The sequence below is a fragment of the Kitasatospora sp. NPDC058162 genome, from assembly GCF_042884005.1.
In the GTDB taxonomy this organism is placed as follows: domain Bacteria; phylum Actinomycetota; class Actinomycetes; order Streptomycetales; family Streptomycetaceae; genus Kitasatospora.
In genome coordinates, this window is the sequence record NZ_JBHVUS010000042.1 from 1 (window position 1) to 55506 (window position 55506).

Genomic DNA, 55506 nt, shown 5'->3' on the forward strand with positions numbered 1-55506 from the left:
TGACTTTTGGCACGCTGTTGAGTTCTCAAGGAACGGACGCTTCCTTCGGACCGCCTTCCAGCGGGCCCTCCGGGCGCTTCGTTCTTTCGTGTTTCAAGCTTACCAGATGTTTTCCGCTCCGTTTTCCGGAGTTTCATTCATCCGATTCCCGCTGGGGGGATTTCCTGCGAACTTCGTTCCGAAGCCTATCAAAGCCTTCGGAGTGTTCCGTCCGTGGGATTTGCTTCATCAGAGGACGCGCATTTCGTGAAACGCGCTCGCCTCGATTTCGGCGGTGTCGTAGACACTAACGCCCGGGCTGACCGTTGTCCAGTCAGTCCCAACCGTTCAAACCTACTAGCCCACCCTCACCACGTCAATGGTTTGGTCGGGATGCGAGAAGAGTAGCAGGTCAGAGGCCTGCTGATCACATCGGCTCAGGCCGCGACAGGCTGGAGGTCCGCCCGATCGGCCGCATCCACATCGCCGAACTCACCGCTCGCCGCGGCCTTCCGGCCCAACACCAGCGCATAGGTGAGGAACGCCGCCTCTGCTACCACTCCGATGGAAATGCGCGCCCAGGTCGGCAGGCCGGACGGGGTCACGAAGGCTTCCAGCGTTCCGGCCACCGCCAGCACCGTCGCCAGCCCGATTCCCATGCCGATGATCGAGCGGCCCTGTTCCGCCAGCGCCACCGTGCGGGTGCGCGGGCCGGGGTCGATGACGGTCCAGCCGAGTCGCAGGCCGAGGCCGCCGGCCACGAAGACCGCGGTCAGCTCCAGCAGACCGTGCGGGATGAGCAGGCCGAGGAAGATGTCGAGCCGCCCGGCGGAGGCCATCAGCCCGACACCGACGGCGAGGTTGACCACGTTGGTCCACATCACGATGAGCACCGGGATGCCCAGGGCGATCCCGAAGAGCAGGCACTGCACGGCGATCCAGGCGTTGTTCGTCCAGACCTGGGCGGCGAAGGAGCTGGCCGGCCGGTCCGAGTAGTACGCCTCGTACTGTCCGCCGGGGCGGGTCATCTCCCGCAGGTCGTCGGGCGCGATGAGGCTGTTCCGGACCTCGGGGTGGGTGGCGATCCACCAGGCGATCAGCACGGTGAAGGCCATCGAGACCACCGCGACCGGCACCCACCAACGGCGGGCGCGGTACAGCGCGGCCGGGAAGCTCACCGTGTAATAGCGGGCGACGTCCTGCCAGCCGTTGCTGCGGGCGCCGGTCACCGCACTGCGGGACCGCGAGACCAGGCCGGTCAGCCGGCTGACCAGTGCCGGGTCCGGCGCGGCGGCCTGCACCTTGGCGAGGTGGCCGGTGGCGCGCTGGTAGAGGGTGACCAGCTCGTCGGCCTCCTCGCCGCTGAGCCGGCGCCTACGGGCCAGGGCGTCCAGCCGGGCCCACTCCCCCTGGTGGGTGGCGACGAAGACGTCCAGGTCCATTCGGCGGCTCCATGGTCGGCGATGGCGCGAGGCGCGCGTGCGCGGTCGGGCGCGGTCGGGCAGGTACGTGCGGACACGTGCGGGCCCAGCATGCCAGGAGCCGCCGCCGCCCCGGCCGCCGGGATCTCACTTCCCGTGCGCCCGCCGGGCGCCGTATGTTTGCGGCTGCGGATCAGACTGCGGAGAGCGAGCGGTGGGGGCGGATCCGAGCACGGCTCCCACCTGCTCGCATGAGCGTGAACGGACAGGTGTCTTGAGCGACCTGGTGACGGGTGAGGCGGTCGTCCTCGACCTGCAGACGGCGAAGCTTCCGAGCAGGGCGTTGGCGATCGTGCTCGACCTCCTCATCGAGTTCGCCGCGCTGTTCGTGTCGACACTGGTGATGAGTGTCGCCCTGACCGACCTGGACACCGCGGCGCTGACGGCGACGATGCTCGGGATGACGGTCTTCTACCTGGTCGCCCTGCCGGTGATGATCGAGACCTTCAGCCACGGGCGCTCGGTCGGCAAGGCCGCGCTCGGCCTGCGGGTGGTGCGCACCGACGGCGGGCCGGTCCGGTTCCGGCACTCGCTGGTGCGCGGGCTGGTGGGCTTCTTCGAGCTGATCGCGATAACCGGCGCCCCGGCCGTGATCACCTCCGCGCTGAACTCGGACGGCAAGCGGCTCGGCGACATCTTCGCCGGGACGGTCGTGGTCCGCGAGCGAACCCCGGCCGGCGCCGGCGCGGTCAGCCCGCTGCCCCCGGTGCACCCGCAGCTGCTGCACGACATGGGCCGCGAGCTGGTCGCGATGGACCTCTCCGCGGTGCCCGAGCCGCTCTGGCTGGCGATCCGCCAACTGCTCGGCCGGATCGGGCAGTTGGACCCGGCTGTGACGTTCCGGATGTCGACCGGGCTGGCCGAGGACCTGGCCGCCCGGATCGGCAACCCGGTGCCGCCGGGGCTGCACCCGGCCGCGTACCTGGGCGCGGTGCTCACCGAGCGCCAGCGCCGGGAGTGGATGCGCGCCCAGCAGCGGTTCGCGGCCTCGGCACCCGTCCAGCCGCCCGTCCCGCACCCGGCCGCCGCCCCGGTCCCCACGGCCGACGGCCGCCCCCACCGCGTCCTCGGCGTGCCCGCGGCACCCGCGCCCGGCCCGTACGCACCAGCGCCCGCACCGTACGCACCGGCGCCTGCCGCGCCGTACGCCCCGGCCCCCGCCGCCCCGTCCTTCGTCAAGCCCGCGCAGCCCGCCGAGCCCCCGCGGCCCGCCACCCCCGACGCCGGCTTCGCCCCGCCCGCCTGAGCCGCCTACCTGACCCGCCCGCCCGAACCGCGCCCCGCCCCTACTCCCCCACCGGCCAGGCGTTCGGCGGCGACTGCAGCTCCTCCAGCTCGATCCCCTCCGCCGCCAGCACCACGTCCCCCGCCAGGTGCACGACCTGCTGCTCCCCCGTCTCCAGGTCCCCCACCTGGTACCGCTCGACCAACAGCGGCCCCGAGTCCGTCTCGTGGGTGTCCACGCCCTCCAGCAGCCACCCCTGGTCGAAGGTGCGCGGCGCCAGCACCGGCTCGGTGAACGCCACCAGCCGCACCCGCGCGCTCGCCCCCTCCCGCAGCCGCAGCATCCGGGCCGTGGCGACCAGGAAGCCCGGCGAGCGCCCGGCGAAGCCGTGCGCCCGGTCGTGCCCCTCCGCCGCGTGCTCGCCCCCCGGATCGGCCGCGTCGGTGCGGACCCAGGCCACCCCGTCCACCGCGCCGCCGCGCACCTGCCAGCCGCCGGCCCGCAGCTCCATCCGCAGCGGCCGGGCCCGCGAGTCCAGCGTCAGGTCGACGCTGCCGATCACCCGCCCGTCCGGCGCGTAGGTCTTGGAGACGTAGCGCCAGCCGGCCGCCCCGGGCGCGCAGCTGAAGCGCTCCTCGCCGAGCAGGAGGTGGTCGTGGCTGTCGTGCAGTGAGTACCGGCCGTTGGGCATGCCCGAAAGCCTACGTGCGCACCCCGTGCAACATTCCGCGGAGCCGCCCGCATTAGAGGGTCGGACGGCGCGGGAGACGCCGCCCCGACCACCAGAGCAGAACCACCAGAGCAGAACCACGAGCAGGACGACGAGAGGGGGTGCGGATGGCGAAGCAGACGCGCGACGAGGAGTTCACGGAGTACGTGGCCTCCCGGGGCGGCTGGCTGCGGAAGGTCGCCTATCTGCTGTGCGGGGACTGGCACCGGGCCGACGACCTGGTGCAGGAGACCATCACCAAGCTGTACGTGCACTGGTCCAAGGCGAGCCGGGCGGACAACCTGGACGGCTACGCCCGGCGCACGCTGGTCAACACCTTCCTCGCCGAGCAGCGCACCTCCTGGTGGCGCCGCACGGTACGGACGGCCGTCGACGCGGAATCCGCGGCCGCGGTCCTCGACCTGGACGCCTCGCTCGACCTGCGCCGGGCACTCGCGGCCCTGCCGCCCCGACAACGGGCCACCGTCGTCCTGCGCTACTACTGCGACCTGTCGATCGACCGGGCCGCCGAGGCCCTGGGCTGTTCGACGGGCAACGTCAAGAGCCAGAGCTCACGGGCCCTGGACACCCTGCGCAACACCCTGCTCCTCCGCCCCACCGCCGCAGAGAGGACGTCATGACGAACATCGACAACGTCGATCTGGCCGTCCAGCTGGCGGACCTGGCCGCCGAGCCGGCCCCTCCGCCGGGCTTCGACCCCGCCGCGTCCATCACCGCCGGGCGGACCAGGCTGCGCCGCCGCCGACGGGCCGTCGCCGCCGCGCTGGCCACCGCGACCGCGTGCGCGGTCACGGCCGTGCTGCTGCTCGCGCCCGGTGGCGGCGGGGGCTCCGACACCCGTCTGGTGCCGGCCGCCCCTCCCCGCGGGAAGCACCTGACCGCACCCGCCACGCCCCCGCCGACGATCGGCAGCCCCACCGACCCGCTGGTGGCCGGCGGGACGTTCGGCTGGCTCCCCGGCGGGCCGGACGCCGAACCCACCTTCGGCTACAGCGCCGCCGACGGATCGGTCGTCACGCGGGCCACGCTGCCCGGTACGGCGGGGACGCTCGAACTCATCGTCCATCCCGACACGTCCGAGCCCGCGTTGCGCGCCGATGCGCAGCAGAAGCAGGAGAGGGTGCCGGCCGCCACGGTCAACGGCCGGACCGCCTACTGGGTGACCGACCCGACCCACCCGACCTTCGACAGCGGACGGCGGATCCTCCGCTGGCAGACCGCCTCCGGCCACTGGGCCCAGCTGTTGTCGAACCGGCCGAGGGGAGCCGAGCCCACGGACGAGGTGCTGCTGCGCGTCGCGGCCGCGGTCGAGGTCGTCGACCAGCCGGTCCCGCTGCCGTTCTGGCTGTCCGGCCTGCCGACGGGCACCCGCCCGACCAGCGCCGAGCTGACCTGGCCCACGCCGGGGAAGCCCTGGGTCGCGACCCTCGGTCTCACCTCCGGCGAGATGGGCTTCGGGATCATCGTGACCCCGGTCGGCAGCCCGCCGTACGGGAAGACCGACCAGAAGTGCCGGACGGAGCAGGGGCTCAGGATCTGCGCGACGGTGGAGTCCGACAGCCTGCCGCTGACCGACCGCCTCGGCGGCCTGGAGTCCCTCGCCGCGGCGGTGCACGTCACCGGCGTCGAGCAGAAGACCTGGACCACCCAGGTCATCCGCTGAACCCGGAAACGCCGGTGGCCGGCACCCCCCGAGGGGTGCCGGCCACCGGCGTCAGCGCGAACTCATCCGGACCGGAGAGCCCACCGCATCAGTAGCGGTACTGCTCCGGCTTGTACGGGCCCTCGACCGGGACGCCGATGTAGTCGGCCTGCTCCTGGCTCAGCGTGGTCAGCTTCACGCCCAGCGCGTCGAGGTGCAGGCGGGCGACCTTCTCGTCCAGGTGCTTCGGCAGCACGTAGACGCCGATCGGGTACTCGTCGGTCTTCGTGAACAGCTCGATCTGGGCGATCGTCTGGTTCGCGAAGGAGTTGGACATCACGAACGACGGGTGGCCGGTCGCGTTGCCCAGGTTCAGCAGGCGGCCCTCGGAGAGGACGATGATGGTGCGGCCGTCGGCCTTGCGCCACTCGTGGACCTGCGGCTTGACCTCGGTCTTCACGACGCCGTCGAGCTTGGCCAGGCCGGCCATGTCGATCTCGTTGTCGAAGTGGCCGATGTTGCCCACGATGGCCTGGTGCTTCATCCGGGCCATGTGGGAGGCCATGATGATGTCCTTGTTGCCCGTGGTCGTGATGAAGATGTCGGCGATCTCCACCACGTCGTCCAGGGTGGCGACCTGGTAGCCGTCCATCGCCGCCTGGAGCGCGCAGATCGGGTCGATCTCGGTGACGATGACGCGGGCGCCCTGGCCGCGCAGCGACTCGGCGCAGCCCTTGCCGACGTCGCCGTAGCCGCAGACGACGGCGACCTTGCCGCCGATCAGGACGTCGGTGGCGCGGTTGATGCCGTCGATGAGCGAGTGGCGGCAGCCGTACTTGTTGTCGAACTTCGACTTGGTGACCGAGTCGTTGACGTTGATCGCCGGGAACAGCAGCTGGCCGTCACGGTGCATCTCGTACAGGCGGTGGACACCGGTGGTGGTCTCCTCGGTCACGCCCTTGATGGTGGCGGCGACCTCGGTCCACTTGTTCGGGGTGTCCTTGAGCGTGCGGTTGAGCAGCTCGAGGATGATCCGGAACTCGTCGTTGTCCGCGGTGGACGGGTCCGGAGCGGCACCGGCCTTCTCGAACTCGACGCCCTTGTGGATCAGCAGGGTGGCGTCGCCGCCGTCGTCCAGGATCATGTTCGGGGTCTGGCCGTCAGGCCAGGTCAGCGCCTGCTCGGTGCACCACCAGTACTCCTCCAGGGTCTCGCCCTTCCAGGCGAAGACCGGCACGCCCTTCGGGTTCTCCGGGGTGCCCTCCGGGCCGACGGCGATGGCCGCGGCCGCGTGGTCCTGGGTGGAGAAGATGTTGCAGGAGCACCAGCGGACCTCGGCACCGAGCGCCGTCAGGGTCTCGATCAGCACGGCGGTCTGGATGGTCATGTGCAGCGAGCCGGTGATCCGGGCGCCGGCCAGCGGCTGCGACGCGGCGTACTCGGCGCGGATGGACATGAGGCCGGGCATCTCGTGCTCGGCCAGCTGGATCTCCTTGCGGCCGAACGGCGCCAGGGAAAGGTCGGCGACCTTGAAGTCACCGGTGATGTCGGTCGACATGCGTCTGCTCCTCGCTGATGGGGGTGGGGCACGGCCAAGGTCCGGATGTGCGATGCGCATGGCGGGCCGTACGGACGCACGGCTACGCCGGGGCCGCCGGATCCCGTGGTGGCGGACCGGCTCCCTGCTGCGCAGCACAAACCGTCGGAGGACCTCTCTCCCTCGACCGGCGCACACCCTACGGGCGCGGACCGCCGATCGACCGCCATCAGCAGCGACGTTCTGGCACTGGTGACGAATCTACACCGATGGCCCCGTCGGGCGTCCGCTGATGAGTGATTTGGGCGGCCGGATCCGACCGCCCCTCGACCGGGGCCCGAGCCGCCGGGAGCCCGGGACCGGGGCCGGTCTCCGGCCCCGGTCGGACGGTCCGTCAGTGCGCCGCTTCCGGCCCCGGGCCGCCCGGGGTGGCCGCCGGGTCCTCGCCCGCGGCGGCCTTCTCGGCGCTGTAGACGTCCGGTTCCAGGTAGATCGCCCGGGCGATCGGGACGGCGGCGCGGACCCTCTCCTCGGCCGCGTCGATGGCCCGCGCCACCCGGTCGGCGCTGTCCTCCGCGTTGACGGCGATCTTGGCGGCGACCAGCAGCTCCTCCGGACCGAGGTGCAGGGTGCGCATGTGGATCACCCCGGTGACCGCCTCGCCGTCCACCAGCGCGGCACGGATCCGCCGCACCGACTCCTTGTCGGCGGACTCGCCGAGCAGCAGCGACTTGGTCTCCAGCGCGAGCACCACCGCGATCACCACCAGCAGGACGCCGATGCACAGGGTGCCGACGCCGTCCCAGACGCCGTCGCCGGTGATCACGGTCAGCGAGACGCCGAGCAGCGCGAGCACCAGGCCGATCAGCGCGCCGGTGTCCTCCAGCAGCACCACCGGCAGCTCCGGCGCCTTGGCGGTGCGGATGTACTGCACCCAGCCCTGGCCGCCCTTGGCCTTGGCGGATTCGCGCACCGCGGTCAGGAAGGACCAGCCCTCCATCGCGACGGCGAAGAGCAGCACGCCCACCGCCCAGCCCCAGGAGTCCAGCGTCTCGGGGTGGTTGACCTTGTGCCAGCCCTCGTAGACCGCGAACAGCCCGCCGACGCTGAACAGCACGATCGCCACCAGGAAGCCGTAGACGTAGCGCTCGCGCCCGTACCCGAAGGGGTGCTCCTCGTCCGCCGCCCGGCGCGCCCGCTTGCCGCCGATCAGCAGCAGCACCTGGTTGCCGGAGTCGGCCACCGAGTGCACGCCCTCGGCCAGCATCGAGGAGGAGCCGGTGAAGCCGAAGGCCGTGAACTTGGCCGCCGCGATCGCCAGGTTGGCGGACAGCGCCGCGACCAGTGCCTTCGTACCGCCCTCTGTGCTCATGCACACAAACCTAGCGGCATCAGGACTGCGCGGCGGCGAGCCCCAGGTAGACGGCGGCGAAGTCGGTCAGCGCGATCAGGTCGGCCAGCGCGTGCAGCGGGTCCGCGAGGGTGCTCGCGTACTCGGTGAGCCGTACGTCGTGGGCGGCGGCCAGCCGGTGGGCGCGGCGCACGCCGAAGCTGCGCGGCCGCTCGTCGTCCTCGGTGACCTCGACGGGGCCGTCCTGCTCCGCCGCGGCCTCCGGCCCGTCCGTCCCGGGGAGGTGCCGCAGCAGCAGCACCTGGAGGTGCAGCGGGTCGGGCTCCTCGACCCGGTCGCGGAAGAAGTCGTCCGGGTCGGCGCCCGCGCCCAACTGGCCGGTGAACATGCCGCGGTGGGCGGTGAGCACCTGGGGCAGCGCGCCGGCCAGGGCCGGGCGGCCGGCCCGGTCGGCCAGCTGGGCGGCGAAGCGGGCGGCGGCGGCACCGGCGACCGGGCCCTCGGCCCAGAGCAGCGGGACGGTCCCGGCGAGCCGCGCGGCCAGGCCCTTCGCCGGGTTGGTGTACGCGGCGGCGTCCGGGCGGCAGCGCACGGCGGCGGTGTCCAGCAGGTCGGCGACGGCCGGCAGCGCGTCGTAGGGCAGCTGGGTGAGGCCGAGCTTCTGGGCGAGCGCCAGCAGCGGGGTCAGGTGGGACCACAGCGCGGCCGGGTCCTCGGCCGGCAGGTCCGGCTCGGCGGCGGGCGCGGCGGCCGGGCCCTCGTCGGGCAGCACCGTGCCGACGTACGGCAGCGGCAGCGCGCGCACCTGCAGCGCGGCCTCGGCCAGCGGGCTGCCGGGCGGGGCGGTGACGACGACGGCGCAGCCGCGGGCGTAGGCCTGCTCGGCGAGGCCGATCAGGCCCTGCTCACCGCCGTCGGCGGAGCTGACCACCAGCAGGTCGAGCGGGCCGGCCCAGCCGGGCAGCTGCCAGCCGAGTCCGGCGGTGAAGGCGGGCGGGGCGCCGGCCCGGTCGGCGCGCGGGGCGGCGGCCTCGGTCGGCGGCAGCGGGGCGACCAGGGTGGCGGACCCGGCCAGCGCCGCGAGGATCTCGGCCGCGGTCAGGGCGCTGCCGTGCCCGGCGACCAGGACGGCGCGCGGGCGGCCGTCCGGGCGCAGCCGGTCGAGGCCGGCCGCGTCGGCCTGCCGCAGCGCGGTGCGGACCCGGGCACCGGCGCCGGCCAGGGCCAGCAGGGCTCGGTCGTGGTCGGCGCGCTGGAGGGCGGCCGGGTCGTCGAGCAGGGTGTCGTCGAGCATGCGGCGGGCCTCCGGCTGTCCTGTGTGGGCGGCGGGCGCGGGTGGGGCTGGTCGGCTGGTCGGCCCCAACAGGATCAGGCCGGGCGGCGGGCCTCGTCCACCAGGAGGACCGGAATGCCTTCGCGGATCGGGTACGCGAGGCCGCAGTCCGCGCCGGTGCAGAGCAGCTCGGGCTGCTCCTCGGTGCCGCCCTCGACGAGCGCGGCCCGGCACTGCGGGCAGACCAGGATCTCCAGCAGGAAGGATTCGAGCTTCATGGGGCTCTCCAAAGTTCGGTGGTGGCACGGAGGTGCCCCGGCCGATAGGCAACCCTACCGGCCGGGGCACCGCGTGCTTCGGTCAGGCGCGGTCCGTCAGGCGCGGACGATGGCGAGCACGCCGTCGCGCAGTTCGGCCATCCGCGCCGGGTCCTTGGCCTCGACGTTGAGGCGCAGCAGCGGCTCGGTGTTGGAGGCGCGCAGGTTGAACCACCAGTCCGGGCCGGCCACGGTCAGGCCGTCCAGCTCGTCCACCGAGGTGCCCTCCAGGCCGGCGTAGGCGGCGCGGACGGCGGCGGTGCTGGCGGCCTGGTCGGCGACGGTGCTGTTGATCTCGCCGGAGGCGGCGTAGCGGTCGTACTCGGCGGTCAGCTCGGAGAGGGTGCCCGGCTGTCCGCCGAGCGCGGCCAGCACGTGCAGCGCGGCCAGCATGCCGGTGTCGGCGCGCCAGAAGTCGCGGAAGTAGTAGTGGGCCGAGTGCTCGCCGCCGAAGACGGCGTCGGTGACGGCCATCTCCTGCTTGATGAAGGAGTGGCCGACCCGGGTGCGCACCGGGGTGGCGCCGAGCTCGCGGACCACCTCGGGGACGGTCCAGGAGGTGATCAGGTTGTGGATGATCGTCGGCTCGGCCTCGCCGGCGGCCTGGGCGCGGGCGATCTCGCGGGCGGCGACCAGGGCGGTGATCGCGGACGGGGAGACCGGCTCGCCGCGCTCGTCGACGACGAAGCAGCGGTCGGCGTCGCCGTCGAAGGCCAGGCCGAGGTCGGCGCCGACCTCGCGGACCTTGGCCTGGAGGTCGACCAGGTTCTTCGGGTCGAGCGGGTTGGCCTCGTGGTTGGGGAAGGTGCCGTCCAGCTCGAAGTACATCGGGACGAGCTCGAGCGGCAGGCCGTCGAAGACGGTCGGCACGGTGTGGCCGCCCATGCCGTTGCCGGCGTCCACGGCGACCTTCAGCGGGCGGATCGCGGTGAGGTCGACCAGGCCCAGCAGGTGGTCGGCGTAGCCGCGCAGGGTCTCCTGGGCGGAGAGCGCGCCGGGCTTCACGTCCCGGGCCGGGACGGTGACGGTGTCGTCCTCGGCGGTCCAGGACTCGACCAGCTCGCGGATCTCGGACAGGCCGGTGTCCTGGCCGACCGGGGCAGCGCCGGCCCGGCAGAGCTTGATGCCGTTGTACTGGGCCGGGTTGTGGCTGGCGGTGAACATCGCGCCGGGCAGGTCGAGCTTGCCGCTGGCGTAGTAGAGCTGGTCGGTCGAGCAGAGGCCGATCTCGACCACGTCGGCGCCGTAGGCGGCCGCGCCCTCGGCGAAGGCCCGGCTGAGCGACGGCGAGGAGGGGCGCATGTCGTGCCCGACCACGATCGCGGTCGCCCCGGTGACCTGCACGAACGCGGCGCCGAAGGCCCGGGACAGGCTCTCGTCCCACTGGTCCGGGACGACACCTCGGACGTCGTACGCCTTCACGAGCTGCTTGAGGTCGCGCACTGCGGCTCCACCCTGGTTCTGTGCTGATCGATACGTCGGGCCACCCGCGCGTCCGGTCGACGGATCGCGGGGGATGTCAGACGGGCAGCGTACCCGGGCCGGGCGAACACACCGTGCCGGGACGGGGCCCAGCGGTTCCCTAGTTGTCGGGCGAGCGCAGGACCCGGAGGTGGCCGCGGCGGCCGCCCTCGGTGGAATCGCCGTCGGGGCCGCGGCCCTGACGGGGGGTCTGCGGGCGGGCGGCCTCGCGGACGGCGTTGGCGAGGGCTTCCAGGTCGTCGCTGCTGCGGCGCAGCGGCCCGGTCTCGAGGGCGAGCCGGACGACCTCCCAGCCGCGCGGGGCGGTGAGCCGCTCGGCGTGCTCGGCGCACAGGTCGTAGCAGTGCGGCTCGGCGTAGGTGGCGAGCGGGCCCAGCACGGCGGTGGAGTCCGCGTAGACGTACGTCAGCGTCGCGACGGCCGGTCGGCCGCACGCGGTCCGCGAACAACGACGTACAGAGCTCACGAGGGTGGACGGTACCGCACTCCCCGCCGGGGAGCGAAGACCGCCTGCCCGGCGGGGTGCCGTGTCGCGGTCCGGCTGCCCGCGGGCAGCCCGTCGCCGGGCCGCCGCCGGGCCCCGGGGGCGCCCCGGGCGCGCCGTCCGGCTCCTGCCGTCCGGCTCACTCCGGCTCTTCCGGCACGCGCCGTCGCACCGGCGATTCCCCCGTCGGAGTGGTCCACTTCCGACCCTTCAAGGACTACTCTCGGCAGTGATATGGACAGCTCCGCACCGCAGTCATCGACAGGCCCCTCGCGCCGCCCCCGGCACCGCGACCGGCACGGCAGGGGGCTGCGCGGCCCGCTGGCCCCGCCCCAGGTGCCGATCTCGCTCACCCGCTCCGAACTGTTCGACGACTACGTGCGCGAGTCGGTGGAGCGGTTGGAGCGGCGGTGGCCGCAGCTGATCGAGGTGGAGTTCGCCGTGCAGGAGGTACCGCTGCACGAGCCGGACGGCGCCGACACCGAGGACGGCGTGCCGCTGGGCCGGGTGTCACCGGGTCAGAAGGGGCACAAGAGCCAGATCGTGGTCTACCGGCGGCCGGTGGAGATCCGGGCGAAGACCCGGGAGGACCGGGCGGCGCTGGTGCACGAGATCCTGATCGAGCAGGTGGCCGAGCTGCTGGGGCTGTCGCCGGACGCGATCGACCCGCGTTACGACGAGGAGTGACCTTCCGGGGCCCCGCGGGGCCCCGGAAGGTCAGGGTCAGCGCAGCACGACGCCGGGGTCCTGGCCGGCCTGCGGGACCTGGACGGTGCTGTGGTCGTCGCGCAGCGCCTGGACGGTGAACATCGGCACGTCCTTGGTGGGGACGGCCAGCATCCGGGCGGCGACCACCGGTCCGCCGGACTCGGTCTCCACGGTGACCGCGAAGACGCCGTTCAGCCCGCTGGGCTCGGGCGCCGGGATGGCGACCGTACCGCCGGCCGGGAGCTGGACCTCCTTGGTCACCGGGGTGCCGCCGCCGCTGCCGGCCGAGCCGGTGACCTTGACGGTGGCGGCGTCGCCGGTGGAGGTCAGGAACACCGTGGAGGCGCCGGCCCGGTTGTCGGCGACGGTGGCGCGGGCGCCGACCGGGCCGCTGCCGGTGAGCCAGGCCGCGTCGCTCTTGCCGTTGCCGCCCACCCGGTCGACCCGCAGGCCGGCCACGACCGGGGTGGGGTGCTTGTCGTCGCTGGGCGACAGCCGCAGCCCGGCGACCTCGTCCCGGGTGACCTTGCCGAGGTCGACGGCGGCCACCATGCCCGCCTTGACGTGGATCGACTCGTTGCCGGCCGGGGTGAACCAGCCGTTCTTGCCGGAGAGCTGGATCTTGAGGTCGGCGTCGTCCTCCGGCGGTGCCCAGACCACCAGCCGGGCCGAGGCCGTGTCGGCGGGCAGGCCGGGCAGCACCTGGGTGGGGGCCGGCTCGGTCGAGGCGGGGATCCAGTCGGCGCCCTTGGCCCCGTCGGCGGCGTGCAGCGCGGCGCCGAGCCGCCCGGAGCGCACCACCACGTGCACGGCGAGGTCGGTGACGGCGCCCTTGCTGATGGTCGACAGCAGGACGGACTGCGAGCTGCCGGGGGCGACGGTGATGCCGTTGGCGGCGTCGTTGTCGATCAGGCCCTTGTCGCCGTACAGCTTGATGTCGACCACGGCGGCGGAGGACTCGGGGTTGACCAGGCTGACGTAGTCGACCCGGTCGCCGGCCGTGCTGGCCCCGGCGAACCAGAAGCTGGTGCTCTCCGGGGTGCAGGTGAGGCCGGACAGGCCCGTGCCGCGCTGCTCGGTGACCACGGTGGTCTGGGTGACGGTGAAGCCGGGGGCGAGGGCGCCGTTGGCGACGGCCCCGGTGCCGGGCACGGCGTCGCCGTTGGAGGCCGGGCCGGTGGCCGGGATGCCGGGCTTGCTGAGGGTCAGCTTGGCGTCGGCGGGCGCGGCGTTCTTGTCCGGGGCCGGGGTGGCCGGGGCGCCGGAGCCGCTCGGGGCGGCGGACGGCGCGGCGGTCGGCGATCCGCTCGGTGCCGGGGCCGAGGGGGCCGTGGTCGGCGGGGTGGCCGGGGCGGCCTGCTCGGAGATCCAGCCGGCGCCGCCGGTGGCCGAGCCGGTGCCGGGCGGGGTGTAGGCGGTGAGGGTGGTCGAGCCGGTCAGGCTCTGGAAGGGCTGCGGGCAGACCGCCGCCGTCCGCTCGACCTGCGCGGTGCTCGGGGCGGCCCCGCCGTCCGCCTTGGCCGGGGTCGCCGGCGGGCGCGCCTCGGCGATCCCGAACACGGCCGCCAGCACCACGGCCGCGGCCAGCAGGGACTGGGTGGTCTTCCCCGCGGACCGGCCGGGGGCCTTCTCCGCGGCCCCCGCCGACTCGGCGGCAGCGGCGGGCACGAAGGACTGCTCGGCCCCGGCGTCGGACTTCTTCCTGAAAGCGGGCTTCTTCATCGCGGGTCAGCTCCCCGATCCGTGCTGGTGGGGACCGTGGTTCCCGGAGGGATGACCGGTGCCGCCGGGTTCATTGGGGTCGTAGTACGGCTCGCCCTGCTGCTGGCCCGGCAGCCAGGTCTGCTGGGGCTGACCGCCCTGCTGCTGGTAGGGGTCGTAGCCGTACTGCTCCTGCGGGTACTGCTCGTACCCCTGCTGCTCGTAGCCCTGCTGTTCGTACGCCTGCTGCTCGTAGCCCTGCTGGGGGTAGGCCTGCTGCTGGTGGCCGTCGTATCCCTGGCCCTCGTAGCCCTGGCCGGCGTACGGCGCGGCCACCGGCTGCTGGGCCGTGTACTGGTCGTAGCTGTACGGGTCGGCCTGCTGGTACGTCTGGTACGGGTCGGTGTACGGCTCGGCCTCCTGGACGGCGGCGGCCGCCTGGACCGCCCCGGCCACCGGCTCGCCGGCGGGCTGCGCCGGGATCGGGCCCGGCCGGCCGTCGTACACCCCGGGCTCCTCGGCACCGGGCTCGCCGCCCTCGCCGCGCTCGGCCATCCGGCGGGCCCGGCGGCTGCCGGGGGCGGGGGTCTGCGCCTGGGCGGCGGCGGCCAGCGCGGCGGCGGCGACCACCTCCTCGGGCAGGTCGTCGTCCTTGTGGCTGCGGCGGCCGGGCAGGGCCAGCACCAGGATGGTGAGGCCGATCAGCACCTGGGCCCAGATCCAGCCGGTGTGGGCGAGGCTGCCCTCCCGGGTGACGCTCAGCTTGCCGCCGGCGGCCGGGAGCTTGAAGCCCTGCGCCCAGCCGTCGACCGTGGTGGGCTCCAGGGCGGTGCCGTCCACGGTGGCCTTCCACTCGGGGGCGGCGGCCTCGGCGAGCCGCAGCACCCGGCCGTCCGGACCGGCCGGGACGGTGGCGGCGAGGTCGCGGACCCCGGCCGGGACGGCCACCGGGGTGGCGCCCGGGGCGGTGATCACCGCGCGCACCGCGGGGGCGCCGTTGACCTGCCAGAGCGCGGCGTCGCCGTCCTGGTTGGCCTTGACCAGGCCGGGGGTGGTGTCCAGGACGTCCTTGAAGGCGTCGACGGCCTGCCGCTCGACCAGCACGTAGGCGATGCCGTAGCCGGCCAGGGCGTTCGCCTGGTCGGCGCCGGAGCCGGCCAGCAGGCTGCCGACCATCTTGTTCAGGCCGTCCTGGGTGCCGGTGGCCGGGTCGACGGTGGACTCCGCCTGGCCGAGGGTCAGGCCGGCGCCGCGCACCACGGTGTAGCGGACGGCGCCCTTCTGGCCGGTGACGACGAGGGTGCGGGCCCGGTCGCTGGTGCCGGCCTCCTCGGCGATGAAGGCGGGCACCTGGCCGACCGCGGCGCGGTGCAGCGGACCGCCGGCGCCGGTCAGCGCCCACCACAGTCCGGTGCCCAGCGGGGCCAGCACGGCGGTGGCCACCACCAGCGCGGCCACCGGCTGGCGCCAGCCGAAGGCGATCCCGGCGACGCGGGCGTTGGCGCCGTCGGCGCCGATCGCGGCGGCGGCGAGCAGGGCGATCCCGGCGATCAGGGTGGCCGGACCGGCCCAGGCGGGCACCGGCTGGCCGCCGGAGGCCGGGGTGACGGAGGCACCCGCCACCACGACCGCGAAGACCAGCCCGGCCCCGGCCGCGCCCCAGGCGGCGAGCACCGCACGGCGCCGGTCGGCGCGCAGCAGCGCGGCCAGCGCGGCGAGGACGACACCGGTGGAGAGCCAGACCGGCGGCACCCCGGCGCCGCCGGGGTTGACCAGCAGCAGGCCGGCCGCGCTCGCCCCGGCGCCGTGCAGACCGGGCAGCCCGGCCTCCAGCAGCAGCCACTGCGGGTGCGACAGCACCTTCAGCGACCAGGGGGCGAGCACCGCGACGGGCACCGCGAGGATCACCAGGACGCGCAGGCCGAGCAGCCGCAGCGCCGTGCCGCCGGAGCCGAGGGCCCCGCCGCGCAGCACCGCGAAGACCAGCATGGCCAGGCACAGCGGTACGGCGAGCGCCCAGGTCAGCGGGACGAAGGCGGTGGCCAGGGTGAGCAGCAGGACGGTCATCCAGACCGGCCGCCAGCCGGGGCGGGCGCCCTTGGCGGCGCTCTCCTGGCGGATGCCGAGGCCGGCCGCGATCGCCGCGGCGCGGGCCAGCGGCGGCAGCAGCACGGCGAGGACGGCGGTGCCGATCCGGCCCTGGGCGAGCGCGCCGGTGGCCGCGGGCAGCAGCGCGTAGGTGGCGCTGGCCCAGGCGCGGACCAGCTTGGAGTCCAGCAGCGGCCGGGACACCAGGTAGGCGCTGACCGCGGCGAGCGGGACGGTGAGCACGACCAGCAGGGTGAGTGCGAGGTCGGCGTGGCCGAACAGCAGCCAGGAGAGCACCGCGAGCACGCCGAGGTACGGCGGTGCGGCGGCGGTGGAGCCGGTGCCGACCGGGTGCCAGGCGTCCGCGTACATCGCCCACAGTCCGCCCGCGCCGTCGGAGGCGGGCAGCAGGGCGCCGCCGAACAGCTCGCCGCTGCCGAGCAGGCTGCGGCAGGCGACCAGGGCGAACACCAGCAGGGCGGCGAACAGCACCGGCGCGGGGCGCCGGGCCAGCTTCTTGATCAGTGCGAACTGCTCGACGACGAGGTCCTCGCCGTCCTCGTCACCGCCCGCCTCGACCGAGCCGTGCCGGCTGCCGGTGTCGTCGGCGCCCCCTATCCCGAGCGAGCCGATGACGCCCTCGACGGCCAGCCGGGTGGTGGCGCCGGGCGCCGGGAAGAGCGTGCGGTCGTCCAGGGGGTCCGCGGCGCGGGTCCGGGCGCGGTGTTTGCGCGCGGCCAACAGCCGCGGGAAGCGGACGAGTTCGTGGCCGAGGCCGGCCAGCTCGTCGACCGCCTGGCGCGGGTCCTTGCCGAGCAGGTTGGTGACGGCCCGCACCAGGGTGCCGAGCACCAGGCGCAGCAGCACGTACGGGAAGAGCGCGCCCTTGCAGTTGGCGAGCAGGGTGTAGACGGCGCCGGCCTTGTCCACCCGGTGCGGGTGGGCGGGGCCGCAGTCGATCGCGCGGCGCTCGCGGCTGGCCGCCTCGGCGTGCCGCAGCACGGCGTCGGGGGCGACCACCACGCGGTGGCCGGCGGCGTTGACCCGCCAGCAGAAGTCGGTGTCGTCCCGCATCAGCGGGAGGGCCTTGTCGAAGCCGCCGAGCTCCTCGAAGACGTCCCGGCGCACCAGCATGCCCGCGCTGGAGACGGCGAGCACCGGGCGGACCTGGTCGTGCTGGCCCTGGTCCTGCTCGCGGCGGTCCAGGCCGGTCCAGCGGCGGCCGGAGCGGGCGATGGTGACGCCGATCTCCAGCAGCTGGCGGCGGTCGTACCAGCTGCGCAGCTTGGGGCCGACCACGCCGGCGCTGGGGGTGGAGTCGGCGACCTGGAGGAGGCGGCGCAGCGCGTCGGTCTGCGGCTCGCAGTCGTCGTGCAGCAGCCAGAGCCACTCGACCGGCTGGGTCTCACGCGGGCCGCCGCGGCCGAGGTCGTCCTCCTGGGCGAGCGGGTCGCCGTAGTCGTCCCAGCCGCCGGTGACCGGGTCGTACCCGGAGGGGTCGAGCCGGTAGGGCAGGTCCTCCGGGCGCAGCGGCGGGCTGTTGAAGACCGCCTCGGCGACGGCGGCGCCGAAGCCGGCCCGGCGGCCGAGCACCAGCGGGCCGCTCTCGGGCAGCCAGTCCTCGAGGGTGTCGGCGAGCAGCTGCGGGGAGTTGTCGGTGGATCCGGTGTCGACCGCGAGAATCCGCTGGACCTGGCGGTCCTGGCCGAGCAGACCGGCCAGGGCCTGCGGCAGCCAGCGGGCGCCGTCGTGCGAGACGATCACCGCGGTGACCAGGTGGCGCGGGTAGGCGGGCGGCCTGGAAGCGGTGAAGCCGCTCTGGTGGCTGTAGACGGTCATCGAGTGCGCGGGCCCCAGTTCTCGGTGGACACAGCCGGTGAACGGCAACCGGATGGCGCACCACACTAACGGCTCCGGATGGCCTCCTCGTGCCCGGTGCCGGTGCGGAGGCGGTGAAGAAGCGGGCCCGGGACCGGCGGAAAGCGGTCCGGGAACACGAAAGCGCCCCACCGTCGCGGTGAGGCGCTCGTACAGCTGTGTGGCCGTCCGCCGGTGGCGGAGGGTCAGCGGGGCCGGGGGTCGGCCCGGTCAGACCGCGCTCTTCTTGAGCCGACGGCGCTCGCGCTCGGAGAGGCCGCCCCAGATGCCGAAGCGCTCGTCATTGGCGAGCGCGTACTCCAGGCATTCCGAGCGGACCTCGCAGGCGAGGCAGACCTTCTTGGCCTCGCGGGTCGAGCCGCCCTTCTCGGGGAAGAAGGACTCCGGGTCGGTCTGAGCGCACAACGCGCGCTCCTGCCAACCGAATTCCTCCTCCTCCTCCGCGATGCCGTCCCCGATCAACAGCTCAAAGAGCTCGCTCATGTGGCGCGCCTCCTCTGCCCCTACTTGGCGTCCCCGTGGTTGCCGTTGCCTCGTGCGGCTGACGACACGAGTGAAATTACAGTTGCGTCACTCTGGCCCAGTCAAGCCGAGCTCTGGTATTGAGGCCGGGATTCACTCCCTGGCACCAAGCCGTTACGAATAGTGTACATATTCGGACACATCGGGCCTTCAGCCCGAAAGGCCTGGAGAGCATCGAAACGCCCGCTACCACTCGCGGAATGACGCTCGGTCACCATCACAGGCCGGTCATCGGCCTGCCTTCCCGGCGATCTTCTCATCGAAACATAGAGAGTGATGAATCACCCCATCCGGGCAAGATCCAGACCTAACCCACTCGAATGCCGCATCGTTCCGTTTGACACCGCCCCCAGGGATGCGGTCTCCTTTCCCCCATGTCAGAGTTCGCCAGCCCCCGGAGCGGTTCCACGCTCCGCCGTGCCGTGAACTCCTGTTGTCGCCTCTGTTCCTGCTGTATCTAGGCGCCCGCGTCCCACCGCGCGCCGCCCCAGGAAGCACAGAGGCCGCCCGCGACATCCCGCCCCAGGACATCCCGGATCCGGCTGCTCCCCAGACCAGCCGACCCATCCGAGGACGACTCCCGTGCGCATGATCCGCATCCGCAAGCGGAACCGCGACCGCAACAAGCCCGCCCGCCGTGGCCTCACCAGCGCTGTTCGCTGGAACGACGGCCTCAGCGACGTCTCCATCGCCGGCGACCCGCTCGCCTTCCCCCACCTCGCCCGCACCGACCTGCCCGGCCACCCCACCACCGTCGCCGGGTACGCCCGGCTGGTCCGCGAGATCGCCGCCGACCGCTCCCGCTGGGAACCGCTGGTCCGCTACGACGCGCTCACCCGCTGGTACGCCCGGCTGGAGACCGGCCCCGGCTACGAGGTCTGGCTGCTCAGCTGGCTGCCCGGCCAGAGCAGCGGCTTCCACGACCACGGCGAGTCCTCCGGCGTGATGACCGTCGTCCGGGGCGAGCTGATCGAACGCTCCCTCACCCACGCCGGAGAAGGCGCCCGCACCCTGCGCCCCGGCGGACAGCGCGTGTTCTCCTCCGGCTACCTGCACGAGGTGGTCAACGGCGCGCTCGAACCCGCCGTCTCCATCCACCTCTACACCCCCGGCCTGACCGAGATGAACCAGTACGGCGCCGCCACCGCCGTCCCGGAGCAGCACGCCCACGCGGCCGAGTCCGAGACCCACTGACCGCAGCCTGACGGGCAGTCCGACCGTGGCAGGATGACCCCATGCGCATCGTGGCACTGGCAGGCGGAATCGGCGGGGCGCGCTTCCTGCGCGGACTCCTCGCGGCGGTCGGACCGCAGGACGAGATCACCGTCATCGGCAACACCGGCGACGACATCCACCTCTACGGGCTCAAGGTCTGCCCCGACCTCGACACCGTGATGTACACCCTCGGCGGCGGCATCCACGAGGAACAGGGATGGGGCCGGACCGACGAGACCTGGTCGATCAAGGCCGAGATGAAGGAGTACGGCGTCGGCCCCGAGTGGTTCGGGCTCGGCGACCGGGACTTCGCCACCCACCTCGTCCGCAGCCAGATGCTCACCGCCGGGTACAGCCTCAGCCAGGTCACCGAGGCGCTGTGCGTGCGCTGGAAGCCCGGCGTCCGGCTGCTGCCGATGAGCGACGACCGGGTCGAGACCCACGTGCGGATCACCGACGAGCAGGGCACCCGGGCCGTCCACTTCCAGGAGTACTGGGTCCGGCTGCACGCCGCCGTCGACGCCGAGGCGATCATCCCGGTCGGCGCGGACACCGCCAAGCCCGCGCCCGGCGTGCTGGAGGCCCTCGCCGAGGCCGACGTCATCCTCTTCCCGCCGTCCAACCCGGTCGTCTCGATCGGCACCATCCTGGCCGTCCCCGGCATCCGGGAGGCCGTCGCCGCCGCCCCGGCGCCGGTGGTCGGACTCTCCCCGATCATCGGCGGGGCGCCGGTGCGGGGCATGGCCGACAAGGTGCTCGCCGCCGTCGGCGTCGAGGCCACGGCGGAGGCGGTCGCGCTGAACTACGGCTCCTCCCTGATCGACGGCTGGCTGGTGGACAGCGCGGACGAGGAGGCTGTCCCCGCCGTCGAGGCCGCCGGGATCGCCTGCCGGGCCGTCCCGCTGCTGATGACCGACGTCGAGGCCACCGCCGAGATGGCCCGGGCGGCACTGGCGCTGGCCGAGCAGGTCCGCAAGTGACGATCGAGATCCTGCCGGTCGAGGGCATCCCCGAGGTCGAGGCCGGGGCCGACCTCGCCGGGCTGATCGCCAAGGCCGGGACGTACCAGGACGGCGACATCCTGCTGGTCACCTCGAAGATCGTCAGCAAGGCCGAGGGCCGGCTGCTGCACGCCGCCGACCGCGAGGCCGCGATCGACGCCGAGACCGTCCGGGTCGTCGCCCGGCGCGGACCGGCCCGGATCGTCGAGAACCGCAACGGCTTCGTCATGGCCGCCGCCGGGGTCGACGCCTCCAACACCGCCCCCGGCACCGTGCTGCTGCTGCCCGAGGACCCGGACGCCTCGGCCCGCGCCCTGCGCGCCCGGCTCCAGCAGCTCACCGGCCGCCGGCTCGCCGTCGTCATCACCGACACCTTCGGCCGGCCCTGGCGCAACGGGCTCACCGACGTCGCGATCGGCGCCGCCGGGCTGTCCGTCCTGGAGGACCACCGGGGGCGCACCGACAGCCACGGCAACGAGCTGGTGCTCACCGTCACCGCGACCGCCGACGAACTCGCCGCCGCCGCCGACCTGGTCAAGGGCAAGGCCAGCGGCGTCCCGGTCGCCGTCGTGCGGGGGCTCGGCCCGCTCGTCACCACCGAGGACGGCGCCGGCACCCGGCCGCTGGTGCGGGCCGCCGCGGACGACATGTTCCGGCTCGGCACCTCCGAGGCGCTGCGCCAGGCCGTCACCCTGCGGCGGACCGTCCGGTCCTTCACCGCCGAACCGGTCGACCCGGCCGCGGTGCGGCGCGCGGTGGCCGCCGCCGTCACCGCGCCGGCCCCGCACCACACCACGCCGTGGCGGTTCGTGCTGCTGGAGTCCGCGGAGACGCGGGTGCGGCTGCTGGACGCGATGCTCGGCGCCTGGCAGCGGGACCTGCGGGAGCTGGACGGCTGGGACGAGGCCCGGATCGCCCGGCGCACGGCCCGTGGGGACGTGCTGCGGGACGCGCCGTACCTGGTGGTGCCGTGCCTGGTGATGGACGGCTCGCACGACTACCCGGACGTGCGGCGGGCTGCGGCCGAGCGGGAGATGTTCACGGTGGCTTTGGGGGCCGCGGTGCAGAACCTGCTGGTCGCGCTCACGGGTGAGGGGTACGGCTCCGCCTGGGTTTCCTCGACGATGTTCTGTCGGGAGACGGTGCGGGGGGTGTTGGAGCTGCCGGAGGGGTGGGATCCGATGGGGGCGGTCGCGGTGGGGCGGCCCGCGGAGGCCCCACGGGGGCGGCCGGACCGGAGCGCCGACGCGTTCGTCACCGTGCGGTAGGGAGTCAGAGGCCGCGGTAGACGTCGCGGCGGTTGCCGACGTGGACGACGAGGATCAGCAGAACATCACCGCGGACCTGGTAGACCACCCGGAAGTCGCCGACCCGGAGCCGGTAGAGGCCGTCGTTACCAGTCAGCTTCTTGACGTCCGGTCCGTCCGCGAACGGGTCGTCCCCCAGCGCGGTGAGTGCCGTGAGGATCCGCATCGCCTCGAGCTGGCCGATCGCGCGCAGCTGACGTCGGGCGTGCGAGGTGAATCCGAAGGCGTACTTCACGCAGCACTCCCCGCGGAGTCCGCGGGCGGTCCGAACAGGTCCGCCATCAGCTCGGCCATGGTGACGGTCGGTTCGTCCAGGTGCTTCCGGGCCTCCCGCGCGAGGAGCTCGTCCTCTGCCTCCTCTATGGCGTCGAGGATCTCGATCGGCACGAACGCCCCGACGCGCTCACCCTTGCGCGTGATCACGGTGATCTCGCCGGCCTCCGCCCGGCTGACCACCTCAGCGAGGTGGGCACGGGCTTCACGGATGTTCATTGCGTCAGCCATGACTCCAGCGTACACATCACTGCGTACACCGGGGTGGGCTTCGGGTCAGCGGGTTCGGTGGTCGTTGGGGGTGAGTCGGGGGCCGTAGCGGGGGGCGTGGGGGGTGGTGGCCGTCAGGAGGCGGCAGAGGCGGTGGCGGTGGGGGCGGTAGGGCTCCAGGAGGGCGAGCATCTGGGCGTCGTCGCTGCGGGGGCGGCCGGCCAGGGCCCAGCCGACCAGGTTGGGGAGGTGGAAGTCGCCGACCGAGACGGCGTCCGGGTCGCCGTTGCTGCGTTGGAGGGTTTCGGCGGCGGTCCAGGGGCCGATGCCCGGGACGGCGGTCAGGCGGGCGAAGGACTCCTCGTGGGCCATGGCGGAGGCCTCTTCCAGGCGGGGGGCCAGCCGGACCGCGCGCTGGATGGTGGCGGAGCGTTTGGGGTCGACGCCCGCCCGGTGCCACTCCCAGCTCGGGATCATCGCCCACTCGCGGGCCGACGGGGCCACCCGCATGCCCTCGGCGGGGCCGGGGGCCGGGGTGCCGAAGTCGCGTAGCAGGGTGCGCCAGGCGCGGTAGGCCTCGTCGGTGGTGACCTTCTGTTCCAGGATCGCGGGGACGAGGGACTCCAGGACCAGGCCGGTCCGGGTGAGCCGCACCCCGATGGTGCGGCGCTGGGCGTCCCGGAGCGGGCCGGGGGGAAGGACGAGCGCCTCCGGGTGGTCCTCCGCGCCGAGCAGGGTGGGCAGCCGGTCGAGCAGCCACTGGGCGCCCGGGCCCCAGGCGGTGGCCTCGACCTCGGCGGCGGCGGGGTGCGGCAGCACCCGCAGGGTGCCGAGGCCGGCCGGGGTGCGGGAGGCGCGCCAGACGGCGCCGTCGCCGGTGGTGCGGTAGGAGGGGTCGGCGGGGCCCCGGCGGAGTGGGAGCAGGGTGCGGACCGGGTCGAGCGGGAAGCCCGGCCGCCAGCGCCGTACCGCTTCGCCGCCGGTCACTGCTGTCGCCTCCTGGGGTGCCTGGGGGCATGAAGGATACGCGGCCCTAGGAGATCTGGAGTCTGGCGGCGGCCGCGCGCAGGTCGGGGAGGCGGGCGTGGAGGGCGCTGCCGGGGCATTCGGTGCGGAAGGCGTCGCGGTGGCCGGAGACGGCGTCGAAGTCGACGACCGTGCCCTTGGGGTAGCGGCTGGCGTCGGAGGCGGAGGTGAGCTTGGTGCGGCCGTCGGCGGGCCGGTCGGTGAGGCCGAGTTTCCAGGCGGCGATCGCGGCGAGGCCGTCGAGGAGGGGTTGGGGCGGGGCGGCGTCGACGTAGGTGCCGATCGCGGCGACGCCGGTGGAGTCGGTGTTGAAGCCGAGGGTGTGGGCGCCGTGGACGGGCTGGTCGACGCCGCCGGCCCGGCCCTCGTAGATCGTGCCGCAGCGGTCGACCAGGAAGTTGTAGCCGATGTCCCGCCAGCCGCTGGTCTTGACGTGGTACTGGTAGATCGACCTGATCACCCGGGGGGCGTCCGCGCAGGCGTACTCGGTGGCGGTCGCGGTGTGGTGGACGAAGACCTCGCGGACCGGGCCGGTGTACTCGGAGCCCTGGTCGCGCAGGGACTCGTCGGCGCCCCAGCCGGCCCGGGTGACGATCGCCGGGCGCGGCGCCCCGTGGTCGCCCTCGGCGGGTGCGGCGGGCATCGTGCGGGTGGCGGCGGTGGCGGGTGCGGCGGAGCCGGGGTCGACGAGTTCGAGCCGCAGTCCGGGCGGGGGTCCGGCCGGTCCGGACCGCACCTCGACGGCGACGCCGTCGCTGCGGCCGGTCCAGAGCGGGGCGGTGGCGCCGTGCGGGGTGTGGTCGGGGCCGTCGTCGGTGTCGGCCTCCAGGGTGTGCCAGTCGCTCCAGCGGCCGGTGGCCGCGTCCCGGGTGCGGACCCGGGCGGTCCCGCCGGCGAGGGCGGTCGGGGAGCCGTCCCAGCTGAGGCCGAGGAGTTCGAAGGGTGGGGTGGTGCGCGGCGCGAGGCCGTGCCCGTCGGGGAGTCGGAGCGAGACGGTACGGCCGCCGCCGGTGGCAAGGGGCACGGCGGTGGCGGCGGGTGCGGGCTGGAGCAGCAGGGCGGCGGTGCAGCCGGCGAGCAGCGGGAGGCGCGCGGCCTTGGTGGAGAGGCGCGCAGCCTGGTTGGAAAGGCGCGCAGCCTTGGCGGAGAGGTGCATAAGGGGGATCGTCGCCGCAAAGCGGGCGGGTCGCCACGCAGCCCCGCGCCCGCTCGGCCGCCCCTCCCGGCCTGCCACTCGAAGGCCGTAGGCTGGGGCGCACCATGACTGCGCCATTCGCTGCCGATGCCCGCACCCCCGTCGAGCTGCTGCACGCCTACTTGCGCGGCGGCACCCCTTCGGTCGATCCCGCGGCCCCGCTGGTCACTTTCTACGACGACGCCACCGGCGAACGGGTCGAACTGTCCGCCCGGACCTTCGACAACTGGGTCGCCAAGACCGCCAACCTCCTCCAGGACGAGCTGAACGCCGGCCCGGACGACCGCGCCGTGCTGCTGCTGCCCGCCCACTGGCAGAGCGCCGTCTGGCTGCTGGCCTGCTGGTCGGTCGGCGTGACGGCGGTGCCGGCGGGCGACCCGGCCGCCGCCGAGCTGGTGGTGAGCGGCCCGGACGGCTTGGAGGCCGCCCACGCCTGCGAGGGCGAGCGGGTGGCGCTCGCCCTGCGGCCGCTCGGCGGCCGCTTCCCGCACCGTCCGGACGGGTTCCTCGACTACGCCGCCGAGGTGCCCGGTCAGGGCGACCGCTTCGCGCCGTACTCCCCCGTCGCCCCGGACGGGCAGGCGCTGGAGACCTCGGTGGACGGGCTGCCGCTGAAGCTGACCGGTGAGCAGACCGTCGCGCTGGCCCGGGAGGGTGCCGCGCGGCTCGGCCTCAAGCCCGGGGACCGGGTGCTGTCCACCCTCTCCTTCGACGACTGGACCGGCCTGGAGGCCGGCCTGCTGGCCCCGCTGGCGGCCGGTGCCTCGGTGGTGCTGTGCCGCAACTCCGACGGCCTGGACGCCGGGCAGTGGGAGAAGCGGACCGAATCCGAACGGGTGACTGTGCGCCTCGGCTGACCCCGGGACGGTCCCGGCGGGTAGGGATCCCCGCCATGGCCGAGGACGACACCGAGCACCCCCCGACCGACCAGACTCCCCCGGACGACGCTCCCCCGAGCGGACCGGGACGCCCGCGCAGGCGCCGGCGGTGGCTGATGATCACCGCCGGCGTCGTCGCGTTCCTGCTGGTCGCCACCGGCGCGCTGCTCTGGATCGCGTACCGCAAACTGGACGGCAACATCAGGACGGACTCGGCCACCGACCGGCTGCTGGCCAAACTGGAGGGCGAGCGCCCGAGCCGTTCGGCGGGGGCCGACGGCTCCGAGAACATCCTGCTGATCGGCAGTGACGACCGCTCCGGCGCGAACTCCTCGTACGGCGGCGAGGCCGGCACCCAGCGCTCGGACACCACGATCCTGCTGCACCTGGCCGCCGACCGGAAGCGCGCGACGGCGGTCTCCATCCCGCGCGACGTCATGGTCACCGTGCCCTCCTGCGAGAAGCCGGACGGCAGCCGCAGCAAGCCGGGGACGATGCAGTTCAACTGGGCGTTCGAGCTGGGCGGTCCGGCCTGCTCGATCCGCACCGTCGAGCAGCTGAGCGGCATCCGGATCGACCACTACGTGATCCTCGACTTCAGCGGCTTCAAGACGATGGTGGACGCGATCGGCGGGGTCGAGGTGTGCGTGCCGCAGGCGATCCACGACAAGGACGCCAAGCTGGACCTGCCGGCCGGGCGCCAGGTGCTGCACGGCGAGCAAGCGCTCGGCTACGTCCGGGCCCGGGAGAGCCTGGGCGACGGCAGCGACACCCAACGGATGGGCCGTCAGCAGCAGTTCCTGGCCTCGCTGATCCGCAAGGTGCAGTCGCAGGGAGTGCTGCTGAACCCGGCCAAGCTGTGGCCGGTGCTGGACGCGGCCACCTCCTCGGTGAAGGCGGACGGCGGCCTGTCCTCGCTCGGCGCGCTGTACGACCTCACCCAGGACCTGCGCGGCATCCCCTCCCCGGACGTGGTGTTCCTGACCGCGCCGCGCCGCCCGTACCGCTACGACTCGGACCGGGACGAGTTCGTCCAGCCGCAGACCACCCAGCTGTTCGACGCGCTGCGGGCCGACCGGCCGCTGGCCGTCCGGCCGCCGGGTGCGGGGCCGGGCTCCGACGGGGTGACGGCGTCACCCTCGGCGAGCGCCTCGCCCACCTTCGAGGGACGCACGGCCGATGTGGACGCCTGCGCGCAGCATTGACGGCTTTGCCTTGGCATTGCCGAAACATGACCGGGATCACACTCGGAACAATTCCCCCGTTCGGCTCGTCTAGTGTGTCCGGATCGACCTGTCGCCCGACGGGTCGGCCTCCGTGACCGGCCGGACGTAGGGGAACCCCGTGCAGCAGGACGAAACGAACACCGGTCGGTTCAGCGGGGGGAGCCGGCGGGAGGCCAAGCGTCGGGCCGCGGCCGCCAAGCGGCAGCGCCGCCGCCGGGCGCTCAAGTGGACGGCGGGGACGGGCGCCCTGGTGATGGTCGCGGGCTGCGGCGGGGCGTACTACCTGTACCAGCACTTCAACAGCAACCTGACTTCCGTCAAGGTCCAGCTGGGCAACGAGGAGGAGCGGCCCAAGGCCGCCGGGGACGCCCTGAACATCCTGGTGATCGGCACGGACAGCCGGCAGGGCCTCGGGCGCGAGTACGGCGACGCGGGCAGCACCGGGCACGCCGACACCACCCTGCTGTTCCACGTCGCCAAGGACCGCTCCAACGCGACCGTGGTCAGCATCCCGCGAGACCTGATGGTGCCGATACCCGAGTGCCAGAGCGACAAGGGCAGGAAGATACCCGGCTCGGCGCGGGACATGTTCAACAACAGCCTCGGCCAGGACGGACGCGACGCGGGCTGCACCTGGAAGACCGTGGAGAAGGTGACCGGCATCCGGGTCGACCACTTCGTGCAGGTCGACTTCGAGGCGGTGAAGACGCTCTCCACGGCCGTCGGCGGGGTCGAGGTCTGCGCCGCCAAGGACATCGACGACAAGGACTCGCACCTGAAGATGTCCAAGGGCCGTCACGTGGTCCAGGGCGAGGACGCGCTGGCCTTCGTCCGCACCCGGCACGCGGTCGGCTTCGGCGGCGACCTCACCCGGATCCCGCTCCAGCAGCAGTTCATCAGCTCGATGATCCGCAAGATCAAGAGCGATGACACCCTGACCAGCCCGAGCAAGCTCTACCAGCTCGCGGACGCCGCCACCAAGGCGCTCACCGTGGACTCCGGCATCGGCAGCGTCGACAAGCTGAAGGACCTGACGCAGGACATCAGCAAGGTGGACACCAAGAACATCACCTTCACCACCGTGCCGGTGCTGGAGGACCCCGCGAACAAGGACCGGCTGATCCTGCACCAGCCGGACGCCGGGCAGGTGTTCTCGATGATCGCGGGCGACCGCTCGCTGACCGATACGGCCACCCCGCCGGCGGCTCCCTCGGCGGCGCCGAGCGCGACCACCCCGGCGGTGGACGTCAAGGACGTCCAGGTGACGGTGCGCAACGGCAGCGGGACCCGCGGACAGTCCGGGCCGACGGTGGAGAAGCTCAAGGCCAAGGGCTTCGCCAGGGCCGCGGTCGGATCCGACGCGCCGCCCGCCGGGACGACCACGGTGTCCCACCCGGCCGGCCAGGAGGCCGAGGCGGCCGCGCTGGCCGCGGCCCTCGGACTGCCCGCCGACGCCGTGACGCCCAACCCGAAGGCGGGCCCGAAGGACCCGCTGCTGCTGGTGCTCGGCAAGGACGCCCTCGCGGCCCCCGCACAGCAGGCCACCGAGGCGCCGAAGGACCTCCAGCGGGTGCAGGCGGACGACGTCGACGTGTGCGCCAAGTGACTACATCCGGTTGAGGGTTCCGTCCGTCTCGCGGTAGTGCTCGCCGGTCCGGGGGCAGCTCCAGAGGTCCGGGCCGGCCGGGTCGAGCGGCTCGCCGGCCCGGCCGACCCAGCCGATCCGGCGGGCCGGCACTCCGGCCACCAGGGCGAAGTCCGGGACGTCCCGGTGCACCACGGCGCCGGCCGCGACCAGCGCCCAACGGCCGACCGTGACCCCGGCGACCAGCACCGCGCGGCCGCCGATCGAGCAGCCCTGACGAAGCGTCACCGGTTCGGCGTGCCAGTCGAGTTGACCCTTGAGCCGACCGTCGGGGGTGACCGCGCGCGGGTAGCGGTCATTGGTCAGCACGGCGGCCGGGCCGATGAACACCCCGTCCTCGACCACCGCCGGCTCGTACACCAGCGCGTGGTTCTGGACCTTGACCCGGTCCCCGATCCGCACGCCCGGCCCGATGTACGCGCCGCGGCCGATCACGCAGTCCGTGCCGACCACCGCGTCCTCGCGGACCTGGGCGAGGTGCCAGACCCTCGTCCCGGCGCCGATCGCGGCCCGTTCGTCGACGTCCGCGCCCGGCTCGATCCGGGCGGCGGCGGCACCGTCCTCAACTGTCCCCATGCGGACCGACGGTAGCCGGTCCGGGCGTCAACCGGTCTGGGAGAGCACGTCCTTCGAGGACGGGCCGACGCTCCTTATCACCCGGCGGGCCAGCGAGCGCGGCGAGGTGATGAAGCCGAATCCCCAGCTGAGGTGCATGGTCGCGAGCGCCACCGGCAGCAGCGCCCGGGCCCGGAAGGACAGGCCGCGGCCCTCGACCACCGCGCCGCCGAGGATGCCCAGCAGGTAGACGCCGGGCACCGCGAGGAAGGCCGGGTGGACGGCGGTGCCCAGCACCAGGCCGAGGACCACCGCGAGCAGCGCGCTCGGCGGGGCCAGGTAGCGCAGGTTGACCGAGCCGCGGTGGTAGCGGGTGACCACCCGGCGCCAGCGGCCGTAGTCCTTGTACTGCTTGGCCAGCGCCCGGACGGAGGGCCGCGGCCGGTACGTCACCTTCAGCTGCGGGGTGAACCAGACCAGCCCGCCGTCCTGGCGGATCCGGTAGTTCAGCTCCCAGTCCTGGGCGCGGATGAACTCCTCGTTGTAGCCGCCGAGCCGCTCCAGCACCTCGCGCCGGAACACCCCGAGGTACACGGTGTCCGCCGGGCCGGCCAGGCCGCCGGTGTGGAAGGCCGCGTTGCCGACGCCGATCTTGGAGGTCATCGCGGCCGCGACCGCGTGCTCCCACTCGGTCTCGCCCTCGGCGTGCATGATGCCGCCGACGTTGGCGGCGTCCATCTCGCCGAGCAGCCGGACCGCGGTGGCGATGTAGCCGGGCGTGAGCAGCCCGTGGCCGTCCACCCGTACGACTATCGGGTACTGCGAGGCCCGGATCGCGGCGTTCAGCCCCGCGGGGGTGCGGCCGGTGGGGTTGTCCACCGTGCGCACCCGCGGATCCTCGGCCACCAGCTCGGCCGCGATCTCGGCGGTGCGGTCGGTGGAGGGGCCGAGGGCGAGCACCACTTCCATCGGTCCGGGGTAGTCCTGGTCCAGGATGCGCCGGACCGCCGTGCGCAGGTGTCGTTCCTCGTTGAGCACCGGCATGATCACGGAAACAGCCGGCAGCTCCTCAGCAGCCTTGGTGTTCATCGGGGCCAACCGTACCGGTGTCGACGCATATCCGTCTTGTCCCGGTCCGGCGGCTCCCGGCTCCCCGGAGGGCGGCACCGGCGCCGTGATCACGCTCACCGTACCGCCCTGTTCCCCCGGGCCCGAATCGGCGGGGGAACCGTGCAGGTTCGGCATGGATTCACGGCGGGTTCAGAGCATGTGGTGAACGACGGTGAACAACACGAAGCCGGCCAGCGACAGGGTGTTCACCAGGTGCTGGGGGCTGCCCAGCCGGTCCGGCAGCGCCCGGTCCGGGCGCAGGTCGGGGCGGTGGGCGGCGGTGGCGACCGCGCGGGCCAGCTCCGCCGGGTCGTACCGCTCGTCGAGCCGGCGGGCCAGCCAGGACAGCGCCCGACCGCCGATGGCGAGGTCGTCCCCGCCGCGCAGCCGGATGGTCAGCCGGTGGCGGTGCACGGCGGCCGCGCTGATCTGCTGCCACCGGTAGCTGCGGGTGCGCAGCGCGGTGGCCACCCGCAGGCCGTCCCGGTCGGCGACCAGCTGCCAGGACAGCGCGTGGGCGCTGCCGAGGATCGCCGACGAGCCGAGCCAGAGCGGGCGCACCAGTCCCTCCCACCAGTCGTCCCCGCTCAGGTACACCACGGCGGCTGCGAGCAGCAGCGCCATCGCCGGGGCGGGCAGCACCCTCAGGGCCGGCGGGATCTCCCAGCGGCGGGCGGCCAGCCGCCGGGCCTCCGGGCCGGGGGCCGGGGCGGCGGCCACCGTCTCGGCGGTGAGCGCGGCGACGGCGAGCTCGTCCCGACGCAGGCGGGTGGCCTTGCGGTGCGGCCGCGGGGCCTTGGCGGCGGGCACGACCACGGCGGCCCCCCACTGCGGGTCGCCGTCCAGCAGGGCGGGGCGCACCAGGAGCTGCCGGTCGGGCCCGTCCGGGCCCCGGTAGAGCACCGCGGGGACGGGTTCGCCGGGCCCGGCCATCCGCTCGGCGGCCCGGGCGGGGGTGGCGCGGTAGTAGAGCTCCCCCTGCTCCTCGTCCCGCCCGTCGTACAGCTGGGCCGGGCCGGGGCAGTCCTCCTCGTCGTCGTCCGTCTCGTCGGGCACCCAGCCGGGGCCCTCACCGTCCGGGCCGCCGTCCGGGGACCACAGGTAGCGGTCGCGCTCGACCACCCGCCAGAGCGCGGGCCCGTCCGGCGGGCCGTCCAGCGGCAGCACCAGCAGGTCGCCCCGGACGTCGGTCCGGACCCGGACGGCCAGCGCGGGCGCCGAGCCCTCGAAGGCGGGCCGGGTGCGGCGGGCCTCGGCGGCGGCGGCCGAGGCGAGCAGCAGGACGCCGAACAGGGCGAGCAGGCCGCCGAGGGTCAGCTGGTCGGAGAGGTCGTAGCCGTCGCCGACGGCACGCACGGAGTCGCCGTCGACCTGCAGCGGGACGGGCTCGCCGGGCTGCGGCTGCCGGGCCCACCGGACGTCCAGGGCGGCGGTGCGCTCCGGGCCGCCGCCGGGCGGCTGGAAGCGGACGGTCAGCACGCCGTCCTGGTCGGCGGTGCCCGCCGTGGCGGTGACCCGGGCGGCCTGCTCGAAGGCGGCGTCCTGCCGGGCCTGGGCCCAGAGGCCGTACAGCGGGGGCACCAGGGCTACCAGGAGTAGCACCCCGCCGAGGACGCGGCGCACCACCGGCGGGTTGCTCCGGACGGGCGAGGGCGCGCCGGCGGCCGTCCACGGGAAGGGGACGGGCGGGGCCATCAGCTCGTCCAGCTGCCGGCGGGCGTTGCGGCGGCCGGTCTCGGCCCGGAGCAGGACGGCGGTGAGCAGCAGGTTCAGCAGGACGGCCGACCAGCGGGCGGTCGGGGTGACCAGGCCGTCCGGGACGTACCAGAGCAGGGCCAGGGCGACCGGCGGGACCAGCAGCCGGGGGCGGATCCGCGCCGCCAGCAGGACCGCCTCGGCCAGCACCGTCCAGATCGCCAGGGTCTCGCCCCAGGGCTCCCGGCAGATGCCCTGGTCGTTGCACCGGCCGGCGTTCTCCGGCTCCACGGCGGCGGCCAGGATCAGGAAGGCGAGCGGGGCGAGGGCGAGCCAGCGGCTGTCCAGCCGCCAAGCCGTGCGGGCGGCGCGCCAGTTGGCGGCCGCCGCGGCGGTGAGGGGCGCGGCGCTGGGCAGCGGCGGAGCGTCCGAGGGGAACATCGCACGATCATCTCAGCGGCTTCGCGTACGGCGGGGGCCGGGTGCTCGTGCGCACCCGGCCCCCGCCGTCCCCCGTTCCCCCGTGGGTCGACCCGACGTCCCCCGTCGCCGGGTCAGTCCGTCGCGATGGCCGCGAGGACGTTCATCCGTCCGGCCCGGAAGGCCGGGACGAGGGCGGCGACCAGACCGATCACCACCGAGGAGACCAGCGTCACCACGACCGTGGTGGTCGGGACGGAGAGCATCCCGAGGCCCTGGTCCCGCAGCACCCGCTGGGCGGTGACGCCCCAGGCCAGGCCCAGCCCGGTGCCGAGCACCGCGCCGAACAGGGCGATCACCACGGACTCCAGCCGGATCATCCGGCGCAGCTGGCGGCGGGAGATCCCGATCGCCCGCAGCAGGCCGATCTCGCGGGTCCGCTCCACCACCGACAGGGCCAGGGTGTTGACCACGCCGAGCACCGCGACGGTGATCGACAGGCCGACCAGGCCGTAGATCAGGTAGAGCAGGGTGTTGATCTGGGACTGCATCAGCTCCTTGTAGCCCGCCTGGTCCTTGACCATCAGCTGCGGGTACTGCCGGAGCGCGTCCTCCAGGGCGGTGAGCGTCTTGGCGACGTCGGTGCCGGAGGAGGCCTTGGCGAAGAAGGTCTCGACGGCCGGCTGCGCGTCGGTCGGGACGGCCTTGGTCATGGTGTCCAGGTCGACGAAGGTCCCGTCGCCCAGCAGTCCGCCCTTCTGGAACACCACCCCGACCGGCAGCGTCTGGGTGCGGCCGCCGCCGTAGTCGACGGTCACCCGGTCGCCGACCTTGAGGCCGTGGTCCTTGGCGAAGTTCTCGCCGATCCCGAGTTCACCGCGGGCGACCGCGTCCACCGCGCCGGAGCTGACCGTGGGGTGGAAGTCGATGGTGAAGAAGCCGGGCGGCACCGCGGCCAGGCCCGTCCTCGCGCTCTGCCCGTCGGCCAGTCGGATCTTCGCGGCCTTGAACTCCTTCTGGACGGTGACGTGGTCGATGCCCGGGGTGCGCTTCACCGCGTCGATCATCTCCGGGGTGACCCCGGTCCGGCCGCCGCCGATGATGTAGTCCACGCCCACCGACTTGTCGATCTGCGCGCTGGCCGAGCTGACCGCCGAGGAGCTGAACACCGAGGAGCCGATCACCAGCGCCAGCCCGATCATCAGGGCGGCGGCGGTGGCGCCGGTCCGGCGCGGGTTGCGCATCGCGTTGCGCTGGGCGAGCTTGCCGGAGGGCCCGAACAGGGCCGGGAGCATGGCGCCGAGCACCTTGATGACGACGGTGGCCAGCAGCGGGCCGAGCACCACGAAGCCGATCAGGGTGAGCAGCAGGCCCAGGCCCAGGAGCTGCCCGCCGGTGCCCGCCTTGTCCGCCGTGCCGGCGAGCACCAGCAGGCCCGCGCCGCCGCCGGTGAGCAGTACGCCGAGGATCGTCCGGACGAGGTTGGAGCGGGCCTCGGCCGGGGTGCCGTGGTCGCGCAGGGCGGCCATCGGGGCGATCCGGCTGGCCCGGCGGGCCGGGATCCAGGCCGCGATGACGGTGATCAGGATGCCGACCGCGTACCCGGCCGTGAAGACGTCGGGCCCGATCACCAGGTCGCTCGCGTTGAGGTCCATGCCGATCGCGTTCATCAGCTTGATCAGGCCGACGGCGACGCCCAGGCCGGCCGCCACGCCGAGGGTCGAGCCGAGCACGCCCAGGATCAGCGCCTCGACCAGCACCGAGCCGTTGACCTGCGCCCGGCTGCCGCCGATGGCGCGCAGCAGGCCGATCTCGCGGGTGCGCTGGGCGACCAGCATCGAGAAGGTGTTGATGATCAGGAAGCCGCCGACGATCAGCGAGATCCCGGCGAAGCCGAGCATCGCGTACTTCATGAAGTCGAGGCCGCTGCCGATCGACTTGGTGTTCTCGTCCTTCTGCTCGGCCGCGGTCTTGAACTGGTAGCCGCCGCCGACCTGGGCGAGGGCGTCGGCCTTGAGCTGGTCGTTGCCGCGGCTGCCGTCGCCGAAGGCCTCGACGGAGGTGTAGGCCTGCTTGCCGAGCAGCACCTGCTGGGCGGTCGCGGTGTCCAGGAAGGCCAGCGCCGCACCGGGGTTGGTGGTGGTGAAGGTGGCGATGCCGACGATCGTGTACGGGTGCCGGCCGCCCGCGTTGTCGACCCGGATCCGGTCGCCGACGCCGAGCTTGGCCTTCTTGGCGGTGTCCGCGTCCAGCACCAGTTCGCCGGAGTTCTGCGGGACGTGCCCGGAGGTGATCTTCACCGCGTTGCGCGGGGTGTCGGTCCAGTTGCCGACCAGGGTCGGCGCGCCGCTGGTCGGGCCGACCAGCTTGTCGGTGGCCGGGTTGACCAGGATCGCGTTGCCGACCATGACCTGGCCGACGGCGGTCTTCACGCCGGGCAGCGCGGCGACCTGCTGGGCGAGCGCGGCCGGGACGGTGGCGGGCTTGTCGCCGGCCTGCGGCTCCTCGTCGTCGGCCGGCTTGGGCGGCTGGACCGAGAGGTCGGAGGCGGTCGCGGCGAACAGCTTGGAGAAGGTGCTGGTGGCGGTGTTGGAGAACACCAGGGTGCCGGAGACGAAGGCGACCGACAGCACGACGGCTATCAGCGAGAGCGCCATCCGGCCCTTGTGGGCGAAGAAGCTCCGCAGTGAGGTCTTGAGCAGCATGGTTTCGTCGTCCCGCCGCTCAGCTGGTGCGCTTGCCGTCGAAACGGCGCATGCGTTCGAGGACGGAGTCGGCGGTCGGCGCGTGCATCTCGTCGACGATCACGCCGTCGGCGAGGAAGAGCACGCGGTCCGCGTAGCCGGCGGCGACCGGGTCGTGGGTGACCATGACCATGGTCTGGCCCAGCTCGTCCACCGAGCGGCGCAGGAAGGTCAGCACCTCGGCGCCGGCCCGGGAGTCCAGGTTCCCGGTGGGCTCGTCGCCGAAGATGATCTCGGGGCGGGCGGCCAGCGCGCGGGCCACCGCGACGCGCTGCTGCTGGCCGCCGGAGAGCTGGGTCGGGCGGTGCTTGAGCCGGCCGGCCAGGCCGACGGTCTCCACCACCTGGTCCAGCCAGGCCTGGTCGGGCCTGCGGCCGGCGATGTCCATCGGCAGCGTGATGTTCTCCAGCGCGTTCAGGGTCGGGAGCAGGTTGAACGCCTGGAAGATGAAGCCGATCTTGTCCCGGCGCAGCCTGGTCAGCTGCTTGTCCTTCAGGCCGGTGATCTCGGTGTCGCCGATCCGGATCTGTCCGCTGGTGACCGTGTCCAGCCCGGCCAGGCAGTGCATCAGGGTGGACTTGCCGGAGCCGGAGGGGCCCATGATCGCGGTGAAGCGGCCGCGCTGGATGTCCACGTCGACCGCGTCGAGCGCGGTGACCCTGGTCTCGCCCGAACCGTAGGCCTTGGTCACCTGGCGGGCCGAGGCGGCGACGGCGGACGGACCGCCGGGAAGCTGGGGGTCGTACACGGCTGCTGCCGTCGTCACTGGAGTCTCCTAAGAAGTGGCCCACCCGTCGACCCCCACCCTCCCGGCACGGCCGGGTCGCGGACCCGACCGGATCGGGCCGCGCTCTGTGGGGCGGGGATGTAGGAACCACGTTAGGAGCCGGTGCCGTTCGGCTCGTCCTCCGTCGGAATGAAGCGCTGCAACCAAGGTTCTACGGGTGCGGCACCCCCTCCCCCTAGGGGGCGCCGCGGGCCTTCTCGGGGACGCCCCGTACGGGGCGGGGCGGCCGGCGGCTCAGCCGGTCAGCACCGGTGCGGCCAGCCGTTCGAGGGCGTCGGCGAACCCCTCCACCACGGGGACGAGCTGGGCGTCGGTCTCGCACTCGACGAGGGTCCGGCCGTCCTCCCCGACGGTGATGTGGCGGTCGAGCACGAACCAGCCCTGGGTGATGTGGCCCGCGCCCATCGAGCTGAGCACCGGGCGCAGCGCGTAGTCCACGGCGAGGACGTGCGCGGGCGAGCCGCCGGTGGCCAGCGGCAGGACGGCCTTGCCGGCCAGCGCGTACTGCGGGAGCACGTCGAGCAGGGCCTTGAGGAGGCCGGAGTAGGCGGCCTTGTAGACGGGGGTGCCGATGACGACACCGTCGGCGCGGGCGAACAGCTCGGTGGCGGCGACGATCCCGGGGTGGTCGAAGTCGCCGGACAGCAGGGCCTGCGCGGGCAGGCTGCGGGCCTCGAAGGGGATGACCTGGTGGCCGCGGTCGACCAGGCGCGCGTCGATGTGGCGCAGCAGCCGGGTGGTGCGGGAGGTGGCGGACGGGGAGCCGGAAACGGACAGGACGGTGGCCATGGGTTCACCTCTGGCTGGAAGCGGGGGCGACGCTCCGCAGCGGCCCTGCTCGGCTGCTGCGACGGGGGTCGACGGAGGGTCGACGGAGGGTCGACGGGAATCGACGGTCTCGGCGGGCGCGCTTCAGCGGCGACAGAGCGAACCGGACACACGCTGCAGGTCGACGTGGCGCCGACGCGTGAGTGCCCAACTCTGATCCATGCCCGAAATGCAAACACGGTGCGTTCGAAGCGGTCAAGAATCGTTTCAGCAACTGGTACGGAGGTGACCGGCGCGTTTCACGCCGGAACGATCCGGTGCGTGCATCAAAACTGCTACAAGAGGCCTGGCAGGCCCCCCGGGGGGAGTCAGCCCGACCGGGGTCGGGCATCCTCGACGGCATGAACACGTGGCAGGAGGGCCGCCCGAGCGGCGGCGGGAACCCGTACGGAGGCAACGGCGGCGGTGCGGCGTCCGAGCCGCCGCTGCCGTCCTCCCTCAACCCGCGCGGGGCCGGCGCGCCCGCCCCCCGGCAGCCGGAGCCGTCCCGTCTCGGCGGCGTCCCGCCGCAGGCCGCCCCCGGCGGTACCGGCCGACCGGGCCCCGGTGGTCCCGGCGGGCCTGGCGGACCGGGTCGGCCCGGCGGCCCGGGCGGCCCCGGCGGTGCCCGGCCCACCGGGGCGCAGGCCCGGCGCTGGCCGCGGCGGCGGATCGTGAAGTGGACGGTCTTCGGCCTGCTGATCGCCGTCATGGTGACCGGCGTCTCCACCTGGTTCTGGGCGGACTCCAAGCTCAACCACGAGAACGTGCTGGCCGACTACCCGGGCCGCCCGGCCGCCGGCAAGGGCACCAACTGGCTGATCGTCGGCTCCGACAGCCGCGATGGCCTCAGCGAGTCCCAGATGGACACCATGCACACCGGCCACGACGTCGAGGGCAAGCGCAGCGACTCGATGATGATCCTGCACATCGGGGACAACGGGAACACGCTGATGAGCATCCCGCGCGACTCCTGGGTGCCGATCCCCGAGTTCAAGACCAGCGCAGGGAAGACCGTCAAGGCCACCACCTCGAAGATCAACTCGGCCTTCGCCAACGGCAACGGCCGGCTCCTGGTGCAGACCGTCGAGCTGAACACCGGCATCCACATCGACCACTACGCCGAGATCGGCTTCGCCGGGTTCGCCGGCATCGTCGACTCCATCGGCGGCGTCCAGATGCACATCGACCAGGACATCAAGGACCGGGACTCCGGCCTCGACCTCAAGGCCGGCGACCAGACCCTCAACGGCGTCCAGGCCCTGGCCTTCGTCCGCCAGCGCCACCAGATGGCCGACCAGGACCTCGGCCGGATGCGCAACCAGCAGAAGTTCCTCGGCGCCCTCGCCCACCAGGCGGCCTCCCCGGGCACCGTGCTCAACCCGTTCACCTTCTACCCGCTGGTCGACTCGGCGCTCGGCACCCTGATCGTCGACGACGACTGCGGGCTGACCGACCTGGGCTCGCTCTTCCTCGCCATGAAGGACGTCAACGGCGGCGGCGGCAAGACCATGACCGTCCCGATCGGCAACGCCGACTACCACACCAAGACCGGCGAGTCGGCGGTGCAGTGGGACGCCACCAAGTCCAAGCAGGTCTTCGAGGCCTTCAAGAACGACTCCGCGGTGCCGGAGTTCAAGTAGCCGCTACGTCTGCCTGACGGGGGCCTGTCCGACGGACAGGCCCCCGTCTTCGTCAGGCCGAGGCGGCCCCCGGCAGCCGGTCGAGCGCGATGCCGAAGTGCTCGCGGTACGCGGACAGCGCGGCGGCCTCGGTCAGTTGCTCCTCGGTGCGGGTGCCGTCGGGGGCGGTGCGGACCAGGTGGGTGCCGCCGTTGAGGGTGGTGCGGCCGCCGTCCGCGGTGAGCACCGAGCAGGTGGCCCCCCGGGCGAACGGGGACTTCGGCGAGGTGGCGTGCCACCAGCAGGTCGGCACGAAGTCGGCCAGCGGGTACGGGCGTCGGCCGATCCGGTACTGCGGCACCCCGTCCAGCAGGACGTCCAGGTCGCCGTGCTCGCCGTGCGGCCGGAGCAGCGCCGTGCCGTGCGGGTCGGACTGCCCGTCGCGCCCGTCCAGGCGCACCGGGAGCCGGGTGAAGCGGCCGAACCCCACGTCGACCAGCCAGGGTTCGTCCAGGTCGACCCGCAGCGCCAGGTGGTCGAACGGCGGCCCGGGCCGCTCCCCGTCGAAGACCCGGGCGGCCAGCAGGCTCACCCGGTATCCCAGCGAGCTCAGCAACTCGGCGAAGGCGCCGTTGAGTTCGTAGCAGAAGCCGCCGCGCCGCCGGTCCACGACCTTCGCCACCAGCGCCGCCGGGTCCAGCACGATCGGCTCGCCGAGGTGGACGCTCAGGTTCTCGAACGGGACGGCCCGCAGATGGGCCTCCTGCAGTCGCGCCAGACCCGCCGCCGACGGTGCCCCGGGATCCGGCACCCCGATCCGCTCCAGGTAGGCCGCCCGCACGGCCGGCGTCAGTCCCTCGTACGCCTTTTCATGATCCACCCGCCCATTCTCCACCCGGGCGGCGGGCGTCCGGCATCGGTCCTTCGACCGAGGACGCGGCCCGGGAGACACCACCGCCCCGGAGCGGGAGGTCGGCGGATCCGACTCCCCGCTCCGGGGCGGTGGCGTGCGTCAGGGGCCCAGGAGGGCTGCGGTCAGACGGACTCGACCTCGCCGGACTTGGCGATCTTGATGACGGCCGAGGTGCGGCCGCTCTGCGAGCCGAGGCCCTCGATCTTCTTCACGATGTCCATGCCCTCGACGACCTCGCCGAAGACGACGTGCTTGCCGTCCAGCCAGTCGGTGACGATGGTAGTGATGAAGAACTGCGAGCCGTTGGTGTTCTTGCCGGCGTTGGCCATCGACAGCAGACCCGGGCGGGTGTGCTTGAGCGTGAAGTTCTCGTCCTCGAACTTCGCGCCGTAGATGCTCTTGCCACCGGTGCCGTTGTGGTTGGTGAAGTCACCGCCCTGCAGCATGAAGGCGGGGATCACGCGGTGGAAGCCGGAGCCCTCGTAGCCGAAGCCGTTCTGGCCGGTGGCCAGCTCGCGGAAGTTGCGCGCGGTCTTCGGCACGACGTCGTCGTACAGCTTGAAGACGATGCGGCCGGCCGGCTCGTCGTTGATGGTGATGTCGAAGAAAACGTTGGAACCCATGCAGGGATCATGGCACGACCGGCCGGACGTCGCGCGCCACCCCCGTAGGGCGCGAGGTCACGGCGGCGTGTTAGGCGTGTTGCCCGGCGAGGGTCGGATAGTCGGTGTATCCCTCGGGGCCGTCGGCGTACATCAGCCCGTCCCGGACGGGGTTGAGCGCTGCCCCGGTCCGCAGGCGCTCGACCAGGTCGGGGTTGGCGAGGAAGCCGCGCCCGAAGGAGATCAGGTCGGCGCCGGCCGCGAGCAGCGCCTCGGCGGCGGCGCGGCCGCCGTCCTCGGGCAGCGGGCCGCCCCAGCCGAGCACCGGGTTGGCGATCAGGGTGCCGGGCCAGGTCTTGCGGATCTCCTGGAAGACGGCGTCCGCCGGGTCGGCGAAGACCACGTGCAGGTAGCCGAGGCCGTCCCCGGCGAGTTCGCCGACCAGGGCGCGGTAGATCTCGGCGGTGTCGCCCTCGGCGATGCCCTGGAGGGTGCTGCCGGGCGAGAGCCGCAGGCCGACCCGCTCGGGGCCGATCTCGGCGGCGACCGCCCGGACCACCTCGACGACGAAGCGGATCCGGTGCGCGACCGGCCCGCCGTAGGCGTCGGTGCGCCGGTTGGTGTTCTGCGCGAGGAACTGGTGCAGCAGGTAGCCGTTGGCGCCGTGCACCTCGACCCCGGCGAAGCCCGCCTCGACGGCGTTGCGGGCGGCGGCGGCGAAGTCGGCCGTGGTCTGCCGGATCTCCTCCGCGGTGAGCTCCCGCGGGACGACGGACTCGCGGGGCCCGCCCGGGGTGTGGATCGGCTCCGGCAGGGCGACCGGCGAGGGCGCCACCGGGTGCAGCCCGCTGTTGTCCGGGTGGCCGATCCGGCCGCCGTGCTGGAGCTGGAGGAACATCCGGCCGCCGGCCGCGTCCACCGCCCCGGTCACGCCGCGCCAGCCGGTGACGTGCTCGGGCGCGTGGATGGCGGGGATCCCGGCGTACGTCCGGCCGACCCGGTTCGGGGTGGCGGCCTCGGCGATGATCAGCCCGGCACTGGCGCGCTGCCCGTAGTAGGTGGCCATGAGCGGGCCGGGAACGCCGTCGGCCCCGGCCCGGGTGCGGGTCATCGGCGCCATCACCAGGCGGTTGGGGAGGTGCAGCGGGCCGAGTCGGGTGGGCTGGAAGAGGCTGCCGGGTTCCGCGTTCGTCGTCATGCCGGAACGGTAGAAGCTAACATCGGTGTCAGGTTCAAGCCTTCGGTCGGAACGGCGGGGTGACGGCATGCGGATCGGTGAACTGGCCCGGCGCACGGGCGTGAGCGAGCGCTCGCTGCGGTACTACGAGCAGCAGGGCCTGCTGGTCGCCCGGCGCACCCAGGGCGGCCACCGGGAGTACCCGGAGATGGCGGTGGACCGGGTGGTGCACATCCAGGAGCTGTTCGCCGCCGGGCTGAACAGCCGCACGATCTACAAGATCCTCCCCTGCATGCGGGACTCCGACGGCGGCCCGAGCGAGACCGCCACCCCGATGCTGGTCGAGGAGCTCACCTCGGAGCGGGAGCGGATCGACCGGATGATCTCCGATCTGCTGCGCTCGCGCGAGGTGCTGGACGAGGTGATCGCCGGCGCCGCCGGGCAGTCGGCCGCTGCGTAGCGGCTCGGCCCCCGGCGGGAGCGGCCGGAGCGGCGGACTCAGGCCTTGAGCTTGCGCCAGACCGTCTCCAGGGCGGCGATGTCCGCCGCGTCCAGCCGGTCGGTGAACACCGGGGCCAGGGCGGCCCGCCGGGTGGCGTCCGCCTCCGCGAACAGGGCGCGGCCCTGCTCGGTCAGCTCGATCCGCACCGAGCGCGCGTCCGAGGCCGAGGGCGTACGGGCCACCAGCCCGCGCCCGGCCAGGGCGTCCACCACCCGGGAGACCTGGCTGCGGCTGAGCATGGTCTTGGCGCCGAGGTCGGAGGCGGCCACCGGCTCCTCCTGGCCGGCCAGCCAGAGCATCACCTCGAACCAGGACAGCGGCAGCCCGTGCACCCGGGCGAGTTCCCGGTCCACCCGGGCGGCCAGGGTGGTGCCGGCCCAGACCAGGCCGTAGAAGGCGTGGTCCTGCTCCGACAGGGGGCCCAAGGAGAGATCGGCGCGGTCCATGCCGTTCATCGTACCGAGGGTGCGTGCGTGTGCACACAGTGCCGGGCGTGGACCGCGCGGCCCGCGGGCCCGTACCCGGGAGCGGCGGGCCAGTAGCATCGGCCTCCAACCAGCCTGAGGGGGACGGGACATGAACCGGATCGGGGTCTACCTGGCACATCCGCGGCCGGGCAGCTTCAACCACGCCCTGTACGAGGCCGTGGTGGACGAGCTGCGCGGGCGCGGCTGCGAGGTCCGGGCGCACGACCTGTACGCCGACGGGTTCGGACCGCTGCTCACCGCCGAGGAGACCGGGACGGTCGCCGACGCCGGGGCCACCGCCGACCCCCAACTCGCCGCGCACCGCGCCGAGGTGGCCACCCTGGACGCCCTGGTGCTGATCCACCCCAACTGGTGGGGCATGCCACCCGCCGTCCTGACCGGCTGGGTGCAGCGGGTGCTGGTCCCCGGCGTCGCGTACAAGCTCGGCACCGCCGACGGCGAGCCGGCCGGACTGCTGCGCGCCGGGCGGGCCCTGGTGCTGAACACCTCGGACACCCCCGAGCCCCGGGAGCGCGAGGAGTTCGGCGACCCGCTGGAGCGGATCTGGGCCGCCTGCGTGCTGCCGTACGTCGGCGTCGCCGACGTCCGGCGGACGGTCTTCCGCACCGTCACCGACTCCCCCGCCGCCGAACGCGCCGACTGGCTGCGGCAGGCCAGGGAGCAGGCGGCCGCGCTGCTCGACTGAGCCGCCCCGGACGAGCGGACGGACGAGCGGACGGACGAGCGGACGGCCCCCTACAGCTCCACCTCCGCCACCTCCTGGTCGCCGCTCAGCTCCCCGGTCGGGCGGAAGCCCAGCCGGGCGTAGAACCCGGCCGGGCCGTCCTGGCCCGGGTGGTAGGTGACCGTCGCCCGGGTTCCGCCGCGGCGGCGGATCTCCGCGCAGACCTGCTCGACCGCGAACCGGCCGTAGCCGCCGCCCTGCTCCCCGGCGTCGACCAGCAGGCGCCACAGGCCGGAGCGGGGGCGGTCGCCGGGCCGCTCGGGGTCGAAGCGGATGTCGAAGAAGGCCATCACGAAGCCGACCGGCCGTCCGCCGTCCAGGATCAGCCGTGGCCAGGCCGTGTCCCCGTACACGTACGCCTCGGCCAGCGACTTCGCCACCGGGGCGACCAGGCCCTCCTGGTCCGGGCGGACCCGCAGGGCGAGGGCGGCGTCGATGTTGTCGGGGGTGAGCCGGGCGAGAATGATCTTGTCGGACATGGCAGGCAGCCTAGGAAACCCGGCTGCCCGCCGTCGCCCGGTTTTCCCGGCGCGCGGCTGACACGCGGCGGGCGCGCGGCCGGGGCGGGGATCAGGCCCCGGCCGGGAAGTCGGTGCCGCGGCCGACCGCCGCCCAGGCCTCGGCCTCCTGGCGGGCGCCGTCCAGGTTGCCCAGCACCGCGTCCACGGCGTCGGTGCCGAGCGCCAGCCGCAGCGGGGTCCGCTCGGCGGCCAGCGCGGCCAGGATCGCCTCGGCGGCCTTCACCGGGTCGCCCGGCTGCTTGCCGTCGGAGTCCGGCAGGCCGGTGCGGACCGGGCCGACGAGCGGCTCGTAGGCCTCGATCGGGGCGGACTGGGCGAGCGCGCCACCGCCCGCGAAGCCGGTCCGGAACGACCCCGGCTCGACGATCAGCACCTTGATCCCGAAGCCGGCCACCTCCTGGGCCAGCGCCTCGGACAGCCCCTCCAGGGCGAACTTGGTGGCCGAGTAGGCGCCGACGCCGGGGAAGGAGAAGCGGCCGCCCATGCTGCTCATCTGCACCACGGCACCGCTGCCCTGGGCGCGCATGTGCGGCAGCACGGCCCGGGTGAGCGCGGCCGGGCCGAAGAAGTGCAGCTCCATGAGCTCGCGCAGCTCGCCGTCGGTGGTCTCCTCGACGGCGCCGATCACGCCGCGCCCGGCATTGTTGACCAGGACGTCGATCCGGCCGTGCTGTCGCACGGTCTCGGCGACCACGGCGGGGATCCCCTCCTGGTCGGTGACGTCCAGTCGCACCGGCACCAGCCGACCGGGGTGGGCGGCGGCCAGGCCAGCCAGCGTCTCGGGGCGGCGGGCGGCCGCGACGACGGTGTCGCCGGCCGCCAGCGCGGCCTCGGCGATGGCCTGGCCGAAGCCGGAGTTGGCGCCGGTGATCAGCCAGACCTTGCCGTCGGCGTGCTGCTCGGGGGTGCTGCTCATGATCCGTGGACTCCCGCAATGATCGTGCTCGGCAAACGAGTTGACGATCATTTATGACATTCGGCAGCCCGTTCGTCCAGGAAAGTTCGACGCCGGACGAACAGCCGGACGGACAGCCGGAGGGGCGACCGGAGAGGCGGCCGGACGGCAAACGGCCCCCGACCGCGCGGAGGCGGTCGGGGGCCGTTGCGAAGCGCCGGTCGACTACGGCAGGTTGCGGGCCATCACGATCCGCTGGACCTGGTTGGTGCCCTCGTAGATCTGGGTGATCTTCGCGTCCCGCATCATCCGCTCCACCGGGTAGTCCCGCGTGTACCCGTAACCACCCAGCAGCTGCACCGCGTCCGTGGTCACCTCCATCGCCACGTCCGACGCGAAGCACTTCGCCGCCGCACCGAAGAACGTCAGGTCCGCGTCCCCGCGCTGCGACTTCGCCGCCGCCACGTACGTCATCTGCCGCGCGGCCTCCAGCTTCATCGCCATGTCCGCCAGCATGAACTGCACACCCTGGAACTCCGCGATCGCCTTCCCGAACTGCTTGCGCTCCTGGACGTAGCCCTTCGCGTAGTCCAGCGCGCCCTGCGCGATGCCCACCGCCTGCGCCGCGATCGTCACCCGGGTGTGGTCCAGCGTCTTCATCGCCGTCGCGAAGCCCGTACCCTCCGCACCGATCATCCGGTCCGCCGGGATCCGCACGTTGTCGAAGTACACCTCACGCGTCGGCGAACCCTTGATCCCCAGCTTCTTCTCCGGCGCCCCGAACGACACCCCCTCGTCGCCCTTCTCCACCACGAACGCCGAGATCCCCTTCGAGCGCATCGAAGGGTCGGTCACGGCCATCACCGTGTAGAACTCCGAGACACCCGCGTTGGTGATCCAGCGCTTCACCCCGTTCAGCACCCAGAAGTCACCGTCGCGCACCGCCCGGGTCTTCATCCCCGCCGCGTCCGAACCCGCCTCCGGCTCCGACAGGCAGTACGAGAACATCCCCTCGCCCCTCGCCAGCGCCCCCAGGTACTTCGCCTTCAACTCCTCCGAACCCGACAGCTGCACCGGCAGCGACCCCAGCTTGTTCACCGCCGGGATCAACGACGACGAGCCGCACACCCGCGCGACCTCCTCGATCACGATCACCGTCGCCAGCGCGTCCGCCCCCGCACCACCGAACTCCTCCGGCACGTGCACCGCGTGCAGATCGTTGCCCGTCAGCGCGTCCAACGCCTCCTGCGGGAACCGACCCTGCTCGTCCACCTCCGCCGCGAACGGAGCGATCTTCGCCTCGGCCAGCGAACGCACCGCCTCACGGAGCATCTCGTGCTCCTCCGAGATGCGGAAGAGATCGAAGTCAGCCGCCCCTGCGCTGCCCGCCATGATGCCTGCCTCGTCGTCCAGTGGTCGACGCGGACCGTTGTCCGATCGGCGTCGGATCCGAGTCGAATCGCGGTTAACTACCGTTCAGTAGAGATCCTAGGGCTCCGACCTGCGGCTGCCTAGCGTCCTCGGCTCGTCCTCGGCTCGTCCTCGGCGAGCGGGCGACCGGTACCCACCCGGGCGGGGCGGATAGCATCAGGGGCACCCTCTACTGGCCGCACCCGCAACTCAAGGGGAACCCGTGACCCTCCGCATCTCCGTGATCGGCACCGGCTACCTCGGCGCCACGCATGCCGCCGCGATGGCCGAGTTCGGCTTCGAGGTGCTGGGTCTGGACATCGATCCCGAGAAGATCGCCACGCTCACCGCGGGCCGGGTCCCGATGTACGAGCCGGGCCTGTCCGACCTGCTGCTCAAGCACGTGGCCGGGCACGAGGGCTCGACCGGGCGGCTGCGCTTCACCACCTCCGCCAAGGAGGCCGCGGAGTTCGCGGACGTCCACTTCGTCTGCGTCAACACCCCGCAGCGCAAGGGCGAGTTCGCCGCCGACATGTCGTACGTGGACACCGCGATCGACGAGCTGGCGCCGCACCTGACCCGGCCGGCCCTGGTGGTCGGCAAGTCCACCGTCCCGGTGGGCTCGGCGGCCCGGCTGGCCGAGCGGCTGGCCGCCCTGGCGCCGGTCGGCGCGGACGCCGAACTCGCCTGGAACCCCGAGTTCCTGCGCGAGGGCTTCGCCGTCCAGGACACCCTGCGGCCGGACCGGATCGTGGTCGGCGCCCACAGCGAGCGGGCCGAGCGGCTGCTGCGCGAGGTGTACGCGGAGCCGATCGCGGCCGGGGTGCCGTTCCTGGTCACCGACTACGCGACCGCCGAGCTGGTGAAGGCCGCCGCCAACTCCTTCCTGGCCACCAAGATCTCCTTCATCAACGCGATGGCCGAGGTCTGCGAGGCGGCCGGCGCGGACGTCACGCTGCTCTCCACGGCGCTCGGGCACGACGAGCGGATCGGCCGCAAGTTCCTCAACTCCGGCCTCGGCTTCGGCGGCGGCTGCCTGCCCAAGGACATCCGCGCGTTCATGGCCCGGGCCGGCGAGCTCGGCGCCGACCAGGCGCTGACCTTCCTGCGCGAGGTCGACTCGATCAACATGCGGCGCCGCTCCCGGATGGTCGAGCTGGCCCGCGAGCAGTGCGGCGGCGGCTTCCTGGGCCGCCGGGTCGCCGTCCTCGGCGCCGCCTTCAAGCCCGACTCGGACGACATCCGGGACTCCCCCGCCCTCAACGTGGCCGCCCAGATCCAGCTCCAGGGCGCCCAGGTCACCGTCTACGACCCGAAGGCCGTGGACAACGCCCGCAAGATGTTCCCGTCCCTGGCCTACGCCGGCTCCGCCCTTGAGGCCGCCGAGGGCGCCCACGTCGTCCTCCACCTCACCGAGTGGGCCGAGTTCCGGCAGCTCGACCCGGCCGAGCTCGGCGCCGTCGTGGCCGAGCGCCGGCTGCTCGACGGCCGCAACGTCCTCGACGCCGAGGCCTGGCGCGCCGCCGGCTGGACCTACCGCGCCCTGGGCCGCCCGAGCTGACATCCGGCTCCCCATCGCCCGCACCGCCCGCCCCGGCTCGTCCCGGGGCGGGCGTTTTCGCGCCCGGACGCCGACGGCACCGCCCAGGAGCAGCTCGACGCCTTCCGCACCTGAGCCGCCCCGGAATCCCCCGCCCGCGACCGTCGTTGGCACCGGCATGACGAACTACGGCGACGAAGCGACGGTCCGCGGGATCCTCACCGGCAGCGGCGACACCTGGGCGGTGGTCGGCCTGTCCAACAACACCGCCCGGGCCGCGTACGGCGTGGCCCGGGTCCTGCAGCGCTACGGCAAGCGGATCGTGCCGGTGCACCCCAAGGCCGAGACCGTCCTCGGCGAGCCCGGGTACGCCTCGCTCGCCGAGATCCCGTTCCAGGTCGACGTGGTGGACGTGTTCGTGAACAGGGCGCTGGCCGGGGAGGTGGCGGACCAGGCGGTGGCGGTCGGGGCGAAGGCGGTGTGGTTCCAGCTGGGCGTGGTGGACGAGGCCGCGTACGGGCGGACCCGGGCGGCCGGGGTCTCGATGGTGATGGACAAGTGCCCGGCCATCGAGATCCCCTTGCTGAGCTAGGACGCCGGGATCAGCCGTCGAGCCGGCCGATGGTCGCGATGGAGGGCCGGCGGGTGGTGCGCAGCGTGGCGGCGGCCGACTCGGCGTCCCGCAGGACGCGGACGGCGTTGTGCCAGGTGAGCTTGGCCAGGTCGGCCTCCGACCAGTGGCGGCCGAGGAGTTCGGCGACCAGGTTGGGGTAGCCGGCCACCGAGTCGAGCCCGGCGGGCAGGAAGGCGGTGCCGTCGAAGTCGCCGCCGATGCCGATGTGGTCGATGCCGGCGACCTCGCGCATGTGGTCGAGGTGGTCGGCGACGGTCGACGGGGTGGCGATCGGGCGCGGGTTGGCGGCCTCGAAGGCGCGCTGGCGCTCCATCGCGGGCGGGGTGGTGTCCAGCGGGTGGAAGCCGTGGGCGCGCATGTTCTCGTCGGCGGCGAGGGTCCACTCGATGGCCGCGGGGAGGATGAACTTCGGGACGAAGGTGGCCATCGCGACCCCGCCGTTGGCGGGCAGCTGGGCGAGCACGTCGTCCGGGATGTTGCGCGGGTGCTCGCAGACCGTGCGCGAGGAGGAGTGCGAGAAGACCACCGGCGCCTCGGTGACCCGCAGGGCGTCCCGCATGGTGTCGGCGGAGACGTGCGAGAGGTCGACCAGCATGCCGAGCCGGTTCATCTCCCGGACGACCTCCTCGCCGAACGCGGTCAGCCCGCCGGCCACCGGCTTGTCGGTGGCGGAGTCGGCCCACGGCACGTTGTCGTTGTGGGTGAGCGTCAGGTAGCGCACGCCGAGCTCGTACAGGGCGCGCAGGGTGGCCAGCGAGCAGTCGATCGAGTGGCCGCCCTCGGCGCCCATCAGCGAGGCGATCCGGCCCTCGGCGCGGGCGGCCTCCATGTCGGCGGCGGTACGGGCCAGGCGCAGCCGGTCCGGGTAGCGCTCGACCAGGGCGTGGACGAAGTCGACCTGCTCCAGGGTGGCGCTCACGGCGTGGTCGCCGGCCAGCGAGGTGGGCACGTAGACGGACCAGAACTGGGCGCCGACCCCGCCCTCCGCGAGGCGGGCGAGGTCGGTGTGCAGGCGGTCGCTCTGGTCGGCGGCGAGGTCGAGCGCGCCGAGGTCGTACCCGGCCTGCTCGCGCATCGCCCAGGGGAGGTCGTTGTGGCCGTCCACCACGGGGGCGGTGCGCAGCAGGGCGCGGGCCCGGTCCAAGCGGTCCTGCGGGGTGGAGGAGTCCGTCTGAGAAGTCATACGGCCTGTTCTACCCCACCCCCGCCGGGGACCTACTTGCCGAAGCCGAAGGACGCGGAGCCGGCCACCTTGGCCCGGAGCTTCTTGCCCTTCTCGGTGGCCTGGCTGTTCAGCTCGGCCTGGAACTCGGTCATCTTCTCGGTGAGTTCCGGGTCGAAGGCGGCGAGCATCCGCACCGCGAGCAGGCCCGCGTTGCGCGCGCCGGCCACCGAGACGGTCGCCACCGGCACGCCGGCCGGCATCTGGACGATCGACAGCAGGCTGTCCATGCCGTCCAGGTAGCGCAGCGGCACCGGCACACCGATGACCGGCAGCGGGGTGACGGAGGCCAGCATGCCCGGCAGGTGGGCCGCGCCGCCGGCGCCGGCGATGATCGCCTTGAGGCCGCGCTGGTGGGCCTGCTCGCCGTACGCGACCATCTCGCGGGGCATCCGGTGGGCGGAGACGACGTCCACCTCGTAGGGGATCTCGAACTCGTCCAGGGCCTGGGCGGCGGCCTCCATGACCGGCCAGTCGGAGTCCGAGCCCATCACGATGCCGACGACGGGGCTCGTAGCGGTGGAGGTCATTCGGTGATCGTTCCTCGCAGGTAGGCGGCCGCGTGGCGGGCGCGCTCGCGGACGTCGTCGAGGTCGTCCCCGAAGACGTTGACGTGGCCGACCTTGCGGCCGGGCTTCACGTCCTTCCCGTACATGTGGATCCGCAGCCCGGGGTCGCGGGCCATGCAGTGCAGGAAGGCGTGGTACATGTCCGGGTAGTCGCCGCCGAGGACGTTGACCATGACGGTCCACTTGGCGCGCGGCCGGGGGTCGCCGAGCGGGAGGTCGAGGACGGCCCGCAGGTGGTTCTCGAACTGCGAGGTGACGGCGCCGTCCTGGGTCCAGTGCCCGGAGTTGTGCGGGCGCATGGCGAGTTCGTTGACCAGGATCCGGCCGTCCCGGGTCTGGAACAGCTCGACGGCGAGGTGGCCGACGATGCCGAGGTCGCCGGCGATCCGCAGGGCGAGCTGCTGGGCCTCGTCGGACAGGGCGGGGTCGAGGTCGGGCGCGGGGGCGGTGACCTCGGCGCAGACGCCGTTCTCCTGGACGCTCTCGACGACCGGGTAGGCGACGGCCTGGCCGCTGGGCGAGCGGACCACGTTGGCGGCCAGCTCGCGGACGAAGTCGACCTTCTCCTCGGCCAGCACGGGGACGCCGGCCAGGAACGGCGCCTGCGCCTCCTGCTCGTCGTCGACGACCCAGACGCCCTTGCCGTCGTAGCCGCCGCGGACGGTCTTGAGCACGACCGGGTAGCCGGTGCCCTCGTTCGCGAAGGCGGTGACGTCGGCCGGGTCGGCGACGATCCGGTGGCGGGGGCAGGGCACCCCGATGGAGTCGAGCTTGGCCCGCATCACGCCCTTGTCCTGGGCGTTGACCAGCGCCTCCGGGCCGGGCCGGACGGCGATGCCGTCGGCCTCCAGGGCCCGCAGGTGCTCGGTGGGGACGTGCTCGTGGTCGAAGGTGATGACGTCGCACCCGGCCGCGAAGCGGCGCAGGGTGTCGAGGTCGCGGTAGTCACCGAGGACGACGTCGGAGACCACCTGTGCGGCGGAGTCCTGGGGCGTGTCGGCGAGGAGCTTGAACCTGACCCCGAGCGGGATGCCCGCCTGGTGTGCCATGCGGGCCAGCTGCCCGCCACCGATCATGCCCACCACTGGAAAATTCACATTGCCCGGGGAAGTCACTCCGCCAGGATATCCGGGCCGGTGGGGGGCCATGGAGCCGCGGTGGGGCCGTGAGTAGTGGACGCGCGTAGATGTCAACCCCTGCCCCGGACGGCTGAGCCGTTCGGTGGAAGCGGGTAGCCTGGACGGCTAGGTCCTCGTCCGCGCGGTCGGATCATGTGCGTGCACGCAGGGCTCAAGGGGTGCCCCCGGCCCAGTGGGACACCCTTTTCCCCGCAGGTACATGGAGGCCACCCGGTATGGCGACGACCACAGCTTCGAATCCCACTCTCATGCAGAAACTGCGTGGGATGTCGGGCGAAGTCGTGAAGTTCGGCATCGTCGGCGTCACGGGCGTGATCGTCAACGCCGGCGTCTTCTGGGTCTGCCTCAAGGCGACCGGGCCGGTCAACTCGCTCTCCGGCTACATCGCCACCAGCGTCGCGATCGGGACCAACTACCTCGGCTACCGCTACTGGCTGTACCGGGACCGCGACGCCGCCTCGCGCAAGCGGGAGATCACGCTCTTCCTGGTCTTCAGCGGCATCGGCATGCTGATCGAGAACGGCATCAACGCCTTCTCGGTGCACGTGCTGGGCTACCACTCGGCCACCGACCAGCTGATCGCCAAGAACGTGATCGGTCTGATCGCCGGCACGGCCTTCCGGTTCTTCTCGTACCGCACCTGGGTCTTCAAGGCGCTGCCCGAGACCGCCGAGCCGACCGCGACGACGTCCGCGACCGCCGAGGCCACCGACGGCCAGGAGCTGGCCGCCCAGGCCGAGCTGATGCTGGCCGCCGAGCAGATCCGCTACGCCAAGGCCGAGTAGGCACCCCCTCCGCGCATAGGCGCCCCTCCCCCTGGCACGCCCGCCCCCGCAAGAGGACAGTGGTTACCGAGGGCGAGCACGGCCGGCGGACGATCGATCGAGGCCGAGGGGGACCCAGGAGGCTCGCCATGGCGTTCGTCCAGATCATCGACTGCAAGACCGACAGGCTCGACGACCTCAACCGGCTCATGGACACGTGGGCCGCGCAGACCCGCGGGAAGCGGACCGCCTCCCACGCGATGGTCGCCACCGACCGCTCCGACACCCAGCACGTGGTGGAGATCGTGGAGTTCCCCTCCTACGAGGAGGCGATGCGGAACTCGAAGCTCCCCGAGACGGACCGGATCTTCCGCGAGATGGTGGCGCTCTGCGAGGAGCCGCCCACCTTCACCGACCTCGACGTGGTCCGCGACTCCCAGTTCAACAAGACCCTGGCGAACCGGGTCCTGGACGGGACCGCCCGGGGCGACCTCAGCGTCATCGACGAGTGCATGGCCGCCGACTACCGCGACCACGACTTCGGCAGCGAGGGCGACGCGGTCGGCCTCCCGGCCGTCAAGGAGCGGGTCAGCGGCTACATGAACGCCTTCGACTTCACCTTCGAGATCGAGAGCCAGATCGCCGAGGGCGACGAGGTCGCCACCCGGTGGACCTGGCACGCCACCCAGAAGGCCGCCTTCGGGAACGTGCCGAACACCGGCAAGTCCGTGATCGGCCGCGGCACGACGACCTTCCGCTGCAAGGACGGGAAGATCGTCGAGGGCTGGTGGCAGTGGGACGTCATGGGCCTGATGCGCCAGCTGGGCGTGCTGCCCGCCTGACCGACCCCCGGGGCCGTCAGTCCTCGTGGCTGCGCCCGAGGAAGAGCGCGAACACCGCGGGCTTCAACGAGAGCAGCTCCAGCCGCCCGCCGTCCGCCTCCGCGAGGTCGCGGGCGACGGCCAGGCCGATGCCGGTGGAATTGCGGCCGCTGACCGCGCGCTCGAACACCCGGTTGCCGAGGTCGGCCGGCACCCCGGCGCCCTGGTCCTGCACCTCGACCACCACCGAGGTGCCGGAGGGCCGTACCCGCAGGGTGATCGTCCCGGCGCCGTGCATCAGCGAGTTCTCGATCAGGGTGGCGAGCACCTGGGCGACCGTCCCCGGGGTGCCGACCGCGGTGACCCCGTGCAGGCCCTCCAGGGACAGCACCCGGCCCTGCTCGCGCAGCGTCGGACCCCACTCCTCCACCTGCTGCTTGATCACCTCGTCCAGGTCGAAGGCGACGGCGGTGGGGCTGCGCGGGTCGCGCTGGGTGGTGAGCAGCCGCTGGACGACGTCGGTGAGCCGTTCGACCTGCTGGAGGGCGATGGTGGCCTCCTCCTTGACGGTCTCCGGCTCCTCGGCGAGGGCGGTGATCTCCTCCAGCCGCATCGACAGCGCGGTGAGCGGGGTGCGCAACTGGTGGGACGCGTCGGCGGCGAGCCGGCGTTCGGCGGTGAGCATCCGGGCGATCCGTTCGGCGCTGGTGTCCAGCACCTCGGCGATCCGGTCGAGCTCGGGCACCCCGTACCGGCGGTCGCGCGGGCGCGGGTCGCCGGAGCCGAGCCGTTCGGCGGTCTCGGCGAGGTCGGTGAGCGGCCGGGCGAGCCGTTTGGCCTGCCAGACGGCGAGCGCGACGGCGGCCTGGACGGCGAGCAGGGCGACCACGCCGAGCAGCAGCAGGTTGTTGGCGATCTCGTGGTCGACGTCCTCGCGGGACTGCTCGACGGTGACGATCTCGCTTCCGCTGATGCCGTGCTCGACGGCCCGCAGCAGGTGGTTCCCGGCCGGGCGGGTGCCGGCCGAGAGGACCGGCTGGCCGGGGATCTGCACCTCGACGTAGCTGCCCTCGGTGACCTGGCTCTCGAAGACCCGGCCTTCCTTGACCCCCTCACCCGCGGCGAGACGGCTCTCGACCAGGGCGAGCACCCGGACGGCGGTGGCGTCCACCCGGTCCTGGGCGGAGTTGACGATGGTGCGCTTCTCGACCAGGGCGAGCGGCACGCAGAACACCACGACGACCACCAGGACGACGACCAGCAGCGAGTTGATCATCCGGCGTTTCACGCTGCTGCTCCCCGAGGTGTTCCGCTTCATCGGCCGCCGCCCGGCCACGATCTCCGTACGCGGCTAATTCTTCTCGAACCGGAAGCCCACCCCGCGCACGGTCGCGATGTAGCGCGGGTTGGCCGCGTCGTCACCGAGCTTCTTGCGGAGCCAGGAGATGTGCATGTCCAGGGTCTTGGTCGAGGTCCACCAGGTGGTGTCCCAGACCTGCCGCATGATCTCCTCGCGGGTGACCACCCGGCCGGCGTCGCGGACCAGGACGCGCAGGAGCTCGAACTCCTTGGCGGAGAGGGTCAGCTCCTCCTCGCCCAGCCAGGCGCGGTGCGACTCGATGTCGATCTTCACCCCGTGCGCGCCGGTGGTGAGCTGGTCGACGTTGCCGCGCCGGAGCAGGGCCCGGACGCGGGCGAGCAGTTCGGCGAGGCGGAAGGGCTTGGTGACGTAGTCGTCGGCACCGGCGTCCAGGCCGACCACGGTGTCCACCTCGTCGGCGCGGGCGGTGAGCACCAGGACGGGGCAGCTCTTGCCGTCGGCGCGCAGGCGGCGGCAGACCTCAAGGCCGTCCATCTCGGGCAGGCCGAGGTCGAGGACGACGAGGTCGACCTCCTCGGTGAGGCCGGCGGCGAGCGCGGTCGGGCCGTCCTCGCGGACGAGCACCTCATAGCCCTCGCGTCGCAGGGCCCGGGCGAGAGGTTCGGAGATCGCCGGATCGTCCTCGGCGAGCAGCACACAGGTCATGTGGTGATGGTAGTCGTCCCGGGTATGCCCGTACCCCCTGTGAGGTAGTTCACAGAGTGTGATCGTTATACAAGGGCCCGTTACGGCTCAACAAAGCGTTGCCGACCGGCCGTTCGGCGAAGAATCCCCACCTGGGTCTTAGAACCGAAGGAAGACACGCCCGTCTACCATGGATCGCTCGGGAAGATCTCTCACCAACTTTGTTATTAACCCGGCTGATTCGCAACGTTTGTCATCTGATAACGCCAAATATCGCCACGTAGAGTGGTTCCAGTCCACGTCCGCCGCCACCCCCCTAGCGGACGCTGTCAGGCAAGGAACGACTACACATGGCGTCTACCACCCGGGCCGCCGACCTCGCGTCGGCCTCCCCCAGCGGCAAGACCTTCCTCGGGCACCCCCGAGGCCTCGCCACGCTGTTCATGACCGAGATGTGGGAGCGGTTCTCCTACTACGGCATGCGCGCCCTGCTGATCTACTACCTGGTGTCCGGCGGTGCCGACGCGGCAGCCGGTAGCCAGGGCGGCGGCCTCGCGATGAAGGCGACGATGGCCACGGCCATCTACTCCGTCTACGTGTCCATGGTCTACCTCATGGCCTACCCCGGCGGCTGGTTCGGCGACCGGGTCTGGGGCGCCCGCAAGACCGTCACCGTCGCCGGTTTCGTGATCATGGCGGGCCACCTCGCACTGGCCGTCCCGGGCCAGGCGGCGTTCTTCGTCGGCCTGCTCCTGGTCGCGGTCGGCTCCGGGCTGCTCAAGGCCAACATCTCCACGATGGTCGGCCACCTGTACAACGGCCCGGAGGACCCGCGCCGCGACGGTGGTTTCACCGTCTTCTACATGAGCATCAACCTCGGCGCCTTCGCCGCCCCGTTCATCATCGGAACGGTCGGCAAGGAGTACAACTGGCACCTGGGCTTCGCGCTCGCCGCGGTCGGCATGGGCCTCGGCCTCACCCAGTTCCTCATGGGCACCCGCCACCTGAGCCCCAAGAGCAGCAAGGTCCCCAACCCGCTGCTGCCGGCGGAGCGCAAGAGCCTGCTGATCAAGGTCGGCGCCGTCCTCCTCGCGGGCGTCGTCTTCTACGGCGCCGTCGTCGCGCTGGGCGTCTACACCCTGAACTGGGCGCTCGTCCCGCTGACCGTCGCCGGTCTGCTCATCCCGGTCGCCGTGCTGGTCCGCATCAAGCGCGACAAGGACCTGGACACCGGCGAGCAGTCCAAGATGACCGCCTACATCTGGTTCTTCATCGCGGCCGCCGCGTTCTGGATGATCTACGACCAGGGCGGGTCCACCCTGTCCCTGTTCGCGGACAAGAGCACCGCCGACTCCGTGCTGGGCTTCGGCTTCTCGTCCACCTGGTACCAGTCGCTGAACCCGCTGTTCGTGATGGCGCTCGCGCCGGTCTTCGCCTGGCTGTGGCTGTGGCTGTCCCGCCGCAAC

Annotated in this window: 52 protein-coding genes (1 of these 52 only partly in view); 18 read left to right on the forward strand and 34 right to left on the reverse strand. The window is 73.1% G+C overall.

Features of this window, described 5'->3' with window-relative positions; translation table 11 throughout:
• Positions 1-416 precede the first annotated feature (416 nt).
• Positions 417-1421, reverse strand: coding sequence for a stage II sporulation protein M (locus tag ACFVXG_RS40055; protein ID WP_387935174.1), 1005 nt, complete (start codon positions 1419-1421; stop codon positions 417-419).
• Positions 1422-1674: 253 nt separating this feature from the next.
• On the opposite strand from ACFVXG_RS40055, the gene ACFVXG_RS40060 reads away from it, so the two are divergent.
• A complete protein-coding gene (locus ACFVXG_RS40060) occupies positions 1675-2706 on the forward strand; it encodes an RDD family protein (RefSeq protein WP_387935175.1) in 1032 nt (343 codons plus the stop codon).
• Between the two features lie 40 nt (positions 2707-2746).
• Here the strand turns inward: ACFVXG_RS40060 and ACFVXG_RS40065 are convergent, their stop codons facing one another.
• The gene (locus ACFVXG_RS40065; protein WP_350509609.1) at positions 2747-3376 is read right to left on the reverse strand and encodes a hypothetical protein; all 630 of its coding nucleotides are present in this window, start codon (positions 3374-3376) and stop codon (positions 2747-2749) included.
• 146 nt (positions 3377-3522) lie between these two features.
• Here ACFVXG_RS40065 and ACFVXG_RS40070 point away from each other — a divergent pair, with 146 nt between their 5' ends.
• Both ACFVXG_RS40070 and ACFVXG_RS40075 read left to right on the forward strand, forming a co-directional pair.
• Complete coding sequence (locus tag ACFVXG_RS40070; protein ID WP_387935177.1) at positions 3523-4035, forward strand: SigE family RNA polymerase sigma factor; 513 nt, start codon at positions 3523-3525, stop codon at positions 4033-4035.
• The gene (locus tag ACFVXG_RS40075; RefSeq protein WP_387935178.1) at positions 4032-5078 is read left to right on the forward strand and encodes a hypothetical protein; all 1047 of its coding nucleotides are present in this window, start codon (positions 4032-4034) and stop codon (positions 5076-5078) included. Before ACFVXG_RS40070 ends, ACFVXG_RS40075 begins: the two co-directional genes overlap by 4 nt.
• Positions 5079-5166: 88 nt before the next feature.
• Here the strand turns inward: ACFVXG_RS40075 and ahcY are convergent, their stop codons facing one another.
• From ahcY to ACFVXG_RS40105, 6 genes are all read right to left on the reverse strand, one after another.
• A complete protein-coding gene (gene ahcY / locus ACFVXG_RS40080; protein WP_387935180.1) occupies positions 5167-6615 on the reverse strand; it encodes an adenosylhomocysteinase in 1449 nt (482 codons plus the stop codon).
• Between the two features lie 373 nt (positions 6616-6988).
• Positions 6989-7966: a cation diffusion facilitator family transporter gene (locus ACFVXG_RS40085; protein WP_387935182.1), complete on the reverse strand. Its 978-nt coding sequence runs from the start codon at positions 7964-7966 to the stop codon at positions 6989-6991.
• Between the two features lie 19 nt (positions 7967-7985).
• Positions 7986-9239, reverse strand: a complete 1254-nt coding sequence (locus tag ACFVXG_RS40090; protein ID WP_387935184.1) for an SIS domain-containing protein — start codon at positions 9237-9239, stop codon at positions 7986-7988.
• 74 nt (positions 9240-9313) lie between these two features.
• Positions 9314-9496, reverse strand: a complete 183-nt coding sequence (locus ACFVXG_RS40095) for a Trm112 family protein (RefSeq protein ID WP_387935186.1) — start codon at positions 9494-9496, stop codon at positions 9314-9316.
• A 96-nt stretch (positions 9497-9592) separates the two neighbouring features.
• Positions 9593-10978, reverse strand: coding sequence for a phosphomannomutase/phosphoglucomutase (locus tag ACFVXG_RS40100; protein WP_387935187.1), 1386 nt, complete (start codon positions 10976-10978; stop codon positions 9593-9595).
• Positions 10979-11117: 139 nt separating this feature from the next.
• Positions 11118-11483 carry a DUF3499 domain-containing protein gene (locus ACFVXG_RS40105; protein ID WP_387935189.1) on the reverse strand — a complete coding sequence of 122 codons (366 nt, stop codon included), beginning with the start codon at positions 11481-11483 and terminating at the stop codon, positions 11118-11120.
• Between the two features lie 252 nt (positions 11484-11735).
• Between ACFVXG_RS40105 and ACFVXG_RS40110 the strand changes: the two genes are divergently transcribed.
• Positions 11736-12188: a metallopeptidase family protein gene (locus ACFVXG_RS40110; protein ID WP_350509617.1), complete on the forward strand. Its 453-nt coding sequence runs from the start codon at positions 11736-11738 to the stop codon at positions 12186-12188.
• A gap of 36 nt (positions 12189-12224) precedes the next feature.
• Here the strand turns inward: ACFVXG_RS40110 and ACFVXG_RS40115 are convergent, their stop codons facing one another.
• From ACFVXG_RS40115 to ACFVXG_RS40125, 3 genes are all read right to left on the reverse strand, one after another.
• A complete protein-coding gene (locus tag ACFVXG_RS40115) occupies positions 12225-13931 on the reverse strand; it encodes a DUF5719 family protein (protein WP_387935191.1) in 1707 nt (568 codons plus the stop codon).
• A gap of 6 nt (positions 13932-13937) precedes the next feature.
• On the reverse strand, positions 13938-17837 hold the full coding sequence (locus ACFVXG_RS40120; RefSeq protein ID WP_387935193.1) for a glycosyltransferase: 3900 nt from the start codon (positions 17835-17837) through the stop codon (positions 13938-13940).
• A gap of 249 nt (positions 17838-18086) precedes the next feature.
• Positions 18087-18359, reverse strand: coding sequence for a WhiB family transcriptional regulator (locus tag ACFVXG_RS40125; protein WP_375895861.1), 273 nt, complete (start codon positions 18357-18359; stop codon positions 18087-18089).
• A gap of 621 nt (positions 18360-18980) precedes the next feature.
• Between ACFVXG_RS40125 and ACFVXG_RS40130 the strand changes: the two genes are divergently transcribed.
• The 3 genes from ACFVXG_RS40130 to ACFVXG_RS40140 are packed head-to-tail and all read left to right on the forward strand — an operon-like array spanning position 18981 to position 21882.
• Positions 18981-19592, forward strand: a complete 612-nt coding sequence (locus tag ACFVXG_RS40130) for a cysteine dioxygenase (protein ID WP_387935194.1) — start codon at positions 18981-18983, stop codon at positions 19590-19592.
• 41 nt (positions 19593-19633) lie between these two features.
• Complete coding sequence (cofD, locus tag ACFVXG_RS40135; protein ID WP_387935196.1) at positions 19634-20593, forward strand: 2-phospho-L-lactate transferase; 960 nt, start codon at positions 19634-19636, stop codon at positions 20591-20593.
• Positions 20590-21882 (forward strand): coenzyme F420-0:L-glutamate ligase, encoded by a 1293-nt coding sequence (locus ACFVXG_RS40140; RefSeq protein WP_387935198.1) that lies wholly within the window; start codon positions 20590-20592, stop codon positions 21880-21882. Before cofD ends, ACFVXG_RS40140 begins: the two co-directional genes overlap by 4 nt.
• Positions 21883-21886: 4 nt before the next feature.
• On the opposite strand, the gene ACFVXG_RS40145 is transcribed toward ACFVXG_RS40140, so the two are convergent.
• From ACFVXG_RS40145 to ACFVXG_RS40160, 4 genes are read right to left on the reverse strand one after another with little or no spacing between them, the layout of a single operon-like run.
• Positions 21887-22156, reverse strand: coding sequence for a type II toxin-antitoxin system RelE/ParE family toxin (locus ACFVXG_RS40145; RefSeq protein WP_387935200.1), 270 nt, complete (start codon positions 22154-22156; stop codon positions 21887-21889).
• Positions 22153-22425 carry a type II toxin-antitoxin system Phd/YefM family antitoxin gene (locus tag ACFVXG_RS40150; RefSeq protein WP_387935202.1) on the reverse strand — a complete coding sequence of 91 codons (273 nt, stop codon included), beginning with the start codon at positions 22423-22425 and terminating at the stop codon, positions 22153-22155. Before ACFVXG_RS40150 ends, ACFVXG_RS40145 begins: the two co-directional genes overlap by 4 nt.
• 45 nt (positions 22426-22470) lie before the next feature.
• Positions 22471-23391, reverse strand: coding sequence for a DNA-3-methyladenine glycosylase family protein (locus ACFVXG_RS40155; protein ID WP_387935204.1), 921 nt, complete (start codon positions 23389-23391; stop codon positions 22471-22473).
• A 46-nt stretch (positions 23392-23437) separates the two neighbouring features.
• Positions 23438-24586, reverse strand: a complete 1149-nt coding sequence (locus ACFVXG_RS40160) for a peptidoglycan recognition protein (RefSeq protein ID WP_387935206.1) — start codon at positions 24584-24586, stop codon at positions 23438-23440.
• A gap of 104 nt (positions 24587-24690) precedes the next feature.
• On the opposite strand from ACFVXG_RS40160, the gene ACFVXG_RS40165 reads away from it, so the two are divergent.
• The 3 genes from ACFVXG_RS40165 (at position 24691) to ACFVXG_RS40175 (ending at position 28335) form a co-directional block, all read left to right on the forward strand.
• Complete coding sequence (locus ACFVXG_RS40165) at positions 24691-25482, forward strand: TIGR03089 family protein (protein WP_387935207.1); 792 nt, start codon at positions 24691-24693, stop codon at positions 25480-25482.
• 35 nt (positions 25483-25517) lie between these two features.
• Complete coding sequence (locus ACFVXG_RS40170) at positions 25518-26708, forward strand: LCP family protein (RefSeq protein ID WP_387935209.1); 1191 nt, start codon at positions 25518-25520, stop codon at positions 26706-26708.
• Between the two features lie 139 nt (positions 26709-26847).
• Positions 26848-28335, forward strand: a complete 1488-nt coding sequence (locus tag ACFVXG_RS40175) for an LCP family protein (RefSeq protein WP_387935211.1) — start codon at positions 26848-26850, stop codon at positions 28333-28335.
• Here the strand turns inward: ACFVXG_RS40175 and ACFVXG_RS40180 are convergent, their stop codons facing one another.
• The 7 genes from ACFVXG_RS40180 to ACFVXG_RS40210 all read right to left on the reverse strand — a co-directional run bounded on the left by ACFVXG_RS40180 (position 28336) and on the right by ACFVXG_RS40210 (position 36675).
• Entirely contained in the window at positions 28336-28950 is a 615-nt protein-coding gene (locus tag ACFVXG_RS40180; protein WP_387935213.1) for an acyltransferase, read from the reverse strand.
• A gap of 27 nt (positions 28951-28977) precedes the next feature.
• Positions 28978-30018 carry a glycosyltransferase family 2 protein gene (locus ACFVXG_RS40185; RefSeq protein ID WP_387935215.1) on the reverse strand — a complete coding sequence of 347 codons (1041 nt, stop codon included), beginning with the start codon at positions 30016-30018 and terminating at the stop codon, positions 28978-28980.
• A 171-nt stretch (positions 30019-30189) separates the two neighbouring features.
• Positions 30190-32175: a hypothetical protein gene (locus tag ACFVXG_RS40190; RefSeq protein ID WP_387935217.1), complete on the reverse strand. Its 1986-nt coding sequence runs from the start codon at positions 32173-32175 to the stop codon at positions 30190-30192.
• 113 nt (positions 32176-32288) lie between these two features.
• Complete coding sequence (locus ACFVXG_RS40195) at positions 32289-34859, reverse strand: ABC transporter permease (RefSeq protein WP_387935219.1); 2571 nt, start codon at positions 34857-34859, stop codon at positions 32289-32291.
• 19 nt (positions 34860-34878) lie between these two features.
• Entirely contained in the window at positions 34879-35664 is a 786-nt protein-coding gene (locus tag ACFVXG_RS40200) for an ABC transporter ATP-binding protein (RefSeq protein WP_350509632.1), read from the reverse strand.
• Between the two features lie 255 nt (positions 35665-35919).
• Entirely contained in the window at positions 35920-36474 is a 555-nt protein-coding gene (ssuE, locus tag ACFVXG_RS40205; RefSeq protein ID WP_387935221.1) for an NADPH-dependent FMN reductase, read from the reverse strand.
• Between the two features lie 123 nt (positions 36475-36597).
• Positions 36598-36675: a putative leader peptide gene (locus ACFVXG_RS40210; protein WP_350509645.1), complete on the reverse strand. Its 78-nt coding sequence runs from the start codon at positions 36673-36675 to the stop codon at positions 36598-36600.
• A gap of 179 nt (positions 36676-36854) precedes the next feature.
• Between ACFVXG_RS40210 and ACFVXG_RS40215 the strand changes: the two genes are divergently transcribed.
• The gene (locus tag ACFVXG_RS40215; RefSeq protein ID WP_387935223.1) at positions 36855-38135 is read left to right on the forward strand and encodes an LCP family protein; all 1281 of its coding nucleotides are present in this window, start codon (positions 36855-36857) and stop codon (positions 38133-38135) included.
• Positions 38136-38187: 52 nt separating this feature from the next.
• Here the strand turns inward: ACFVXG_RS40215 and ACFVXG_RS40220 are convergent, their stop codons facing one another.
• From ACFVXG_RS40220 to ACFVXG_RS40230, 3 genes are all read right to left on the reverse strand, one after another.
• A complete protein-coding gene (locus tag ACFVXG_RS40220) occupies positions 38188-38994 on the reverse strand; it encodes an arylamine N-acetyltransferase (protein ID WP_387935225.1) in 807 nt (268 codons plus the stop codon).
• A 155-nt stretch (positions 38995-39149) separates the two neighbouring features.
• A complete protein-coding gene (locus ACFVXG_RS40225; protein WP_387935227.1) occupies positions 39150-39650 on the reverse strand; it encodes a peptidylprolyl isomerase in 501 nt (166 codons plus the stop codon).
• Between the two features lie 70 nt (positions 39651-39720).
• Positions 39721-40827 carry an alkene reductase gene (locus ACFVXG_RS40230; RefSeq protein WP_387935229.1) on the reverse strand — a complete coding sequence of 369 codons (1107 nt, stop codon included), beginning with the start codon at positions 40825-40827 and terminating at the stop codon, positions 39721-39723.
• Between the two features lie 67 nt (positions 40828-40894).
• On the opposite strand from ACFVXG_RS40230, the gene ACFVXG_RS40235 reads away from it, so the two are divergent.
• The gene (locus ACFVXG_RS40235) at positions 40895-41266 is read left to right on the forward strand and encodes a MerR family transcriptional regulator (protein WP_387935231.1); all 372 of its coding nucleotides are present in this window, start codon (positions 40895-40897) and stop codon (positions 41264-41266) included.
• Positions 41267-41304: 38 nt separating this feature from the next.
• Here ACFVXG_RS40235 and ACFVXG_RS40240 read toward each other — a convergent pair whose 3' ends face one another.
• Positions 41305-41754 carry a MarR family winged helix-turn-helix transcriptional regulator gene (locus tag ACFVXG_RS40240; RefSeq protein ID WP_387935233.1) on the reverse strand — a complete coding sequence of 150 codons (450 nt, stop codon included), beginning with the start codon at positions 41752-41754 and terminating at the stop codon, positions 41305-41307.
• A gap of 130 nt (positions 41755-41884) precedes the next feature.
• On the opposite strand from ACFVXG_RS40240, the gene ACFVXG_RS40245 reads away from it, so the two are divergent.
• The gene (locus ACFVXG_RS40245) at positions 41885-42481 is read left to right on the forward strand and encodes an NAD(P)H-dependent oxidoreductase (RefSeq protein ID WP_387935235.1); all 597 of its coding nucleotides are present in this window, start codon (positions 41885-41887) and stop codon (positions 42479-42481) included.
• A gap of 50 nt (positions 42482-42531) precedes the next feature.
• Here ACFVXG_RS40245 and ACFVXG_RS40250 read toward each other — a convergent pair whose 3' ends face one another.
• The 3 genes from ACFVXG_RS40250 to ACFVXG_RS40260 form a co-directional block, all read right to left on the reverse strand.
• Positions 42532-42999 carry a GNAT family N-acetyltransferase gene (locus tag ACFVXG_RS40250; RefSeq protein ID WP_387935237.1) on the reverse strand — a complete coding sequence of 156 codons (468 nt, stop codon included), beginning with the start codon at positions 42997-42999 and terminating at the stop codon, positions 42532-42534.
• A gap of 91 nt (positions 43000-43090) precedes the next feature.
• Positions 43091-43957, reverse strand: coding sequence for an oxidoreductase (locus tag ACFVXG_RS40255; RefSeq protein ID WP_387935238.1), 867 nt, complete (start codon positions 43955-43957; stop codon positions 43091-43093).
• A gap of 204 nt (positions 43958-44161) precedes the next feature.
• Positions 44162-45328: an acyl-CoA dehydrogenase family protein gene (locus ACFVXG_RS40260; protein WP_387935240.1), complete on the reverse strand. Its 1167-nt coding sequence runs from the start codon at positions 45326-45328 to the stop codon at positions 44162-44164.
• A 241-nt stretch (positions 45329-45569) separates the two neighbouring features.
• Between ACFVXG_RS40260 and ACFVXG_RS40265 the strand changes: the two genes are divergently transcribed.
• Together ACFVXG_RS40265 and ACFVXG_RS40270 are read left to right on the forward strand one after the other, a co-directional pair.
• Positions 45570-46907, forward strand: coding sequence for a UDP-glucose dehydrogenase family protein (locus ACFVXG_RS40265; protein ID WP_387935242.1), 1338 nt, complete (start codon positions 45570-45572; stop codon positions 46905-46907).
• A gap of 157 nt (positions 46908-47064) precedes the next feature.
• A complete protein-coding gene (locus ACFVXG_RS40270; RefSeq protein WP_387935243.1) occupies positions 47065-47478 on the forward strand; it encodes a CoA-binding protein in 414 nt (137 codons plus the stop codon).
• A 10-nt stretch (positions 47479-47488) separates the two neighbouring features.
• On the opposite strand, the gene ACFVXG_RS40275 is transcribed toward ACFVXG_RS40270, so the two are convergent.
• From ACFVXG_RS40275 to ACFVXG_RS40285, 3 genes are read right to left on the reverse strand one after another with little or no spacing between them, the layout of a single operon-like run.
• A complete protein-coding gene (locus tag ACFVXG_RS40275) occupies positions 47489-48703 on the reverse strand; it encodes a dipeptidase (protein WP_387935245.1) in 1215 nt (404 codons plus the stop codon).
• Between the two features lie 32 nt (positions 48704-48735).
• Positions 48736-49272 carry a 5-(carboxyamino)imidazole ribonucleotide mutase gene (gene purE / locus ACFVXG_RS40280; protein WP_387935246.1) on the reverse strand — a complete coding sequence of 179 codons (537 nt, stop codon included), beginning with the start codon at positions 49270-49272 and terminating at the stop codon, positions 48736-48738.
• Complete coding sequence (locus ACFVXG_RS40285; RefSeq protein ID WP_387935248.1) at positions 49269-50408, reverse strand: 5-(carboxyamino)imidazole ribonucleotide synthase; 1140 nt, start codon at positions 50406-50408, stop codon at positions 49269-49271. Before ACFVXG_RS40285 ends, purE begins: the two co-directional genes overlap by 4 nt.
• A 308-nt stretch (positions 50409-50716) precedes the next feature.
• Here ACFVXG_RS40285 and ACFVXG_RS40290 point away from each other — a divergent pair, with 308 nt between their 5' ends.
• The gene (locus ACFVXG_RS40290; protein ID WP_387935250.1) at positions 50717-51235 is read left to right on the forward strand and encodes a GtrA family protein; all 519 of its coding nucleotides are present in this window, start codon (positions 50717-50719) and stop codon (positions 51233-51235) included.
• Positions 51236-51363: 128 nt separating this feature from the next.
• Positions 51364-52056 (forward strand): ester cyclase, encoded by a 693-nt coding sequence (locus ACFVXG_RS40295; protein WP_387935252.1) that lies wholly within the window; start codon positions 51364-51366, stop codon positions 52054-52056.
• A gap of 16 nt (positions 52057-52072) precedes the next feature.
• Here ACFVXG_RS40295 and ACFVXG_RS40300 read toward each other — a convergent pair whose 3' ends face one another.
• Together ACFVXG_RS40300 and ACFVXG_RS40305 are read right to left on the reverse strand one after the other, a co-directional pair.
• Entirely contained in the window at positions 52073-53323 is a 1251-nt protein-coding gene (locus tag ACFVXG_RS40300; protein WP_387935254.1) for an ATP-binding protein, read from the reverse strand.
• Positions 53324-53386: 63 nt separating this feature from the next.
• On the reverse strand, positions 53387-54061 hold the full coding sequence (locus ACFVXG_RS40305) for a response regulator transcription factor (RefSeq protein ID WP_030290974.1): 675 nt from the start codon (positions 54059-54061) through the stop codon (positions 53387-53389).
• Between the two features lie 329 nt (positions 54062-54390).
• On the opposite strand from ACFVXG_RS40305, the gene ACFVXG_RS40310 reads away from it, so the two are divergent.
• Positions 54391-55506: the 5' portion of a peptide MFS transporter gene (locus ACFVXG_RS40310; RefSeq protein WP_387935256.1), read on the forward strand. 405 nt of this gene lie beyond the right edge of the window; the window shows 1116 of its 1521 coding nt (coding positions 1-1116); its start codon is at positions 54391-54393; its stop codon lies off the right edge, out of view.

Excerpts from the sequence above, each read along its gene's own strand:
- ACFVXG_RS40240 (WP_387935233.1), bottom strand. The coding sequence starts at position 41,754 with ATGGACCGCGCCGATCTCTCCTTGGGCCCCCTGTCGGAGCAGGACCAC.
- ACFVXG_RS40150 (WP_387935202.1), bottom strand. The coding sequence starts at position 22,425 with ATGGCTGACGCAATGAACATCCGTGAAGCCCGTGCCCACCTCGCTGAG.
- ACFVXG_RS40215 (WP_387935223.1), top strand. The coding sequence starts at position 36,855 with ATGAACACGTGGCAGGAGGGCCGCCCGAGCGGCGGCGGGAACCCGTAC.
- ACFVXG_RS40095 (WP_387935186.1), bottom strand. The coding sequence starts at position 9,496 with ATGAAGCTCGAATCCTTCCTGCTGGAGATCCTGGTCTGCCCGCAGTGC.
- ACFVXG_RS40180 (WP_387935213.1), bottom strand. The coding sequence starts at position 28,950 with ATGGGGACAGTTGAGGACGGTGCCGCCGCCGCCCGGATCGAGCCGGGC.
- ACFVXG_RS40245 (WP_387935235.1), top strand. The coding sequence starts at position 41,885 with ATGAACCGGATCGGGGTCTACCTGGCACATCCGCGGCCGGGCAGCTTC.
- ACFVXG_RS40110 (WP_350509617.1), top strand. The coding sequence starts at position 11,736 with ATGGACAGCTCCGCACCGCAGTCATCGACAGGCCCCTCGCGCCGCCCC.
- cofD (WP_387935196.1), top strand. The coding sequence starts at position 19,634 with ATGCGCATCGTGGCACTGGCAGGCGGAATCGGCGGGGCGCGCTTCCTG.
- ACFVXG_RS40290 (WP_387935250.1), top strand. The coding sequence starts at position 50,717 with ATGTCGGGCGAAGTCGTGAAGTTCGGCATCGTCGGCGTCACGGGCGTG.
- ACFVXG_RS40250 (WP_387935237.1), bottom strand. The coding sequence starts at position 42,999 with ATGTCCGACAAGATCATTCTCGCCCGGCTCACCCCCGACAACATCGAC.
- ACFVXG_RS40085 (WP_387935182.1), bottom strand. The coding sequence starts at position 7,966 with ATGAGCACAGAGGGCGGTACGAAGGCACTGGTCGCGGCGCTGTCCGCC.
- ACFVXG_RS40255 (WP_387935238.1), bottom strand. The coding sequence starts at position 43,957 with ATGAGCAGCACCCCCGAGCAGCACGCCGACGGCAAGGTCTGGCTGATC.
- ACFVXG_RS40275 (WP_387935245.1), bottom strand. The coding sequence starts at position 48,703 with ATGACTTCTCAGACGGACTCCTCCACCCCGCAGGACCGCTTGGACCGG.
- ACFVXG_RS40115 (WP_387935191.1), bottom strand. The coding sequence starts at position 13,931 with ATGAAGAAGCCCGCTTTCAGGAAGAAGTCCGACGCCGGGGCCGAGCAG.
- ACFVXG_RS40235 (WP_387935231.1), top strand. The coding sequence starts at position 40,895 with ATGCGGATCGGTGAACTGGCCCGGCGCACGGGCGTGAGCGAGCGCTCG.
- ssuE (WP_387935221.1), bottom strand. The coding sequence starts at position 36,474 with ATGGCCACCGTCCTGTCCGTTTCCGGCTCCCCGTCCGCCACCTCCCGC.
- ACFVXG_RS40225 (WP_387935227.1), bottom strand. The coding sequence starts at position 39,650 with ATGGGTTCCAACGTTTTCTTCGACATCACCATCAACGACGAGCCGGCC.
- ACFVXG_RS40075 (WP_387935178.1), top strand. The coding sequence starts at position 4,032 with ATGACGAACATCGACAACGTCGATCTGGCCGTCCAGCTGGCGGACCTG.
- ACFVXG_RS40055 (WP_387935174.1), bottom strand. The coding sequence starts at position 1,421 with ATGGACCTGGACGTCTTCGTCGCCACCCACCAGGGGGAGTGGGCCCGG.
- ACFVXG_RS40260 (WP_387935240.1), bottom strand. The coding sequence starts at position 45,328 with ATGGCGGGCAGCGCAGGGGCGGCTGACTTCGATCTCTTCCGCATCTCG.
- ACFVXG_RS40120 (WP_387935193.1), bottom strand. The coding sequence starts at position 17,837 with ATGACCGTCTACAGCCACCAGAGCGGCTTCACCGCTTCCAGGCCGCCC.
- ACFVXG_RS40160 (WP_387935206.1), bottom strand. The coding sequence starts at position 24,586 with ATGCACCTCTCCGCCAAGGCTGCGCGCCTTTCCAACCAGGCTGCGCGC.
- ACFVXG_RS40065 (WP_350509609.1), bottom strand. The coding sequence starts at position 3,376 with ATGCCCAACGGCCGGTACTCACTGCACGACAGCCACGACCACCTCCTG.
- ACFVXG_RS40195 (WP_387935219.1), bottom strand. The coding sequence starts at position 34,859 with ATGCTGCTCAAGACCTCACTGCGGAGCTTCTTCGCCCACAAGGGCCGG.
- purE (WP_387935246.1), bottom strand. The coding sequence starts at position 49,272 with ATGACCTCCACCGCTACGAGCCCCGTCGTCGGCATCGTGATGGGCTCG.
- ACFVXG_RS40165 (WP_387935207.1), top strand. The coding sequence starts at position 24,691 with ATGACTGCGCCATTCGCTGCCGATGCCCGCACCCCCGTCGAGCTGCTG.
- ACFVXG_RS40295 (WP_387935252.1), top strand. The coding sequence starts at position 51,364 with ATGGCGTTCGTCCAGATCATCGACTGCAAGACCGACAGGCTCGACGAC.
- ACFVXG_RS40270 (WP_387935243.1), top strand. The coding sequence starts at position 47,065 with ATGACGAACTACGGCGACGAAGCGACGGTCCGCGGGATCCTCACCGGC.
- ACFVXG_RS40185 (WP_387935215.1), bottom strand. The coding sequence starts at position 30,018 with ATGAACACCAAGGCTGCTGAGGAGCTGCCGGCTGTTTCCGTGATCATG.
- ACFVXG_RS40090 (WP_387935184.1), bottom strand. The coding sequence starts at position 9,239 with ATGCTCGACGACACCCTGCTCGACGACCCGGCCGCCCTCCAGCGCGCC.
- ACFVXG_RS40070 (WP_387935177.1), top strand. The coding sequence starts at position 3,523 with ATGGCGAAGCAGACGCGCGACGAGGAGTTCACGGAGTACGTGGCCTCC.
- ACFVXG_RS40230 (WP_387935229.1), bottom strand. The coding sequence starts at position 40,827 with ATGACGACGAACGCGGAACCCGGCAGCCTCTTCCAGCCCACCCGACTC.
- ACFVXG_RS40170 (WP_387935209.1), top strand. The coding sequence starts at position 25,518 with ATGGCCGAGGACGACACCGAGCACCCCCCGACCGACCAGACTCCCCCG.
- ACFVXG_RS40305 (WP_030290974.1), bottom strand. The coding sequence starts at position 54,061 with ATGACCTGTGTGCTGCTCGCCGAGGACGATCCGGCGATCTCCGAACCT.
- ahcY (WP_387935180.1), bottom strand. The coding sequence starts at position 6,615 with ATGTCGACCGACATCACCGGTGACTTCAAGGTCGCCGACCTTTCCCTG.
- ACFVXG_RS40210 (WP_350509645.1), bottom strand. The coding sequence starts at position 36,675 with ATGGATCAGAGTTGGGCACTCACGCGTCGGCGCCACGTCGACCTGCAG.
- ACFVXG_RS40190 (WP_387935217.1), bottom strand. The coding sequence starts at position 32,175 with ATGTTCCCCTCGGACGCTCCGCCGCTGCCCAGCGCCGCGCCCCTCACC.
- ACFVXG_RS40125 (WP_375895861.1), bottom strand. The coding sequence starts at position 18,359 with ATGAGCGAGCTCTTTGAGCTGTTGATCGGGGACGGCATCGCGGAGGAG.